At 72.6% G+C, this 55,640-nt stretch carries 51 protein-coding genes and 1 pseudogene (1 of these 52 running past the window's edge); 29 read left to right on the top strand and 23 right to left on the bottom strand.

Annotation, left to right across the window (positions count from 1 at the left end; all coding sequences use genetic code 11):
* Window positions 1-185 carry the 5' portion of a carboxylesterase/lipase family protein gene (locus tag ACZ45T_RS28275; RefSeq protein WP_468446106.1) on the bottom strand. The gene continues 1,429 nt to the left of window position 1, outside the view, so only the first 185 of its 1,614 coding nucleotides appear in the window; the start codon lies at window positions 183-185; the stop codon falls past the left edge of the window.
* Window positions 186-351: 166 nt separating this feature from the next.
* Between ACZ45T_RS28275 and ACZ45T_RS28270 the strand changes: the two genes are divergently transcribed.
* The gene (locus ACZ45T_RS28270) at window positions 352-1,401 is read left to right on the top strand and encodes a hypothetical protein (protein WP_468446104.1); all 1,050 of its coding nucleotides are present in this window, start codon (window positions 352-354) and stop codon (window positions 1,399-1,401) included.
* Between the two features lie 230 nt (window positions 1,402-1,631).
* On the opposite strand, the gene ACZ45T_RS28265 is transcribed toward ACZ45T_RS28270, so the two are convergent.
* Genes ACZ45T_RS28265 through ACZ45T_RS28255 form a run of 3 tightly spaced genes read right to left on the bottom strand, consistent with a single transcriptional unit; the run spans window position 1,632 to window position 4,319 of the window.
* On the bottom strand, window positions 1,632-2,657 hold the full coding sequence (locus ACZ45T_RS28265; RefSeq protein WP_468446102.1) for an NAD(P)/FAD-dependent oxidoreductase: 1,026 nt from the start codon (window positions 2,655-2,657) through the stop codon (window positions 1,632-1,634).
* Window positions 2,654-3,235, bottom strand: coding sequence for an isoprenylcysteine carboxyl methyltransferase family protein (locus ACZ45T_RS28260; protein ID WP_468446100.1), 582 nt, complete (start codon window positions 3,233-3,235; stop codon window positions 2,654-2,656). The genes ACZ45T_RS28265 and ACZ45T_RS28260 overlap by 4 nt, the downstream gene beginning before the upstream one ends.
* A 22-nt stretch (window positions 3,236-3,257) precedes the next feature.
* On the bottom strand, window positions 3,258-4,319 hold the full coding sequence (locus tag ACZ45T_RS28255) for a type III polyketide synthase (RefSeq protein ID WP_468446098.1): 1,062 nt from the start codon (window positions 4,317-4,319) through the stop codon (window positions 3,258-3,260).
* A gap of 76 nt (window positions 4,320-4,395) precedes the next feature.
* Between ACZ45T_RS28255 and ACZ45T_RS28250 the strand changes: the two genes are divergently transcribed.
* Complete coding sequence (locus ACZ45T_RS28250; protein WP_468446097.1) at window positions 4,396-5,265, top strand: UbiA family prenyltransferase; 870 nt, start codon at window positions 4,396-4,398, stop codon at window positions 5,263-5,265.
* Window positions 5,266-5,302: 37 nt separating this feature from the next.
* Here ACZ45T_RS28250 and ACZ45T_RS28245 read toward each other — a convergent pair whose 3' ends face one another.
* Entirely contained in the window at window positions 5,303-6,334 is a 1,032-nt protein-coding gene (locus tag ACZ45T_RS28245) for a saccharopine dehydrogenase family protein (RefSeq protein WP_468446095.1), read from the bottom strand.
* Window positions 6,335-6,436: 102 nt separating this feature from the next.
* Between ACZ45T_RS28245 and ACZ45T_RS28240 the strand changes: the two genes are divergently transcribed.
* The 3 genes and pseudogenes from ACZ45T_RS28240 to ACZ45T_RS28230 form a co-directional block, all read left to right on the top strand.
* Window positions 6,437-7,390: a helix-turn-helix domain-containing protein gene (locus tag ACZ45T_RS28240; RefSeq protein WP_468446093.1), complete on the top strand. Its 954-nt coding sequence runs from the start codon at window positions 6,437-6,439 to the stop codon at window positions 7,388-7,390.
* Between the two features lie 66 nt (window positions 7,391-7,456).
* Window positions 7,457-8,953: a hypothetical protein gene (locus ACZ45T_RS28235; protein ID WP_468446091.1), complete on the top strand. Its 1,497-nt coding sequence runs from the start codon at window positions 7,457-7,459 to the stop codon at window positions 8,951-8,953.
* A gap of 97 nt (window positions 8,954-9,050) precedes the next feature.
* A pseudogene (locus ACZ45T_RS28230) lies at window positions 9,051-9,916 on the top strand (transposase); the annotation flags it as partial.
* Window positions 9,917-9,962: 46 nt separating this feature from the next.
* Here ACZ45T_RS28230 and ACZ45T_RS28225 read toward each other — a convergent pair.
* Window positions 9,963-12,233, bottom strand: coding sequence for an MMPL family transporter (locus tag ACZ45T_RS28225; RefSeq protein ID WP_468446089.1), 2,271 nt, complete (start codon window positions 12,231-12,233; stop codon window positions 9,963-9,965).
* 175 nt (window positions 12,234-12,408) lie between these two features.
* Between ACZ45T_RS28225 and ACZ45T_RS28220 the strand changes: the two genes are divergently transcribed.
* Together ACZ45T_RS28220 and ACZ45T_RS28215 are read left to right on the top strand one after the other, a co-directional pair.
* Window positions 12,409-13,581, top strand: coding sequence for a sensor histidine kinase (locus ACZ45T_RS28220; protein WP_468446087.1), 1,173 nt, complete (start codon window positions 12,409-12,411; stop codon window positions 13,579-13,581).
* Window positions 13,556-14,218 carry a response regulator gene (locus ACZ45T_RS28215; RefSeq protein WP_468446085.1) on the top strand — a complete coding sequence of 221 codons (663 nt, stop codon included), beginning with the start codon at window positions 13,556-13,558 and terminating at the stop codon, window positions 14,216-14,218. Before ACZ45T_RS28220 ends, ACZ45T_RS28215 begins: the two co-directional genes overlap by 26 nt.
* A 246-nt stretch (window positions 14,219-14,464) precedes the next feature.
* Here ACZ45T_RS28215 and ACZ45T_RS28210 read toward each other — a convergent pair whose 3' ends face one another.
* Together ACZ45T_RS28210 and ACZ45T_RS28205 are read right to left on the bottom strand one after the other, a co-directional pair.
* The gene (locus ACZ45T_RS28210; RefSeq protein ID WP_468446083.1) at window positions 14,465-15,499 is read right to left on the bottom strand and encodes a PHP domain-containing protein; all 1,035 of its coding nucleotides are present in this window, start codon (window positions 15,497-15,499) and stop codon (window positions 14,465-14,467) included.
* Window positions 15,500-15,580: 81 nt separating this feature from the next.
* On the bottom strand, window positions 15,581-16,066 hold the full coding sequence (locus ACZ45T_RS28205; RefSeq protein ID WP_468446081.1) for a MarR family winged helix-turn-helix transcriptional regulator: 486 nt from the start codon (window positions 16,064-16,066) through the stop codon (window positions 15,581-15,583).
* Window positions 16,067-16,194: 128 nt separating this feature from the next.
* Between ACZ45T_RS28205 and ACZ45T_RS28200 the strand changes: the two genes are divergently transcribed.
* From ACZ45T_RS28200 to ACZ45T_RS28185, 4 genes are all read left to right on the top strand, one after another.
* A complete protein-coding gene (locus ACZ45T_RS28200) occupies window positions 16,195-16,605 on the top strand; it encodes an organic hydroperoxide resistance protein (RefSeq protein WP_030770995.1) in 411 nt (136 codons plus the stop codon).
* Window positions 16,606-16,681: 76 nt separating this feature from the next.
* Window positions 16,682-18,313, top strand: a complete 1,632-nt coding sequence (locus ACZ45T_RS28195; RefSeq protein ID WP_468446078.1) for an FAD-dependent monooxygenase — start codon at window positions 16,682-16,684, stop codon at window positions 18,311-18,313.
* A gap of 74 nt (window positions 18,314-18,387) precedes the next feature.
* Window positions 18,388-19,665, top strand: a complete 1,278-nt coding sequence (locus ACZ45T_RS28190) for a VWA domain-containing protein (RefSeq protein ID WP_468446076.1) — start codon at window positions 18,388-18,390, stop codon at window positions 19,663-19,665.
* Window positions 19,665-20,477 carry a hypothetical protein gene (locus ACZ45T_RS28185; RefSeq protein WP_468446074.1) on the top strand — a complete coding sequence of 271 codons (813 nt, stop codon included), beginning with the start codon at window positions 19,665-19,667 and terminating at the stop codon, window positions 20,475-20,477. Before ACZ45T_RS28190 ends, ACZ45T_RS28185 begins: the two co-directional genes overlap by 1 nt.
* Window positions 20,478-20,538: 61 nt before the next feature.
* Here ACZ45T_RS28185 and ACZ45T_RS28180 read toward each other — a convergent pair whose 3' ends face one another.
* The 5 genes from ACZ45T_RS28180 to ACZ45T_RS28160 form a co-directional block, all read right to left on the bottom strand.
* Window positions 20,539-21,207: an AraC-like ligand-binding domain-containing protein gene (locus ACZ45T_RS28180; RefSeq protein ID WP_468446185.1), complete on the bottom strand. Its 669-nt coding sequence runs from the start codon at window positions 21,205-21,207 to the stop codon at window positions 20,539-20,541.
* A 112-nt stretch (window positions 21,208-21,319) separates the two neighbouring features.
* Window positions 21,320-22,210: a DUF4436 family protein gene (locus ACZ45T_RS28175; RefSeq protein WP_468446072.1), complete on the bottom strand. Its 891-nt coding sequence runs from the start codon at window positions 22,208-22,210 to the stop codon at window positions 21,320-21,322.
* A gap of 102 nt (window positions 22,211-22,312) precedes the next feature.
* A complete protein-coding gene (locus ACZ45T_RS28170; RefSeq protein WP_468446071.1) occupies window positions 22,313-23,917 on the bottom strand; it encodes an alpha/beta fold hydrolase in 1,605 nt (534 codons plus the stop codon).
* Window positions 23,918-23,929: 12 nt separating this feature from the next.
* Window positions 23,930-25,486 (bottom strand): alpha/beta fold hydrolase, encoded by a 1,557-nt coding sequence (locus ACZ45T_RS28165; protein ID WP_468446070.1) that lies wholly within the window; start codon window positions 25,484-25,486, stop codon window positions 23,930-23,932.
* A gap of 263 nt (window positions 25,487-25,749) precedes the next feature.
* Window positions 25,750-27,900 (bottom strand): D-alanyl-D-alanine carboxypeptidase family protein, encoded by a 2,151-nt coding sequence (locus ACZ45T_RS28160; RefSeq protein WP_468446068.1) that lies wholly within the window; start codon window positions 27,898-27,900, stop codon window positions 25,750-25,752.
* Between the two features lie 253 nt (window positions 27,901-28,153).
* Here ACZ45T_RS28160 and ACZ45T_RS28155 point away from each other — a divergent pair, with 253 nt between their 5' ends.
* Window positions 28,154-28,861 (top strand): lysophospholipid acyltransferase family protein, encoded by a 708-nt coding sequence (locus ACZ45T_RS28155; protein ID WP_468446066.1) that lies wholly within the window; start codon window positions 28,154-28,156, stop codon window positions 28,859-28,861.
* 65 nt (window positions 28,862-28,926) lie between these two features.
* Here the strand turns inward: ACZ45T_RS28155 and ACZ45T_RS28150 are convergent, their stop codons facing one another.
* Window positions 28,927-29,643, bottom strand: a complete 717-nt coding sequence (locus ACZ45T_RS28150) for a hypothetical protein (protein WP_468446064.1) — start codon at window positions 29,641-29,643, stop codon at window positions 28,927-28,929.
* Between the two features lie 131 nt (window positions 29,644-29,774).
* On the bottom strand, window positions 29,775-30,206 hold the full coding sequence (locus ACZ45T_RS28145; RefSeq protein WP_468446062.1) for a GNAT family N-acetyltransferase: 432 nt from the start codon (window positions 30,204-30,206) through the stop codon (window positions 29,775-29,777).
* 177 nt (window positions 30,207-30,383) lie between these two features.
* Between ACZ45T_RS28145 and ACZ45T_RS28140 the strand changes: the two genes are divergently transcribed.
* The 3 genes from ACZ45T_RS28140 to ACZ45T_RS28130 all read left to right on the top strand — a co-directional run bounded on the left by ACZ45T_RS28140 (window position 30,384) and on the right by ACZ45T_RS28130 (window position 32,336).
* The gene (locus tag ACZ45T_RS28140; RefSeq protein WP_468446060.1) at window positions 30,384-30,800 is read left to right on the top strand and encodes a YciI family protein; all 417 of its coding nucleotides are present in this window, start codon (window positions 30,384-30,386) and stop codon (window positions 30,798-30,800) included.
* Window positions 30,797-32,077 (top strand): RNA polymerase sigma factor, encoded by a 1,281-nt coding sequence (locus tag ACZ45T_RS28135; RefSeq protein WP_468446058.1) that lies wholly within the window; start codon window positions 30,797-30,799, stop codon window positions 32,075-32,077. The genes ACZ45T_RS28140 and ACZ45T_RS28135 overlap by 4 nt, the downstream gene beginning before the upstream one ends.
* A 76-nt stretch (window positions 32,078-32,153) precedes the next feature.
* Window positions 32,154-32,336, top strand: coding sequence for a hypothetical protein (locus ACZ45T_RS28130; protein ID WP_468446056.1), 183 nt, complete (start codon window positions 32,154-32,156; stop codon window positions 32,334-32,336).
* A 42-nt stretch (window positions 32,337-32,378) separates the two neighbouring features.
* On the opposite strand, the gene ACZ45T_RS28125 is transcribed toward ACZ45T_RS28130, so the two are convergent.
* A complete protein-coding gene (locus tag ACZ45T_RS28125) occupies window positions 32,379-33,896 on the bottom strand; it encodes an AMP-binding protein (protein ID WP_468446054.1) in 1,518 nt (505 codons plus the stop codon).
* Window positions 33,897-33,933: 37 nt separating this feature from the next.
* On the opposite strand from ACZ45T_RS28125, the gene ACZ45T_RS28120 reads away from it, so the two are divergent.
* Together ACZ45T_RS28120 and ACZ45T_RS28115 are read left to right on the top strand one after the other, a co-directional pair.
* Window positions 33,934-34,671, top strand: coding sequence for a class I SAM-dependent methyltransferase (locus tag ACZ45T_RS28120; protein WP_468446052.1), 738 nt, complete (start codon window positions 33,934-33,936; stop codon window positions 34,669-34,671).
* 103 nt (window positions 34,672-34,774) lie between these two features.
* Window positions 34,775-35,185: a rodlin gene (locus tag ACZ45T_RS28115; protein WP_468446050.1), complete on the top strand. Its 411-nt coding sequence runs from the start codon at window positions 34,775-34,777 to the stop codon at window positions 35,183-35,185.
* Between the two features lie 222 nt (window positions 35,186-35,407).
* On the opposite strand, the gene cynS is transcribed toward ACZ45T_RS28115, so the two are convergent.
* Both cynS and ACZ45T_RS28105 read right to left on the bottom strand, forming a co-directional pair.
* The gene (gene cynS / locus ACZ45T_RS28110; RefSeq protein WP_468446048.1) at window positions 35,408-35,878 is read right to left on the bottom strand and encodes a cyanase; all 471 of its coding nucleotides are present in this window, start codon (window positions 35,876-35,878) and stop codon (window positions 35,408-35,410) included.
* A 46-nt stretch (window positions 35,879-35,924) separates the two neighbouring features.
* Complete coding sequence (locus tag ACZ45T_RS28105) at window positions 35,925-36,527, bottom strand: carbonic anhydrase (protein ID WP_468446183.1); 603 nt, start codon at window positions 36,525-36,527, stop codon at window positions 35,925-35,927.
* Between the two features lie 133 nt (window positions 36,528-36,660).
* On the opposite strand from ACZ45T_RS28105, the gene cynR reads away from it, so the two are divergent.
* Entirely contained in the window at window positions 36,661-37,584 is a 924-nt protein-coding gene (gene cynR, locus ACZ45T_RS28100; RefSeq protein ID WP_468446046.1) for a transcriptional regulator CynR, read from the top strand.
* Here the strand turns inward: cynR and ACZ45T_RS28095 are convergent.
* Window positions 37,569-37,967 (bottom strand): response regulator, encoded by a 399-nt coding sequence (locus ACZ45T_RS28095; protein ID WP_468446044.1) that lies wholly within the window; start codon window positions 37,965-37,967, stop codon window positions 37,569-37,571. The two genes, cynR and ACZ45T_RS28095, sit on opposite strands and share 16 nt — an antisense overlap.
* Window positions 37,968-38,065: 98 nt before the next feature.
* On the opposite strand from ACZ45T_RS28095, the gene ACZ45T_RS28090 reads away from it, so the two are divergent.
* Window positions 38,066-38,350, top strand: coding sequence for a hypothetical protein (locus ACZ45T_RS28090; RefSeq protein ID WP_468446042.1), 285 nt, complete (start codon window positions 38,066-38,068; stop codon window positions 38,348-38,350).
* A 22-nt stretch (window positions 38,351-38,372) separates the two neighbouring features.
* Here the strand turns inward: ACZ45T_RS28090 and ACZ45T_RS28085 are convergent, their stop codons facing one another.
* Window positions 38,373-38,639 (bottom strand): hypothetical protein, encoded by a 267-nt coding sequence (locus ACZ45T_RS28085; RefSeq protein ID WP_468446040.1) that lies wholly within the window; start codon window positions 38,637-38,639, stop codon window positions 38,373-38,375.
* 272 nt (window positions 38,640-38,911) lie between these two features.
* On the opposite strand from ACZ45T_RS28085, the gene ACZ45T_RS28080 reads away from it, so the two are divergent.
* From ACZ45T_RS28080 to ACZ45T_RS28070, 3 genes are read left to right on the top strand one after another with little or no spacing between them, the layout of a single operon-like run.
* Complete coding sequence (locus tag ACZ45T_RS28080; protein WP_468446038.1) at window positions 38,912-41,098, top strand: MMPL family transporter; 2,187 nt, start codon at window positions 38,912-38,914, stop codon at window positions 41,096-41,098.
* 5 nt (window positions 41,099-41,103) lie between these two features.
* Window positions 41,104-42,285 (top strand): sensor histidine kinase, encoded by a 1,182-nt coding sequence (locus tag ACZ45T_RS28075; protein WP_468446036.1) that lies wholly within the window; start codon window positions 41,104-41,106, stop codon window positions 42,283-42,285.
* Between the two features lies 1 nt (window position 42,286).
* Window positions 42,287-42,940 carry a response regulator gene (locus tag ACZ45T_RS28070; RefSeq protein WP_468446034.1) on the top strand — a complete coding sequence of 218 codons (654 nt, stop codon included), beginning with the start codon at window positions 42,287-42,289 and terminating at the stop codon, window positions 42,938-42,940.
* An 83-nt stretch (window positions 42,941-43,023) separates the two neighbouring features.
* Here the strand turns inward: ACZ45T_RS28070 and ACZ45T_RS28065 are convergent, their stop codons facing one another.
* Window positions 43,024-46,497, bottom strand: a complete 3,474-nt coding sequence (locus ACZ45T_RS28065; RefSeq protein ID WP_468446181.1) for a M28 family peptidase — start codon at window positions 46,495-46,497, stop codon at window positions 43,024-43,026.
* Window positions 46,498-46,675: 178 nt separating this feature from the next.
* Between ACZ45T_RS28065 and ACZ45T_RS28060 the strand changes: the two genes are divergently transcribed.
* Entirely contained in the window at window positions 46,676-47,668 is a 993-nt protein-coding gene (locus ACZ45T_RS28060; RefSeq protein WP_468446032.1) for a LysR family transcriptional regulator, read from the top strand.
* Here ACZ45T_RS28060 and ACZ45T_RS28055 read toward each other — a convergent pair.
* Window positions 47,622-48,452 (bottom strand): class I SAM-dependent methyltransferase, encoded by an 831-nt coding sequence (locus tag ACZ45T_RS28055; RefSeq protein WP_468446030.1) that lies wholly within the window; start codon window positions 48,450-48,452, stop codon window positions 47,622-47,624. The two genes, ACZ45T_RS28060 and ACZ45T_RS28055, sit on opposite strands and share 47 nt — an antisense overlap.
* A gap of 88 nt (window positions 48,453-48,540) precedes the next feature.
* Window positions 48,541-49,113: a GNAT family N-acetyltransferase gene (locus tag ACZ45T_RS28050; protein WP_468446028.1), complete on the bottom strand. Its 573-nt coding sequence runs from the start codon at window positions 49,111-49,113 to the stop codon at window positions 48,541-48,543.
* A 110-nt stretch (window positions 49,114-49,223) separates the two neighbouring features.
* Here ACZ45T_RS28050 and ACZ45T_RS28045 point away from each other — a divergent pair, with 110 nt between their 5' ends.
* The 6 genes from ACZ45T_RS28045 to ACZ45T_RS28020 are packed head-to-tail and all read left to right on the top strand — an operon-like array spanning window position 49,224 to window position 55,557.
* A complete protein-coding gene (locus tag ACZ45T_RS28045; RefSeq protein ID WP_468446025.1) occupies window positions 49,224-50,504 on the top strand; it encodes an ATP-grasp domain-containing protein in 1,281 nt (426 codons plus the stop codon).
* Window positions 50,501-51,340, top strand: coding sequence for a Rossmann-like domain-containing protein (locus tag ACZ45T_RS28040; protein ID WP_468446023.1), 840 nt, complete (start codon window positions 50,501-50,503; stop codon window positions 51,338-51,340). Before ACZ45T_RS28045 ends, ACZ45T_RS28040 begins: the two co-directional genes overlap by 4 nt.
* A complete protein-coding gene (locus tag ACZ45T_RS28035) occupies window positions 51,337-52,425 on the top strand; it encodes a PLP-dependent cysteine synthase family protein (RefSeq protein ID WP_468446021.1) in 1,089 nt (362 codons plus the stop codon). Before ACZ45T_RS28040 ends, ACZ45T_RS28035 begins: the two co-directional genes overlap by 4 nt.
* Window positions 52,422-53,507: an enolase C-terminal domain-like protein gene (locus tag ACZ45T_RS28030; protein ID WP_468446019.1), complete on the top strand. Its 1,086-nt coding sequence runs from the start codon at window positions 52,422-52,424 to the stop codon at window positions 53,505-53,507. Before ACZ45T_RS28035 ends, ACZ45T_RS28030 begins: the two co-directional genes overlap by 4 nt.
* Window positions 53,504-54,775, top strand: a complete 1,272-nt coding sequence (locus tag ACZ45T_RS28025; protein ID WP_468446017.1) for an MFS transporter — start codon at window positions 53,504-53,506, stop codon at window positions 54,773-54,775. Before ACZ45T_RS28030 ends, ACZ45T_RS28025 begins: the two co-directional genes overlap by 4 nt.
* The gene (locus ACZ45T_RS28020) at window positions 54,772-55,557 is read left to right on the top strand and encodes a class I SAM-dependent methyltransferase (RefSeq protein WP_468446015.1); all 786 of its coding nucleotides are present in this window, start codon (window positions 54,772-54,774) and stop codon (window positions 55,555-55,557) included. The genes ACZ45T_RS28025 and ACZ45T_RS28020 overlap by 4 nt, the downstream gene beginning before the upstream one ends.
* Window positions 55,558-55,640: the final 83 nt, after the last annotated feature.

Here is a 55,640-nt window from a genome sequence, read left to right as displayed (position 1 = left end):
GTCGGGGGAGCGGCGAAGGGGATGCCCTCGAAGGTGCGGTACGCGCCGTGCGAGCGCCCGCGTACCGGCCCCCGGTCGGTGTCCACGACGGGCCGCTCGGGACCGGCCGCGGCGCCCGTCAGGAGCATCACGACGGGCAGCAGGAGCGCGACGCACCAACGGCGGACCTTGCGAATGTCGGGCACGGACGACGCCCTTTCCCTTGGGGCGCGGGGGGCGATCCCCGTTTGCCCGCCCCGAATGGCGCAGTGAGCAGAACTGACAGTCAATGTAACAAAGCGTGCGCTTCCCATGACGCACGATGACCGGCGCGCGATGCGTAGACCCGCGCGTCGGCGAACGGAGCTTTCCATGAATGACCCCATCACTCTCGCGGCGACGCAACACGAAGACCGCCACGGGACCCCCGACACCACCGCCCCGGACACGACCGACGCACCCGACGCCCCCGATGCCGACGCCGCCGACGTGCCGGGCGCACAGCCCATGCGGACCCTGCTGGAGACGGCGGCCACCTGCCGTCCCGTCGAAGAGGTGACCGCACTGGTGAGCCTCCTCAAGGAGGGCGGCCACCTGCCCGACGCCGGACACGAGGCGCTGCGCACGGCCGCCGTGACCCGGCCCGTGCACGACGTACGCCGGATGGTCGCCCTTCTGGGCGAGCACCCGCACGAGGTGGTCGAGGCGGACATCACGCTGCGCGCCGCCGCCGTCGGACGGTCCATCGAGGACGTGGCCCTGCTGGTGACCATCCTCGGGAAGGACGAGCCGGGCGGGTCGGGCGCGCCGGGAAGGTCGGGCGAGCAGGGCAGGTCGGGCGAGCAGGGCACCCCGGAGCGGCGACACCCCGCCAGGTCCGCGGAGCCCGCAGAGCCCGTGGAGCCCGCAGAGCCCGCGGAGCCCGTGCAGCCGGTCGGGGCCGTCGAGTCGGCCGAGCCGTACGAAGAGCCGTACGAGCAGCCGTACTCGGTGCTGTACGAGAAGCCGCCGGGCCGCACCGCTCCCGTCGAGGAGGCGGCCGGCTCCCCGGTGCTGCGGCGCGTCCTGCGCTGGCCCGTGGTGATCGCCCTGCTGGTCAGCGGCGCCCTGCACCTGCCGAGCGACCTGTCGGCCCTGCCGGCCGCGACCCCGGTGGACCTGCTGCCCCTCCTCGTCACCGTGCTCTGCCTGGGAGCCGGTGCGCTGCTGGCGCTCCGCGACACCACGGCGGTGTGGCGGGCCGGTGCGGTCACGGCCCTCGGCGTCGTGGCGCTGCACATACTGGGCGGCTCGGCGGGCTTCGACCCGCTGGACGGTGCGGTGGGCGGCTCCGTGGCCTGGGCGGGGGTCGCCGTCGTCCTCTGCGCGGCGGCCGGCGCGGTCCTGTCCGGCCTGGCCCTGAGGAACCGCCAGGAGAGTTAGTGCTGTGACCGGAAAGGTTCACCGGGTCGCGGCCCCCGGCACGGCACCTCGCCGCGTTGTCGGACCGCGCCGGTACGTCCAGTACGAGTCGCGGTCCTCCGCCTTGCGATGCACCGCACCGGACGCCGCGACCCGGCAAACCTTTCCGGCCACAGCACTAGGCGGCCGGCCAGTCGGCCGACCGGCTTCGAGTCGAGCGGCACCCCGCGCCCTGCGCGCGGGGTGCCGTTTCACGCGAGCAGGTTCACCGCCCGCGTGAACACCCGCGGGAGCCGGGCGGCCAGCGGGACGATCCGCGGAGCGAGCCGCGGCTGGTGGCGGGCCCAGAGCAGGGAGCCGGTGAGGGCGCGGTAGCTGCGCGACAGGTCCCGCCAGGCCTGCTCGTACGCCTGCGGCCGCCCCGCCCGCACGCAGCGCACCAGCTCGCCCGCCGCCGTCACGGCCAGGGTGAGCCCCTCCCCGGTCAGCGCGTCCACGTACCCCGCCGCGTCCCCCACGAACAGCACGCGCCCCGCCACCCGTACGCGAGCCCCTTGACGCAGCGGTCCGGCACCCCGCACCGGCGTGTCGGCGCGTCCGGCCAGTCGCTCCGCCAGCAGCGGGAAACGGGCGAGCTGTACGTCGAACGGGGCCTGTCGGGTGGTCAGGACGGCCACGCCGATCCGGTCGGGCCCCAGCGGGGTCACATAGGCCTCGCAATGCGCCGACCAGTGCACCTCGACGAGGTCGCTCCACGGCGGGGCGGCGTAGTGGCGGCGCAGCCCGTAGCGCGCCGGCCGGCCGGGCGGGGGCGGCGCCGACAGGCCGAGCCCGCGCCGGACGGGGGAGTGCAGGCCGTCGGCCGCGACGAGGTAGCGGGCGGTGAGTCCTGCCGCGCTGACGTGGTGGGCCTCCTGGCGGACCTGGTCGACGCGTTGGCGGAGCACCCGTACGCCGAGTTGCGCGGCCCGTTCGGCCAGCGCGGCCTGGAGCACCGTCCGCCGGGCGCCGAGGCCGGGGCCGGCGCGGAAGCGTCCCTCCGCGTGCCGGCCGCTCACGGCGTCGACGTAGCGGATGCCGTGGAAGGGCTGCCCGGTCACGGGCACGCCCAGTTCGAGGAGGCGGCGTACGGCACCCGGCATCAGGCCCTCCCCGCAGGCCTTGTCGATGGGGGTGGTCCGCGGCTCGACGACCACGACCTCCAGTCCGGCGAGTGCGCCGTGGATGGCGGTGGCCAGCCCGGCCGGACCGCCGCCCGCGATCAGCAGGTCGATCACGAGGTGGCACTCGCCGACGGCACGGAGGCGGGAGCGCGCAGCCTGCCCGCGTCCGTCAGGGCGGCGTCCTCGCAGCCGATGCGCACGCGCAGCAACACCAGGTTGAGGACGGTGAAGCCGAGTGCGGTCAGCCAGGCCGTGTGCACCAGCGGCAGCGCGATGCCTTCCGCGACCACCGCCACGTAGTTGGGGTGGCGCAGCAGCCGGTACGGTCCCGCCTCCACCAGCGGCAGCCCGGGAACGACGAGCACCCGGGTGTTCCAGCGCTGCCCGAGGGTGGCGACGCACCACCAGCGAAGGCCCTGGGCGGCCACGGCGACGCCGAGGGCGGACCAGCCGAGCCCGGGGAGGAACGGCCGGTCGGCGGCCCAGGGTTCCACCACGCAGCCCACGAGCAGCGCCGTGTGCAGGGCGACCATGGCCGGGTAGTGGCCGCGGCCGTACTCGCGGGCGCCCCGCGCCATGCTCCAGGCGGTGTGGCGACGGGCCGTGATCAGCTCGGCGAGCCGTTCGGCGACGACGAGGCCGATGAGCAGCAGGTACAGGTCCAGGGAGGTCATCGAGGTCACGGAGTTCATGGGATTCACGGGATTCATGGGGTCACCAGCGCAGGAGGACGAGTTCGGAGGCGAAGCCGGGGCCGAAGCCGAGCATCAGCCCGACCGATCCCGGCGGCGGTGGTCCGGCGGTCTGGATGCCGTCCAGGATGTGCAGGACCGAGGCGGAGGAGAGGTTTCCCACGGCCGCCAGCGAACGCCGGCTCGCCGCGAAGGCCGAATCCGGCAGCGCCAGCGCGTCCGAGAGCGCGTCGAGGATCTTCGGGCCGCCCGGGTGGCAGATCCACGCGTCGACGTCCGACGGCTTGAGGTCGTGCGCGGCGAGGAAGGTCTCGACTTCCTCGGCCACGTGCAGCCGGACCAGTTCCGGGAGTTCGCGGCCGAGCAGCATGCGCATGCCCCAGTGGCCGATGTCCCAGCCGAGGAGGTGCTCGGTGCCCGGGTAGAGACGGCTGCGGGCCGCCACCACCTCGGGTCCGGCGCCCGCGGCGTACAGGGGGTGGTCGCGGCCCACGGCCAGCAGGGCGGCCGCGCCGTCGCCGAAGAGGGCTCCGGCCACCAGGTTCGCCATCGAGGTGTCCGTGGACTGGAGGGTGAGCGAGCAGAGCTCGGTCGACAACAGGAGGGCCGCGTGGCCGGAGCGGCCCGTCAGGTGTTCGTGGAGGTGCCCGAGCCCAGCGGCTCCGGCAGCGCAGCCGAGGCCGAAGAGCGGCACCCGTCGCACGTCGGGGCGCAGCCCGGCGCGGGTGGCGAGGTGGGCCTCCAGGGACGGGACCGCGAGGCCGGTCACCGTGGTCGACATGACCAGATCGATCTGGGGCGCCGCCAGGCCGGCGTCGGTGAGGGCCAGTTCGAGGGCCCGGGCGCCGAGCTCCAGGGCCGTTTCCAGGAAGAGGGCGTTCGTCGTGCCGAAGTCGTTCGCCGGCCCGTACCGGTCCAGTGGGAGCGCGAGGTGGCGGCTCTCCACGCGCACCGAGGCATGGACCCGCCGCAACAGGGCGGTGTCGGGGCCGGGCGGCAGGAAGCGGGCCAGCGCCTCCGTGATCTCGGACTGGGGATGGCGGTGGGGCGGGAACACGCTGCGCACTGCCAGAACACGTGTCATTGATGCACCATAGAAAAGAACTGACACATCGCCATGAATCAGGTGAACCGGGCGCGGCGCCGCATAGCGTGTCGCCGTGCCCGCGCGAATCACGCAGAACGCCCCGATCCACGAGACCGCCGTGCCGGGAAGCACGCTGACCGGGCTGCTGGCGGCGTGTCACCCGCTGCCCGCGGCGGCCGTGACCCTCTTCACCGCCGCGCTGGCGGCCGCCGCGGGGCGTGACCTGCCGGGAGCGGCCGTCACCGTGGCCGCGGTGGCCGCCGGGCAGCTGTCGGTGGGCTGGTCCAACGACCGGGCCGACCTGCGGCGCGACCGGGCCACGGGCCGACGCGACAAACCCCTGGTGACCGGTGCGGTCCCACCCGCCGCCGTCACCCGGGCGGCGGCCCTGGCGCTGCTGCTCTGCGTCCCGCTGTCGCTGGCCTGCGGGCTGCTCGCCGGCGCGGTGCACCTCGTCGGAGTGGCGGCCGCCTGGGCGTACAACCTTCGGCTGAAGGGCACGGCCGCCTCCTGGTTCCCGTACGCCCTCGCCTTCGGCCTGCTGCCCGCCTTCGTCACCCTCGGCCTGCCCGGGGCGCCCTGGCCGCCGCCGTGGCTCACGGCCGCCGCGGTCCTGCTCGGCGCGGGCGCGCACTTCGCCAATGTCCTGCCCGACATCGACGACGACCTCGCGACCGGGGTGGCGGGGCTGCCGCAGCGGCTCGGCGTACGGGTCTCGGCCGCGCTGGCCGGGCTGCTGGTCCTCGGCTCGACCGCCGCCCTGGTCCTGGGGCCGCCGGGGCCGGTGACCGCGTACGGCTGGGGGCTGCTGGCCGCGACGGGCGCGGCGCTGCTGCTCGCGGGCCGGCGCCCGGCCGGAAGGCTCCCGTTCCTGGCCACGATGGCGGTGGCCGCGGCCGACGTGGTGCTGCTGGTCGTCGGGCTCGGCGGGCTCGTCCGGTGAGGCGGTCTGGACGGCGGGGCGGCGCCAACCGGAGTTCCTACTGGTGCAGTTCGAGAGAAATGTACGAGGACAGGGCGCGCAGGAAGTCGGGTGCGTCGAAGACCGCGCCGGCGGAGGCGACACCGACCGTCCTGGTCCGTCCGGTGAGGACGCGCTGGACCGCTTCCACGGCGAGCGGCGCACTGACGGCGTAGATGTCCTGTCCGCGCGCCACGGCGCGCCGCTGCTCGCCGCCGGAGCGCACGACCACGTCGACGAGGAAGGTCTGCCCGGACCGCCCGTGCTCGTCGACCGCGGTCGGCGCGGGCGTGTCCGCGGCCGCCAGGTCGCCGGCCGCCTCCGCCGTCATGTAGGTGACCACCTCGGGGATGGCCAGGTGGCTGGGGACGGTGACGATGTCGGCCATGCTGAACTCCCCGATCACGGCCCGGGTCCCCATCGGGTCGGGGAAGGGCCACTTCAGGGTCGGCGCGGCGTCATCGCGGTACTCCAGCCGCCCCTGGCTGTAGCGGACGCGCTGCCCGTCCCTGCGCTGCCGGGAGACCGTGCCCGCGTCGCGGGTTCCGGCCGTGGGGTGCCAGCTGTTCAGCCCGTACGCGACATGCGCCTCGTCGGCCGCCGTCCAGTCGCCCATCGCCGCGGTGACCAGCAGGTCGCCGAGGCCGCCGAAGAAGGCCATCGCGGGGATCACCACGGTGTCCGCGGCCCGGGCGCGCTCCGCGAACTGCGTGAGCGTGTCGAGATTGGCCTCGATCTCGGCCGCCACGTCCACGTACGGGATCCCGGCGCGCAGGGCCGCCTCGATCACCGGGGCGGCGGTCGTGGCGAAGGGCCCCGCGCAGTTGATCACGGCGGCGGCGCCGGCCAGCGCGCGGTCGAGCGAGGCCGGGTCGTCGACCGTGGCCTGCCGGGCGTCGAGCCCGGGGTGGGAGGCCGCGAGCGCCTCCAGCTTGTCCGCGTCGCGGCCGGACAGGATCGGGACGAACCCGCGACCGAGCAGCTCCGCCACCACGAAGCGCCCGGTGTGCCCGTACGCGCCGAATACCGCCACCGTCTGACCCGTTGCCATCACGTTCTCCCGCCGTCCTCGAATGTTGAACTATGTACATCCTGGCGGCCCCCGTCGATCGGCGCGAGTGTCCGGAACGACATGGCCCGTACAATTTCGGACATGAGCACTCTCGCGCTGGCCGTCACCGACGGGATGCTGCACTTCGAACTGTCTTTGGCGTACGAGGTCTTCGGCGCCGACCTGTCCGGGGTGGCCGACCCCTGGTACGAGGTCGCCGTCTGCGGGCCGGGCCCCGTGCGGCTCGGCCGGTTCCGGCTGGAGCCCGATTCCGGGCTCGACCGACTCCCGTACGCCGACACGGTGATCGTCCCCGGGTGGGCCGATGTCGACGTGGACCCGCCGGCCGACCTGGTCGACGCGGTGCGCGCGGCCCACGAGGCGGGCGCGCGGGTGGCCTCCCTGTGCACGGGCGCCTTCGTGCTGGCCGCCGCCGGGCTGCTGGACGGCCGCCGCGCGACCACGCACTGGGCGCACACCGAGGCCCTGGCCGCCCGCCACCCCCGGGTGGAGGTGGATCCGGACGTGCTCTACGTGGACGACGGCAGCGTGCTCACCTCCGCCGGCAAGGCCGCCGCGATGGACCTGTGCCTGCACCTGGTGCGCCTGGACCACGGCTCGGCGATCGCCAACAGGCTCGCCCGCCGCCTGGTCGTACCCCCGCACCGGGCCGGCGGCCAGGCGCAGTTCGTCACCGCCCCGGTGCCCGCCCAGGACGACCACCCGCTCGGCGAGCTGTTCCCCTGGGTCATCGAACGCCTCGACCAGGCGCTGACCGTGGAAGACCTGGCCCGCCGGGCGAACATGAGCTCGCGCCACCTGGGCCGCCACTTCAGGTCGGTGACCGGCACCACCCCGCTGCAATGGCTGCTGACCCAACGGATCCGGCGCGCCCAGGAGTTGCTGGAGGCCACCGGCGACAGCGTCGAAGCCATCGCGGCGGCGACCGGCATGGGCACCGCCACGACGCTGCGCCGGCACTTCAACCGCACCATCGGCGTGCCCCCGGACGCCTACCGCCGTACCTTCCGCAGCTCGCGATCCAACCCCCGATGACCCTGCCCGGGCCGCGGCGCGAGCGGCACCCTGGTGCCGGAGACCGTGCCTCCCGTACAACGAACCATGGCGAATTGCCCAGAGCCCGACGACCTGTCACCACCGGACGGCTGGAGTGCCCCTGAGCGCCTCCTGTGGTCCGCCTTCCGTGACGGCGGCACGGTGGATCTGCGCACGGGCGTGGCCGCCGACGACGATCCCGCCACCGCGGCGGCGTGGGGCCCCGAGCGACGGATCAGAGCCCACGCGATCTCCGTACTGCTCCTCCACGGCCCACCCGCGCGCCCCGGGAAGGTGCGCGCGCTCCACGTCACGGGCGCACGCGTGACGGGTGAACTCGACTTGACCGCGGCGACCATCGACTGCGAGATCGACTTCGACGCCTGTTCCTTCTCCGACCCCCTCGGCCTTCAGCACGCCACGACCCTCGCCGTCTACCTGCACGGATGCCACCTGCCCGAGCTCAACGCGGAAGCCCTGCGCTGCCCGGGCCTCGACATGCGCGACGCCGTGGTGGAGGGAAACATCTGGATCCAGGGGAGCGACATCACGATCGACCTCAACCTCGACCGGGTCACGGTCGGTGGCTGGATCAACGGGAACCTCCTCACGATCGGGTCATGGTTTAACGGCCGCTTCGGCCTGTCGGTGGGCAAGTGGCTCTCCCTGTCCGGCGCCCGGATCAACGGCGTCGACCTGCGACGGGCCGACATCGGTCATGCCGGAGTCACCGAAGAGGCCCTCGTCGCCCAATTGCTGACATGCGGCACGCTCTGGGCCTCGGGCATCCGGGCGGCGCACGGCGTCATCCTCAGCGGCGCCCAGGTCGGCGGTGAAGCCGACCTGTCGAAAGCCGTCGTGCACGGGGCCCCCTCGGACGAGCCGGCGATCCGGCTCGACGAGATCCGGGCCAGGCGCCTGGACATCGACACCGCGAGGGCGGACACGCCGTCGATATCACTGCGGGGGGCGACCATCGGCACGATGGCCGACCGCCCGCGAGGAGGTCCGCTGCTGGATCTCGACGCACTCGCCTACGAGCGGCTCTCTCCGCTCCCGCCCCGCTCGACCGGCGTGCGGCTCGCCTGGCTCCGGGAGAGCCTCGGCGCCCGGTACCTTCCCCAGCCCTACGAGCAACTGGCAGCGTCCTATCGGGCCCTCGGCCACGACGGCGAAGCCCGCAGGACCCTGCGCGCCAAACACCGTCACCACCGTTCGACCCTGCCGTGGGCGACCAAGATCTGGGACTGGTTGCAGGACGCCGTCGCAGGCTATGGCTACCGCCCCGGCCTCGCCGGCGCGTGGCTCGTGGGCCTCACCCTCCTCGGCACCCTGGTCTTCGGCATCGGCGAGCCACATCGCTCCGAGCCGGGCCGCGGCCCGGCCTTCAACGCCACCGTCTACACGCTCGACCTCTTGCTGCCCGTCATCGACTTCGGCCAGGAGAAGGCCTTCGTCCCGGCGGGCGGACAGCAATGGTTCGCCTATTTCCTCGTGGCCTCGGGATGGATCCTCGCCACCACACTCGTCGCGGGCCTGACCCGCGTACTGGGGCGCTCCTGAGACCTGGTGCTGTGACCGCACTAGGGCGCGTATCGAGTCGTGATCAATTTGCGGGATGTGCCTTCGTGGCACGGTCCGGTCCGATAGACGGTCTTACGTGACGCGAGTGCAACTGACCGATCCGGATTGGGAGTTCATCGAGCCGTACCTGCCGATCGGCGAGTACGGCCCGTACCCCGAGCGACTGCGGCAGCAGTTCGAGGGCGTGCTCTGGCGGTTCAAGACGGGCGGGCAGTGGCGGGAGATGCCGACGGAGTTCGGCGCCTGGTCGACCGTCCGCAACCGCTTTCGGCAGTGGCGTGACGCCGGCGTCTTCGAGGCCCTGCTGGAGGGCCTGATCACGGAAGCCGCGAAGCGGGGTGAGGTGGACCTGTCCCTGGTCGGCATCGACTCCACCACCGCCCGAGCCCACCACGACGCGGCCGGGATGCACCTCGACGAGGACGTCGTCACCGCCCTGGAGAAAGCCGCGGCCGAGGAGGAGAAGGCCAGGTCAAAGGAGGCGGCCTCGAAGAGCAAAACGGGCAAGAGACCGAAAGTGATCCCGCGCTGGAAGAACGACGACGCATCCGGCGTCGGCGGAAACTCCGGCTGAAGGCCGCCCTCCTCGGACGTTCCAGAGGCGGGCAGACCAGCAAGGTCCACCTCGCCGCCGACCGCAAGTGCCGCCCGCTGGCGTTCATCCTGACCACAGGCCAGGCAGCGGGCAGCCCGCAGTTCATCCCCGTCCTGAAGAAGGTACGGGTACGCGGGCCCGTCGGCCGACCCCGCATCCGGCCGGACGCGGTCGCCGGGGACAAGGCGTACTCGTCCTGCGGAAACCGCGCCCACCTGCGCAAACGCCGTATCAAGGCGGTCATCCCGGAGAAGAAGGACCAAGCCGCCAACCGGAAGAAGAAGGGCTCCAGAGGTGGCCGACCCGTCAGCCACGACGCCGATCTCTACAAGGAGCGGAACACCGTCGGTGACGCGCTGAGGTGCCGGACGCCAAGGGCGGGCAGGAGTTGAGTCAACGGTCAGCCAGCCGTGGACGCGAGGCCTCACCCGTGGATTCCGCGTCGGTGTCGTCGGTGCCGACCGGGCCGCGGGGAAGCATCCGGTCCAGCCACTTCGGCAGCCACCAGTTGGTCCGGCCGAGGAGTGTCATGGTCGCCGGTACCAGCACCATGCGTACGACCGTGGCGTCGATGAAGATCGCGGTGGCCAGGCCGAGCCCGAACATTTTGGTGGAGGGGTCCTCGGCGACGGCGAAGGACAGGAAGACCGCCACCATGATGAGGGCGGCCGAGGTGATGATCCGGGCGGTGCGCGAGACGCCCTCAACGATCGCCGTGCCGTTGTCGCCGGTGCGCAGGTACTCCTCGCGTACGCGGGAGAGGAGGAAGACCTCGTAGTCCATCGACAGGCCGAACAGGATGGCGAAGAGGAACATCGGGATGAACGACACGATCGGAACCGTCGCTTCCAGCCCGATGAGTGCGCCTCCCCAGCCCCACTGGAAGACCGCGACCATGATGCCGTAGGCCGCGCCGATGCTCAGCAGATTCAGCAGTACCGCCTTGAGCGGTACGAGTATCGAGCGGAAGACCAGCATCAGCAGCAGGAACGACATCGCCAGCACGGCGGCGACGAACACCGGCAGGCGTTGGCTGGTGCGTTGGCCCACATCGGACAGGCTCGCGGCGGCGCCGCCGACGTGGGCCCTGGCCGGGCCGTGCCCGATCGCCGTGGGCAGCACGTCGGTGCGCAGCCGGGCGATGGTGTCGGCCGTGGCCTTGTCCTGAGGGCTGGTGGTCGGGAACACCACGAGGGTCGCGATGCCGGTGGCCCGATCGATGTGCGTCGGCGCGACGGATGCGATGCCCGGATCCGCCGCGACCGTTGCGACGAGTCGGTCCAGCACTCCCGGATCACCGGTGGGGTCCGCGGCGATGACGAGGGGACCGTTGGTGCCCGGGCCGAACCCCTCGGCGACGAGGTCGTAGGCCCGGCGCTCGGTACGGCTGTGGGGCAGTGAGCCGTCGTCGGGCAGGCCGACGCGCAGGCCGAGCACGGGCAGCGTCGCGGTCAGCAGCAGCCCCGCCGCGCCGACCGCGTACAGCACCGGGTGCCGGCTGACGTGCCCGATCCAGCGCCGCCAACCGGCGGCGGGAGCGGCGCCCGCCACCGTGTCCCGCCGCCGTGCGAGTCGGCCCAGCTTCCCGGTCTGCAGAGCCCGGCCGATCCGGCCGGCCCGGGCCAGGCGCGGGCCCGCCGCGCCGAGGAAGGCCGGCAGCAGCGTCACCGACGCGAGCACCATCGTCAGGACGACGATCGAGACGGCAACCCCGCCCACCGTCATGAACGGCACGTTCGCGACCGCCAGGCCGAGGATCGACACGACGACGGTGCCGCCGGCGAAGACCACCGGCCGCCCCGCCGTTGCCACCGCTCGTCCGGCCGCCGCCTGCGGATCGAGCCCGCACGCGAGGTACTCCCGGTGCCTGGCGAGCACGAACAGCGCGTAGTCGATGCCCACTCCGAGCCCGACCATGCTGCCCAGGACGGGGGCGAAGGTCGGGACGTCCGTCACCCCCGCCAGTACCGTCATCGTGGCAACTCCGATGGTCAGCCCGAAGACCGCCATGCCGATCGGCAGCGCGGCGGCGACGAGCGAACCGAACGCCAAGAACAGGATCGCGGCCGCGGCGAGGAGGCCGATCAGCTCGCTTGCGCCGCCGTCGGGGTCGGAGAAGGCGTAGAAGAGGTTCCCGCCCATCTCGATGCGCAGCGGCAGCTCGGCGCGCAGCCGGTCGCCGAGATCGACGAGGGCGTCGAGGTCTTCGGCCGACAGCCGGCTCTGGTCGGGGTACTGCACCCGGACGACCGCGATCCGCCCGTCGGCCGAAACGAGGCCGCCGCGCACGGCGGTGTCCCCGCCCGCGTCGAGCGCCCCCGCCGGGTCGCTCGTGCCGAGCACGTGCGGCAGCCGCTTCACCTCGGTCTGCAGCCGCGTGAGAGCGGTGCGCGCGCCGTCGTCGTCGAAGAACGTCGCAGCGCCGTCGAGGGGGGTGACGACCACTTGGGCGGTCATCCCCTCCTGGCCGGTGCCGGCCCGCTCGATCAGTTCCGCGGCCCGCTGGGAGTCCAGTCCCGGAGCGGTCATCGAATCCGCATTCCGCCCGCCGAAGGCGACGGCGGCGAGGACGGCGAGCGTGGCGGCGATCAGCCATGCCGCGATCACCCGCCAGGGATGGCGGGCGGCGCTTGCGCCCAGGCGCAACAGGGCTTTCGAGAGCATCGGGTCCTCCAACCACCTCGTCGGCCGTCCTTGTACGGCCGCCGATACCGAGGCTCGTCGCCACGGCGCTCCGCGGCATCGGCCCGCGGGCCGCGGATCCGTCGGCCCCGGGGCGGAGTGACGACCCGTCCTTTCGGCCGATGCGCGGCACGCCGCGGTCCCTAGGCTGGGAACCGTGCTCCGAGACGACCTGCGAACCCTGTGGACCGAACCCCGGCCGCCCGACGCGCCCGCCCGGGTGCGGCGGGACTGGGCGCTGCTCGCCGCGGGCCTTGCCGGTGTGGCGCTGGAGGCCACCCTGCGCGAGAACGTCGTGTGGCGGCCGGTGGCGGTGGTGTTCGCCGTATGGCTGTGCCTGCTGCCCCTGTGGCGCCGGACCCGCCCGCTGGCGATGGTGACGCTGGCGTTCGGCTCGGTGATCCTGCTTCCGGTGGCCTCGCTCGTCGCCGCACCGCGCGAGCCCGTCGGCCTGTACACCGGCGCGGTCGTGCTCGTGCTGGTGTACGCGCTGCCCCGGTGGGGATCGGGACGCGAGATCGTGCTGGGCGGCGCGGTGATCCTCGCGGCCGGCGCGCTGTGTGTCGTCACGGACGAGACCCCGGTCGTCGAAAAGGTCGTGGGCATCGTCTTCCTGCTGCTGCCCGGCGTGGTCGGGGCTGCCGTGCGGTTCCGGGTGACCGCTCGCGAGCGGCAGTTGGAGCAGGTGCGCTCCCGCGAGCGCGAGCAGCTCGCCCGGGAACTGCACGACACGGTGGCCCACCACGTGTCGGCCATGGTGATCATCGCCCAGGCGGGCCGGGTGCTCGCGGGCACCGACCCGTCCGCCGCGGTCGAGGCGCTGGAGGGGGTCGAGGAGGAAGGGGCGCGCACGCTGGAGGAAATGCGCGCCATGGTCGCCGCGCTGCGCGACCGCGGGGTCGGCGCCGAGCTGGCGCCCCCTGCCGGAGTCGCGGATCTGGAGCGCCTGGTGCGCACCCCGGGTGGTCGCCTCAGGGTCGACCTGGGGCTCGACGGCGAACTGGACGCGCTGCCCCCGGCCGTGGACGCGGCCGTCTACCGGATCGTGCAGGAGTCGGTGACCAACGCGCTGCGCCATGCGGTCGACGCGACCGAGCTCGTCGTTCGGGTCGCCGCGGAACGGCACACGGTACGGGTGAGCGTGCGCGACAACGGCCGGCGCACCGGCCGGGGTCGCGACGGATACGGACTTACCGGACTGCGCGAGCGCGCGACCCTCCTCGGCGGCACACTACGAGCCGGCCCGGGTACCGACCGGGGCTGGCATGTCGAAGCCGAACTGCCGAGAGCGAGGAGCGAGAGCGGTGTCCATTCGCGTCCTCGTCGCTGACGACCAGACGATCATCCGCACCGGGTTGCGGATCATGCTGAACGCCCAGCCCGGCATCGAGGTGGTCGGCGAGGCCGCCGACGGGCGGGAAGCGGTACGTCTGGCCCGCGAACTACGCCCCGACGTCTGCCTGTTCGACATCCGCATGCCCGTACTCGACGGGCTCGAGGCCACCCGGCTGGTCGCCGGCCCGGGCGTCGCCGACCCGCTGGCCGTGGTCGTCATCACCACGTTCGACCTCGACGAGTACGTCTACGGCTCACTGCGTGCCGGCGCCCGCGGATTCCTCCTCAAGGACACGGGACCGGACCTTCTGGCGCAGGCCGTACGGTCGGCGTCCGACGGTGAGGCGCTCATCGCGCCCAGCGTCACCGTCCGTCTGCTCCAGGCATTCGCGGACCTGCCCGCCGGCCGGCCCATGGCTCAGCCGGTCTCCCCCGTCACCGCCCGCGAGGAGCAGGTGCTCCTCGCCGTCGCTCGCGGGCTGACCAACACCGAGATCGCCGATGCGCTGCACATCAGCCTCAGCACGGTGAAGACGCATCTGGCCAGCCTGATGGCCAAACTCGGCGCCCGCAACCGGGTCGAGATCGCGATGTGGGCCTACGAAACGCGCCGTATCCTCCCCGGAACCTGAGCCGGGTGCCGGGCCATGTCCCATGAGTCCCCGCCCGGACGTCAGTGCACTGGTCGGCTCACGTCGGCTCCACGTGCCTCACCCGCCCCAGAGCGTGACGTACCAGGAGGCCGGAACTGGGACGGTGAGACACCCGATACGACAAGACTCCCGACAGCTACCTCGCCAGTCTCCACCTGCACGCCTCGATGATCTGGATCAAAGACCTCACCAGGACCACCCGATGATCACGACTCGATACGCGCCCTAGGGTGCGTGCCGGGTGCGGGTCCAGGACAGGAGCTGGTCCGCCGTCCAGGTGTTGATGAGGCGCTCGGTCGGAACCTCGCATTGCACGGCTCGTTCGCAGCCGAGGATCTGCCAGTCCAGCTGGCCCGGGGCGTGTGCGTCCGTGTCGATGGCGAAGAAGGTTCCGGCCGCCACGGCGAGCCGCAGCAGCCGCCGGGGCGGGTCCAGGCGTTCGGGCCGGCTGTTGATCTCCACGGCCGTGCCGGCCTCCGCGCAGGCCGTGAAGACGGCCTCGGCGTCGAACTGCGACTCCGGCCGGGTCCGCCCGGTCACCAGCCGTCCCGTGCAGTGGCCCAGTACGTCCATCAGCGGATCGCGCACCGCCGCCAGCAGCCGCCGGGTCATCGCGGGCGCCTCCATCCGCAGCTTCGAGTGCACCGAGCCGACGACGAGGTCGAGCCGCTCCAGCAGCTCCGGCTCCTGGTCCAGCGATCCGTCGTCCAGGATGTCGCACTCGATTCCGGTGAGCAGTCGGAAGGGCGCCCAGGTCTCGTTGAGCTCGGCCACCACCCTCAGCTGCTCGCGCAGCCGCTCCGGCGAGAGACCCCGCGCGACCGTCAGCCGGGGCGAGTGATCGGTCAGCGCGGCCCATTCGTGGCCCAGTGCCGCCGCCGCCCGGCCCATCGCCTCGATCGGGCTGCCGCCGTCCGACCAGTCCGAGTGCACGTGGCAGTCCCCGCGGAGGGCCGCCCGCAGTGCGGTGGCGGCGGGCGTGGCCGGTGGCCCCTCGGGGTGCGCCGCGGCCTCGTCCTCCAGCTTCTGCAGATAGGCCGGCACCGCCCCGCCGAGGGCCTCGCGCACGACCTGGGCCGTCTTGGGGCCGATGCCCTTGACCGCCTCCAGGGAGCCCGCCCCGGCCCGTTCGGCCACCTCGCGCTCGCCCATCCGTACGAGCGCGGCCGCTGCCGTCCGGAAGGCCCGCACCCGGTACGTGGGCGCCTGCGCCCGCTCCAGCAGGAAGGCGATCCGGTCCAGCGCGGCCACCGGGTCCATCGCGCTACCTCCCGCGTCCCCGTCGTCCCCCGTCCCCGTCTCCGTCTCCGTCTCCGGACCAGTGTCCGGCGCGGGAGGCGGCTACGCCTCCTGTGCCTCCTGCGGGGCGGCGGCGTCGAGGGCGGCGGTGAGGCGGTTCAGCCGGGCCTGGAGGTCGAGGATCTCGCCCAGCTCGAAGCCGGTCGAGGCCGCGATCCGCCGGGGCACCTCCACCGCGCGGGCGCGCAGTGCGGCGCCCTCCTCGGTCAGGTGGGCGTGTACGGAGCGCTCGTCCGCCGTGCTGCGCTCGCGGCGGACCAGACCGGCCGCCTCGAGCCGCTTGAGCAGCGGGGACAGCGTCCCGGAGTCCAGCCGGAGGTGCTGCCCGATCTCCTTCACCGGCAGCTCGCCGTGCTCCCACAGCACCAGCATCACCAGGTACTGCGGGTAGGTGAGGCCCAGGTCCTTGAGGATGACGCGGTACAGGCCGCCGAAGGCACGGCTCGCGGCGTTCAGCGCGAAGCAGATCTGACCGTCCAGGCGCAGGAAGTCCTGGTCGGGGTGGGTGGCGGTGGGCTGCTCGGTCATGTCGCCCAGTGTACCCGGGGAGGACTTGTGAGGCATTGAATTGTGCACAACTGAATTGCGTGCTCTACTGGTGGAGCGCGGCCGACCACCGGCCGCCACCACGGTTCATTTCTGCGAGAGGAACTCTCATGGACGCGCTCTACACCGCTGTCGCCACCGCCAACGGCCGCGAGGGCCGCACCGTCAGCTCCGACGGCCAGATCGACCTCGCCCTGGCCATGCCCCCGGCGCTCGGCGGCAACGGGCAGGGCACCAACCCGGAGCAGCTCTTCGCGGCCGGCTACGCGGCCTGCTTCGCCAGCGCGCTCGGCCTGGTCGGCCGCCAGGCCAAGGCCGACACCAGCGAGGTCTCCGTCACCGCGGAGGTCTCCATCGGCAAGGACGGCGCCGGCTTCGGCCTGGGCGTCACCCTGCGCGTCGAGCTCCCCGAGTCCCTGGCGGGCGAGACGGGCGCCCTGCTCGTGAAGCAGGCGCACGAGGTCTGCCCGTACTCCCGCGCCACCCGCGGCAACATCGACGTCGACCTCGTCATCGAGTAAAGATGCCGGACGCCGGGCGGGCGGCCACCATGGAGGGGCACCGATCCGTACGGGGGCCGCACGCCGGGAGGCGCCAGTGGCGCACACCTACGCAACGGACGTCCTGGTCGCCGGCGCCGGCCCGGTCGGGCTGACCGCGGCCGTGGAGCTCCGCAGGCGCGGCGTCTCCTGCCGGATCGTCGACCGGCTGCCCGCCCGGCTGCTGTTCGCGAAGGCCGTGGGCATCCAGCCGCGCACCCTGGAGCTCTGGGACCGCATGGGACTGCTCGGCCCAGCCCTGGACGCGGCCGTCCCCTTGCGCGGGCAGCTCGCCTACGTCAACGGCGTCGAGCAGCCCCGCCTCGAACTCGCCCTGCCGCCCGAGGTGCCCTACGGGTTCGCGGCGCTGCCGCAGTACGAGACCGAGCGCATCCTCGACGAGTTCCTGGGCCGCTTCGGGACCGCGGTCGAACGCGGCACCGAGCTGGTGTCGTACACCCAGGACGCCGACGGGGTGACCTGCCTGCTGCACACGCCCTCCGGCGCGGAGGAAGAGGTGCGGACCCGGTACCTGGTGGGATGCGACGGCGCGCACAGCATCGTCCGCAAGGGGCTCGGGGTCACCTTCGAGGGCGCCGCCTTCCCCGAGGAGTACATGCTCGCCGACGTGCAGGTCGACTGGGACCTGCCGCACGAGTACGGCGTGCGCTCCATGCACCGCGATGCCTCCGGCGCGATCGACGACGCTCTCGTGTGCATCCCGCTGCCCGGCCCGGGCCGGTACCGGATGTCGATGACGGTGCCGCCCGAACTCTCCGCCGCGGCGCGGGCCGAGAGCGCCCCCGACGGCGTGTCCCACGGCCTGCAGAGCGGCCGGGCCCCCGAACTCCCGGACATCCAGACCGTCCTGGACCGGCTCTCGCCGCGGCCGACCACCGCCTCCGACATCCGCTGGGCCTCGGTGTTCCGCATCAGCCACCGGATCGTGAACCAGTACGCCGACGGCCGGGTCTTCGTCGCCGGCGACGCGGCGCACATCCACCCGCCCACGGGCGCCCAGGGCATGAACACCGGTATTCAGGACGCCTGGAACCTGGCCTGGAAGCTCGCCCTGGCCGTCGAGGGCGCGGCCCACCCCGGCCTCCTCGCCAGCTACGACGCCGAGCGCAGGCCGGTCGGCGAGGAAGTGGTCGGCCGCACCGTCCGGCACGCCAAGGAGGGCATCCAGGCCGATCCGGAGGACCCGGGGACCCTGCTGCTGCGCGAGGCCCAACTGCTCGTCGGCTACCGGGGCAGCCCGATCGTCGACCCGCCCGGCGAGGGCCCCGGGCCCCGGCCCGGCGACCGGGCCCCGGACTGCGGCGGCCTCACCCGGCAGATCGCCGCCTACCCGATGCGCCTGTACGACCTCCTGCGGGACCGCGACCATCTCCTGCTGCTGTACGGCACCGGCCTCGACGAACTCGCGCTGACGGCAAGGGAGTCCTCCCGCGGCCGGGTCGAGGTCTGCGCGATCCTCCCCGCCGACGCCCCGGCCGACGCGACCGAGCTGCCGGCCTGCCGGGACACCGGCGGCGAGTTCGCCCGCCGCTACGAGGCCGAACAGCCGACGGCCTTCGTGATCCGCCCGGACGGGTACCTCGGCGCCCGCCTCTCCCCGCCGTCCCCGCAACTGCTGGCCGCCCACCTCGCCGCCGTCTTCGCCGCGAGTGCCGAGGCGGCCGGATAGCGGCCCCGCCCCGCTGAAAGCCCGTGCCGGGATCACGTTTTGGATTGCCGGACGATCCTCAATACGATCCGGCGATGATCACTAGAAAACGGCTGGCGGCAAGGGCGTGCGGCCTGCTCGCCGCCCTGGCCGTCGGGCTCTTCCCGGCGAGCGCCACCGCCGCCGACGGACCGACGGCGAAGGAACCCCCCAAGGTCGATCTGGTCCTGGACGTCAGCGGCTCCATGCGGGCCACCGACATCGACGGCCAGTCCCGGATGGCCGCGGCGAAGCAGGCCTTCAACGAGGTCATCGACGCCGTGCCCGACGAGGTACGCCTCGGCATACGGACCCTGGGGGCCACCTACCCGGGCGAGGACAGGGCGCTCGGCTGCAAGGACACCAAGCAGCTGTACCCGGTCGGGGCGCTGAACCGGACCGAGGCGAAGACCGCCGTGGCCACGCTCGCCCCCACCGGCTGGACACCGATCGGACCGGCCCTGCTCGGGGCGGCCCAGGACCTGGAGGGCGGCAACGCCACCAAGCGGATCGTCCTCATCACCGACGGCGAGGACACCTGCGCCCCGCTCGACCCGTGCGAGGTCGCGCGCGACATCGCCGCCAAGGGCATCCACCTGGTCATCGACACCCTCGGCCTGGTTCCGGACGCCAAGACCCGCGCCCAGCTGACCTGCATCGCCGAGGCCACCGGCGGCACGTACACCTCCGTACAGCACAAGGCCGAACTCTCCAGCAGAGTACGCCAGTTGGTCGACCGCGCCGCGGACCCCGTCGTCAACCCGGTCGCGACCGAGGGCGCCAAGCGCTGCGAGGGCGCCCCGCTGCTGAAGCCCGGCCTCTACAGCGACCGCGAGACCTTCGGCGAACACCGCTGGTACCGGGTGGACGTCCGCCCGGGCCAGGAACTGCGCGCCTCGGTGAGCATCGCCGCCGACCGCGCCGTCAACAACGACTACGGCGTCCTGCTGCGCGCCACCACCGTCCACGGACGCGAGATCGTGCGCGGCTCGGAGGCGGGTGACGGGCGTACCGACGTCCTCTCGACCGGACTGCGCTACCCGAAGGCCGAGATCGACGGCGTGGACTCGGACTCCAAGACCGCGTCGGAGACCGTCTGCATCCAGGTCAGCAACTCCTTCTCCGCCCCCGCGTCCGTCAAGACCACCCCGGGCATGCCCGTCGAGCTGACCATCGATCTGGTGGACGGCCCCGACGAGGCGTCCGACGCCGCCGCCTTCGGCCTCGGGCGCGGCTGGTGGCTGCTGGCCGTGCTGGCGCTCACCGGGCTGCTGGCGGGTCTGGTGTGGGGATGGATCTCGCGCTGGCGCATCTCCGTCTGGAGGACCAACTGATGCGTACCCTACGCACACTGACCGCCGCCCTGCTGGCCGCGGCCGCCGCCCTCACGGTGGCGGGTGCGGCCGTGGGCACGGCCGTCGCGGACACGCCGTCGGCGAGCCCCACCCCCAGCCCGAGCTCGGGCAAGGGCGCGGGCGAGGCCGCTCCGACCGAGGCGGGCACCAGCTTCCGTACCGCCACGGCGTTCCGCCCGGGCCAGCGGGCCACGGCCGAGGCGTCCTCCGGCGACTACCTCTACTGGGTGCTCCCCATCGACGCGCAGCAGCGCGTCACGGTGAAGGCCACGGTCACGCTGCCCGAAACGGCCTCCCGGCACGGCGCCTCGACCTGGCAGCTCGACGTGTACGACGGACTGCGCCGTCGGCAGGCGTGCACCTACGGCACGCAGAGCGAGGCCGCGGCCAAGGAGGCCGCCTCGGTCGAACTGTCCTGCACCCTGCGCACGGTCCGCGCCGGCGCCGAGCCGTGGGCCAACGATCCGCTGCCGGGCAGCTACTACGTACGCCTGACGGTCGTCGACCTGCCGGACGAGGACAAGGGCCTGCCGGTACGGGCGGCCGTCGAGGCCGACGTGAAGGAGACCGGCGGCGCCCACGCGGTGGACGGCGCCCTCTCCACACCACTGGTCCCCGCCACCGTGACCGGTACCCTGCGCGAGCCGGAGGACGGCTGGTCCGGCGGCTGGTGGTCGGACCGCTGGATCTGGACCGCGGCCGGCGGAATCCTCGGAGCCCTCGCGGGCATCTTCGGCTACTCCCTGACGCGCGGCGCGGGCCGCCCGTCCCGGATCCCGCCCGGCGCCTGACCGGACGCGTCGCGCCCGCCTGCCCCCCCGATGAGGGGCAGGCGGGCGCGGTACTACGGGGTCACTTCCCTACCTGGTACATGCCCGCGTTCCCGGGCTCCGTGTACAGGCTGGAGCCATTGGTGTCGAGGAAGTAGCCCTTCACGTTGCCGTCACCCCGGTGCTTGAGCTTCCAGCCGTCCGGCGTCCAGATCTCCTCCCACTGCTGCCACCAGTTGCCGTCCTGGCAGGTCTCCGGGTAGACGATCGCTGCCATTCCCTTCCCGCCCGGTATCCGGCGGGCGAGGAGGCGATCGAGCCGGTGGGGGCGCACCGGCAGGGCGTTGCGGGGCAGCTGAAGGATCACCAGCTGCTGCCCGCGGTCGCCCTCGGTCGGGGAACTGGCATCGGAGGGCCGCGAGGTGTCCCAGAACACCAGGTCGCCGACACCGGCATGGCAATCCTTCCCGTGCTGCGACAGCGACATGGCGCCCGCGCTCACCAACGCCAGCTGGTACTGCTCCGGATCGCTCCGTCGGATCAGCGCGGGTGTGCGACGCGAACGAAGGGGCGAGTACGCGAGCCTCGACACATGGAGGTCTCCGAGACCCATCACAGCGGCCTCGGCGTGGAAGGAGGCGGGCTGCGCGCTGCTGATCGCAGTGGGCATCACCTCACGCGAGACCAAGTCGGAGAACCATTCGAACCGTTCCTTCGCAGGCAATCCGTTAGACGACACCACCGACCACATCCCGCATCCCCCCGTCCGGTCTTCATGTCCGGGAAAGAATGCAAGGTCAGGCCCCGTCGCGGCGCATGGTTGCGGCGGCGTGTCGTCGCTCATCACGCCCCGGAGCGCAGTCCTAGGTGTGGCGGGTTTCGTCCGGGTGGAGGGCGGTGCGGACGCCGGCTATGACCACGGCGATCAGGCAGAGGGCGATGATGGTCTCGGCCCACAGGAAGGCGAACCAGTCCAGCACGCAGCCGATCGGGGGTGTGCCGGGGGCGTTGTTGCGGAACGCCGAGAGGGCGAACAGGGTGGCGGCCATCCAGCCGAGAGCGGCCCAGACCAAGCCCTCGCGGCGGGTCGTCAGGTACCAGGCCCCCATGAGCACGGACGCCGCCAGCGCCCACATCACGACCATCATGAAGACCGCGAAGACGAGCAGGCTGCCCGATCGGGACAGCCCCAGCCCCACGGCGGCCTCCTGCCCGGAGGGCGCGGGTGTCGCAGAGACCGAGAAGAGCGTGTCGTTGTTGGAGAACAGCATCCGCACCGGCACCTGCTTGCCGTCCAGCTGTGCCCAGAACTCGATGTCGGTCTCGTAGGTGTCGAACGGGTAGTCGCTGATCGATCCATCCGTGATCGCGACCTGCACGTCCCTGATCGTGAGCCGCTCGTGCGCCTTGAACTCCAGGTCGCCGAGGGTCTGCGCGGAGGTCTGGAGGCTGAGATCAGCCACCGGGGCGGTCCCGCCCTCCTCGCCGAGGATCCCGCGCGGGGTGACACGGACCCGCAGCACCAGCTCTCTGGCCGCGGCGTCGACGCGTTGGACGTTGGCCTCCACGTCCACCCGGTCGGCGGCTTGGGATCCGACCGTGTGGACCGTGTCGACCGCCTGCCGCTCGGTGAACTGCAGCCACGACCCCACGGCCACCGCCACCACGATCAGGACCGCGATGGGAAGCAGGACCGGCAGGATCGACGCCCCGGAGCGGCGGCGTGGGTGACGTGAGTCCCAGGTTGGGGCCATGGTCACTCCGACGAGGTGGGAAGGGGAACGGTCTCGCCACCGTCCTGGTCGTCGATCGCGGCGACCAGGACGGTGGCGGCCTCGAAGCGGACCACGAGCGGATCAGGGGCCGGTCTCGAACTCAGGCGCCTCAAGGTTCTTCAGGCATCCGGTCTTCGGCGCGTCCGGAGTCTCGAAGAACGAGACGGTGATCTCCTGGGCGCACTTCGAGGTGGCGAACACCACGTGCGGCTCGTAGGGGATCGTGACGACCTTGGCCTTGCTCAGCGTGCGGGCGACGTACGGCCCGTTGTCCGCCCCGGTCTGGGCGTCGAACGCACCCGACAGGGCGAGGGTGGGGATGTCGCTGCGCGTGACGTCCCGGATCGAGCGCGCAGCCGGGGGGACGTTCCAGACGTCGCAGTCCGGATGGAGGAAGGTGAGCAGCGGGGCCTGGGCCTGCACCGAGCGGGGGAACGACGGGAACTCTGCCCGTCCGCCCTGGAGCGCCGCGTCCTTGCTCTCGTACGGCGTCCACTCACTGCAGAAGATGCCGTAGGCGAGACCGTGCGAAACCACGCCGATGCCCTTGGGGTTGAGCCTCCAGCCCGCCCACTGCTGGGCGATCCGCTGCGGCTTGCCGTTCGCCAGCTCGTCGATGAAGAGGGGTACGGCCTCCGCCGTGTGGGTGGCGGAGGTGAGCCAGTTCACCAAGGTCCCGCCGTCCAGCACGACCTTCACCGGCTTGTCGTTGCCGGGGACGGTGACGGTGGTGGTGACCGGCTTGGCCTCGAGGTCGCTGACGAGCTTCTCGAAGGTGGCCGACAGGTTCGGATAGCGCTTGTTGCAGGCCGGCTGGTCCGCGCAGGCCTTGAACAGCCCGTCGACGCCCTGCCGGAAGCTGCTCCAGGTCGAGGCCGACCCGGACCTGGACGGCGGCAGGATGCCGTCGATGCCCACCGAGCGGATGCCTTCGGGGTGCAGGCGCATGGACACCAGCGCCAGGTGGGTGCCGTAGGAGATGCCGTACAGGTTCCACTGCTCGATGTTCAGCGCGGTGCGCAGGTCCGCGTAGTCGGCGGCGCTCTCGGTGTCGTTGTAGGCGCTGAGGTCGAGTCCGCGGCCCGCCAGCTTGTCGCGGCAGGCCTTCGTGGCCTCGACGTGCAGGCGTTCGGTGGACGGCGCGTCGTAGACGAGGCCGATCACCTGTCCGTTGAACTCGTCGACGTTGGGGCAGAGGAGCTCCGGGTCGGCCGAGTACGTACCGCGCTGGGACATGAGGATCACGTCACGGTCGCGGTTCAGGCCGCCGTCGATCGCCATCTTCGCCTCGCCGACCGCGTCGTCTCCGGGTCCGCCCGCGAGCCACACGATGGGGTCGGGTTTCGGTGTATCGGCTGCGGCGGGCACGATCGCGACACCGAGTTTGATCGTTTTACTGCTTGGTTTGGCGCGGTTCTCGGGCACGGTGAGCGTTCCGCAGCGGGCCCCTTCCAGCGCCTCGATCGGTTCCGGCGTCTTCGGGCACGGGCCCGGTTCGAAGCTGGCGTCGCCCACCGTCCGGGCGACCGTGCCGATCGGCGCTCCGGCACCGGTGTCGGTGCGGGACTGTGCCTGAGCGGGCGCCGCGAGCAGACCGGTGACGAGGATACCGGTCGCCATACCGGCCGACGGGGCCAGGAGTCGTCGTGCGGTGCGGCGACGACGGGGCGCTTGGTGGCGTGTCATCTGCCCTCCCGGTTACTTCGGGATGATCGTGAACGGTGCGGGCTCGAGGCCGTCCACACAAGCGGTGTCGGGCGCGGTCGGGCGAGCGAAGAACGAGGCCAGCACGCTTTGCGCGCAAGGCGACTGCGGGACCACCCAGTGGCCGATTCCGGGGACCTGCACGGCGGTCGAGCCGGACAGGTCGCGGACCACGTCCTTCGCCCAACTCGCCCCGGTCTTCACGTCGAACGTGCCGGAGATGACGAGCGCCGGTACGGAGCTGACCGTGGCCACCCGCTGGACCGAGGCCCGGTCCGGAACCTTCCAGATCCCGCATGCCGGGTACTGGTAGGGAAGTTGCGGCACCTGAGCCAGGACCGTGTCCGGCCACCCGGGGAAGGCCTTCTGTCCCGCCTTCAGCACGTCGGGCTCCGAGTACCCGGGCGCCCACTCGCTGCACGCGATCGAATTCGTCAGGCCGTGCGCGAACATGCCGACCTTCTGGACCGAGCCGGCCGCCCGGGCCTTCGCGAAGCGCTCCGGGTTTCCGTTGCTGAGTTCGTCGAGCGCCGCGGGGAGGTCCTTGGGCCGGGGGGTGAAGGCGACGATCAGGTCCAGCAGCGCGCCCCCGTCGAGGACGACCTTGACCGGCTGCCCTCCGTCCGGCGGCGGGACGTTCAGCGTCAGGGGCTGTGCCTCCAGCTTGCGCACCTGCTCCGTCAACAGTTGGGGGAGGTCCGGGTACCGGCTCTTGCAGGCGGGCTGCGCCGCGCACGCCTCGAAGATGGTGTCGATCCCCTCAGCGGCGCTGCTCCATCCCCACGGCAGGACCGCGCTCTGGGGAGGAACGATCGAGTCGATCGCCACCGCGCGGATCCCCTCGGGGTGCAGGCGCAGGTACGTGAGGGCCAGGTCGCTGCCGTAGGAGTACCCGTAGACGTTCCACCGGGGGAGGTCCAGGGCCTTGCGCAGGTCGGCGAAGTCGGCTGCGTTCTCAGTGCTGTTGTAGGCACTCAGGTTGATGCCGTCGGCCGCCAGGCGGTCCCGGCACTCCTTCACCGCCTTCAGCATGAGCTGTTGTGCCGGCTGCGCGCCGAAACGCAGGCCCACGGCCTGCGCGTTGAACCGGTCGATCTCCGGGCAGGCGAGGTTCGGCTGGTCGTAGAGGTTGCCGCGCTGCGCCATGATGATCAGGTCGCGGTCCTTGTTCAGGCCGGAGTCGATGAGGAACGGGATGTCGTCGAACGTGTCGGCACCGGGGCCGCCCGCCATGAACACCACGGGGTCCTGTGCGGGCTTCGCCGGGGTGACGGCCGAAATGACGGCCACGGCCAGCTTGATGGTCCGGCCGCCGGGGCGGGAGCGGTTCTCGGGGACCTCGAGGAAGCCGCACCGTGCGTCGCTCAGCGCCTCGATGGGCTCGGGCGGCTTCGGGCAGGGGCCTGGCACGAACCGGGACGAGCCTGCCGGGCTGGGCTGCCCGGTGGGCTGGGCGAGTGCTGACGCGGCGCTGGTGGGTGTGGGGCCGAATGCTGCCAGACAGACCAGAGCTGCCCCGGCAGTCACCGCGGGGATGCTGTGCTTTGGCATGTGATCTCGTTCCTCTGCCGACATCGGCGGCGGCCCTGCCGGGCCGGACCGCAGCGGTTTGGGCGGAACGCGCGTTTTTGACGCTACCGGGTGCCGGGTTTGCGCGCACGCGGAGCCGTCGCAACCCGTGACCAGGCCGTTCCCGGGCGTCCGGCCTCGTTGGCCGAACGCCCGGGCAGCCCGGGCGTCCACGACTTCGTGTGGCAGCCGGGCCCCGAACCGTCCCCGGGCGGCCGACCACCCAGGTCGCCGACTTCTACGGCCTAGCCGAGGCGGGTGAGCCTGGTCCCGAACGAGGGCTCGGCCAGGTCGCCCTGGACCGCCACCGGCACGCTCTTGGCCCCCTCCCCGTCACCGGCCGTCAGGACGGCGACCTCGGAGCCGGCCTTCGCGGTGTGCGGCAGGGGCGAGGCACCGGCGGCGAGGGACAGCTTGAACTGCTGGCCGGGTACGCCGATCAGGTTCAGGTCCTTGGTGGCCACGAGCGGCGTACGGCCGCCGAGCCCGTCGTCCACGTACCCCACGGTCTGGCCCTTGCGGACGACCGGGGCCGATGCGAGTGCCGTCCGTACCGCCTCGATGATCTTCTTGCTGTTCGTCTTCACCAGAGCCAGGCTGTTCACGGCGTCCGGGTCCGGGCCGTCCACGCGCTGGTCCATCAACGTGCCCAGGATCAGCGGGGTCTCGTCGCCGATCGACTTGTACGCCGCCCACATCAGGGTCCCGCCGGCGGGCGTGCTGGAGCCGGTCTTGATGCCCCGGATGCTGAGGCCCTGGGCCGTGAGCAGGCTTTCGTTGTTGTTGACGATCTGCTGGGGCAGCCCCTTGATGGTGGCGCTGGTCAAGGAGACGATCCCACGGAACGCCTCGTCCTTCATGACCGCCTCGGCGAGCTTCAGCTGGTCCACGGCGGTGCTGACGGTGCCCGCGTCCAGGCCGCTGGGGTCGGTGTACGTGGTGTCCTTCATGCCGAGTTCCCTGGCGGCGGCGTTCATCTTCTCGACGAACGCGGCCTCGTTGTCGCTGCCCGTGTCCCAGCGCGCCAACAGGCGGGCGACGTTGTTGCCCGACGGGATCATGAGCATCTTGAGCATGTCCTGCTGGCTGTACTTCGTACCAGCGGTGAGCCCCTCGATCCGGGACTCGTGCTCGGAGGTGCCGTCCGCCACGGCCTTCGCGTCGACGGTGATGGCGGGACCGGGGTCGGTCTTGCGCAGCGGGTGGCCCTTGAGGACCACGTACGCCGTCATCACCTTGGCGACGCTGGCGGTGGGGACGGGCTTCTGCTCGCCGAAGGTGCCGATGTCTCCGGAGCCGGGGACGCGGACGGCCCCTTGTCCCTTGGCGGGCCAGGGGATGGAGAACTGCCCGTCGACGGTGTGGCCGGTTTCGGCGGCGACGAGCTGCGGGGTGGGCAGCGGGCGCAGCAACTGGGCACCGGCGTAGGCGCCGGCGAGGAGGAGCAGGATCGGCGTCCACACCTTGACGCGGCGCAGCGCGGTGCGGCGGGGGGTCTCCGGCGGGGGAGCGGTGTTGGTGAGCTCGGCGAGCAGTTCGAGCGGGGCCGCGGGCTGCTCGGGCCGCGGGGGCTGGGGCTGCTGGGGCCGCGGCTGCGCCGGAGCCGCCGCGGGCTCGGGGCTGTCGAGCTCCTTGAGCGGCAGGAACTGGCTCGTCCGCTCGGCATCGGTCTCCCCGTCCCGCGCCCAGGAGGGCACCTGCCGGGGGGACTTGGCCCGCGGGTCGGCTTCGGCCCCGGCTTTGGCTTCGCCCGCCGGTTCGGCATCCGGCTCGGCGTCATCGGCGTCGGCGGGAGCCTCCGCCACCGCGTCGGCCGCCTCCGGCCCGGCCTCGCCCGCCTCTGCGGCGGCGTCCGGAGCATCGGCCTCGGGTTCGACCTCCGGTTCTGCTGCGGGAGCTTCGGCAGGGGTCTCCACGGGCGCGTCGGCCTCGGAGTCGGTATCGGCCGCGAGTTCGGAGTCCGGCTCTGCTTCGGGCGCTTCGGCAGGGGTCTCGTCCGCTGCGTCGGCCGGCTCGTCCGCCTCGTCCGCGTCGGCCGTCTCCGGCTCGGCCTCGTGGGCGTCTACCGCGGCGGCGTCCGGAGCGTCGGCCTCGGCCTCGCTTTCGGCCTCGGGTGCGGAGTCCGGCTCTGTCTCGGTATCTCCGGCAGGGGTCTCGGCCGTTGCGTCGGCGGGCTCCGGCTCGTCCGCGTCGGCCTCCGCCGTGGCGGCGTCCGGAGCCTCGGCTTCGGCTTCGACCTCCGGTTCGGCCTCCGGTTCGGGCTCCGGCTCGGCTTCGGGTACCTCGGCAGGGCGCTCCGTCACCGAGTCGCCCGCGTCGGGCTCCACTTCCGGGACCGCGGTCCCTTCGGTCTCCGGATTGTCCGAGGAGTCGCCCGCCACCGTTATCGCCTTCATCCCAGCCCCGCCTTGCCGCTCGCACCCGGTCGGCGCCCCACCGCCCACGCGGTGGCGGACAGCCCGCCGGTCCTTCCCGATTTCGTGCGGCGAAGCCCCGTAGCGGAGCCGCGCCGACCTGCTAGATGTCCGCCGTGCCGCCGGTCGTTCCCCGAGTGCGATCTTGTGACAGTTCGGTCATACTCCGACCGCCTACGCCGCCTGAGTACGTCTACTCATGACCGCGCCGCCACACCCTTCGACCATGGACCGCATGCTCAGTCGAATCGCCGCCGCCGTCGTACCCGCCTTCGGGAATCTGACCGTCACCGCCTCCCCCGGGGCCCGGCCCGCCGCGGGCAGCATCCTCGTCGCCAACCACACCTCCCTCGCGGACCCCGCCGTCGTGGTCGCCGCGCTGCGCCGGTACGGGATAGAGCCCGTCATCCTGGCCACCGGCGGCCTGTGGCGCGTACCGCTGCTCGGCGCCGCGCTCCGGCGCGAAGGGCACATCGCCGTCCACCGCGGTACCGCTCGCGCCGCCGATTCCCTGGACGCCGCGGCCGTCGCCCTCGCCTCCGGCCGCAGCGTGCTGCTCTACGGGGAAGGCGGGCTGCCGGTCCGCCTCGACGCGGGGGAGTCGGCCCCGGGCCCCTTCCGCAGCGGCCTGGCCCGGCTCGCCGCCGCGACCGGCGCCCCCGTCGTCCCCGTCGGCCAGGCGGGCGCCCGCCGACTGTGCTCGGGCAGCGGCGCCAAGCAGCTCGCCGGAGTGCTCACCGCCCCGCTCCGCAGGCCCTGCGTGCACGTCCACATCGGCTCGCCGTTCCACCTCCCCGACCGTCCCGACCGGGTGCAGGAGGCCACGGAGCGGGCCCGCCAGGCCGTCACGGCCGCCTGGCGGACCGCCGCACGCGCCCTCGGCGAGCCGGTGTCCGGCGTGCCGTCGGCCTCTCAGGGCACTCCCCGGGGGTCGGAGCGGTAGCTCGCGATCTCCGCCAGGTTCCCGCAGCTCGCGCGTGGCGGCGAGCGCCGTGCCGGGGACGGGTCTCAGCGGGTGCTGTGCCCGAGGATCACGTGGGCCGCGACCTCCCGGTCGGCGTCGGTGTCGATGAAGGAGATCATCACCGGGCTGCTGCCCGTCGGCCCGCCCGCGGTCGCGCGCAGCCGGTAGCGCTCGACACGGACGACCTCGCGGGCGAGCGGGGTGCCGCCCGTGAACATGGACGCCGGTTTGGCGTCATTGGCGATGCGGAAATCGGCCGGGCGCCAAGTGCCCGAGGCCGGATCGAGGCGCTCCAACAGGAAACCCGGCCCGCTGCCCGGCTGGTCGCCCGGTTCGCCGACCAGGAACTCCATCTGGAAGGCGACCAGGAGGTGACGGTAGTCGGCGGAGTTCCCGTTCCGCAGGGTGACGGTGAACTCCTGCGCGGCGCCACCCCGTACGAGGGTGAGCCGACCGCCCCGGGTGTCGACCGCGACCGTCAGCCGGGTCGGGGCAGGGGGCGGAGTCGTGGCCCGGGTCGTGGGCGGAACCGACGGCGCGGCGGACCCGGACGGGGAGCCGGAAACGGGCGCGGAGGCCGAGGCCGATGGGGATGGGGATGGGGATGGGGATGGGGCAGAAGACGCCGAGGCGGACGCCGGAGTGGAGGCCGCCGCCGGGCCCTTGCCGTCTTCGTCCCCGCACCCGGTGGAGCCCGCCAGCAGGACGGCGGCCACGGCCGCGACGCACAGACCCCTGCGAGGGCCTCCGGATGCGGGCATGAGATGGGTCCCCTCGAGGTCGGCTTCGGCAGGAACCTAGCAATCAGCCGCCGTGCCGACGAGGCCGGTCGGGCCTCGGCGCGGCGTCGGTTCGGTCACGGCGTCCCCGCACCGGCCGAGGCTCAGCGCCGTCAGACGAGCGGCTTCTCGAAGTTGAAGGCGGTCACGGCCATCCGCTCGCGGAAGTAGAAGCGGTGGGCGTCGGTCCGCTGCGTGCCGGAGTCGAGCGTCAGAGCCGTGCAGCCGGCCGCCCTGGCGTGCTCCTCCAGATGGGCCAGCAGTGCGCGGCCCACTCCGGTGGAGCGGGCGGCGGAGGCGGTGACCAGGTCGTCGACGTAGAGCATGCGGACCGTGGAGGTGTTGGCGACGACCCGCCACCCCGCCGCGCCCACGCACTCGCCGTCCGCGCCGTAGGCCGCGGTGAAGCGCAGCCCCTGGCCCTGCCCCTCCGCGAGGATCGTGCGGAACAGCTCCTCGGTGAGGTGGGGGCGCAGTTCGAGCAGGACGGGAAACAGGTCGTCGGTCAGCCGGGGATCGCCCGGCTCCAGGTCGATGATCTTCATGGCGCCAGCGTAATCCGCCCCCGCACGCCCGCCCGCACCCGCCCGCCCCAGCTGCGCCCAGCAGGGCGAAGCCCTCGCGCATGCCCACCGCCGACGTGTCGAAATGAGAAGGACGGCTCCGACGTCCCATGCGAGAGGCCCCGGACCGGGGCCGGCCGACAGAAGGAGTGGCACCCCATGAAGTACATGCTGATGGTCCTCGGGAAGCAGGCCGACTACGACGCCATGTTCGGCAAGGCGAGCGGTGGCAGCCCGGCCTGGTCCGAGGCGGATCTCAAAGCGATGTTCGACCACATGAACGCCCTGAACGACGATCTCGCCGAGTCGGGCGAATGGGTCGACGGCCAGGGCCTAGCCGAACCCCGCCAGGCCCGTCTCGTGACCGCAGGCGCCGACGGGGCGCCCGTGATCTCCGACGGACCCTACGGGGAGGCCAAGGAGGTGCTCGCCGGCTACTGGATCGTCGACGTCCCCGACTTCGCCCGGGCCGCCGAGATCGCCGCCCGCGCCTACGCCTGCCCGCAACCCGAGGGCGCGCCCGCCTACCCGGTCGTCGTCCAACCCGTCGACACCACCACGGGGACCGAGATGTGACGACCGACCCCGCCCCCGCGAGCGAGGACCTGCTGCGCCGGCTGGCGCCGCAGGTCCTCGGCGCCCTCGTCCGCCGCTACGGACACTTCGACGCCGCCGAGGACGCGGTACAGGAGGCCTTGCTCGCCGCTGCCCGCCAGTGGCCCGAGGAGGGCCGCCCCGGCAATCCCCGCGGCTGGCTGATCCGGGTCGCCTCCCGCCGGCTCACGGACCAGCTGCGCAGCGAGGACGCGCGCAGGCACCGCGAGGAGACGGCCGCCGCGCTGACCCCGCGGGACGAGTTCGTGGAGCCGCCACCGGGGGAGGGCCGCGCCCCCGCCGAGGACGACACCCTCACCCTGCTCTTCCTGTGCTGCCGGGCCGAACTGGCCCCCGCCGCCCGGATCGCCCTCACCCTGCGTGCCGTGGGCGGCCTCACCACCGCCGAGATCGCCCGCGCCCTACTGGTGCCCGAGGCGACGATGGCGCAGCGGATCAGTCGGGCGAAGCGGCGCATCAAGGCCTCGGACGCGCCGTTCGGCATCCCGCACCACGGCCGCGACCGCGCCCCTGACCAGGCTTCCGAGCACGCCGGACGGCTCGCCGACGTGCTCCACGTGCTCTACCTGATCTTCAACGAGGGCTACACGGCAACCTCGGGACGCGATCTGCAACGCGCCGACCTCGCCGCCGAGGCGATCCGCCTGACCCGCGCCGTGCACGCCCTGCTGCCGTCCGACGGCGAGGTGGCCGGGCTGCTCGCCCTGATGCTCCTCACCGACGCCCGGCGCGCCGCCCGTACGACGCCCGACGGCGGCCTGGTCCCCCTCGCCGAACAGGACCGCACCCGCTGGGACCGGGCGGCCATCGCGGAGGGGGTCGCCCTGGTCAGCGACGCCCTCACCCGCACCCCGCTCGGCCCCTACCAGTTGCGCGCCGCGATCGCGGCCGTGCACGACGAGGCGGCGAGCGACGAGGACACGGACTGGGTGGAGATCCTCGCCTTGTACGAGGTACTGATCCGCATGGTCCCCGGACCTCTGGAACACCTGGGTCACGCGGTCGCGGTGGCCATGGTGCACGGGCCGCGGCGGGCCCTCGCCCTGCTCGCCGACCTGGACGGGGACGACCGCATCGCCGGACATCACCGCCTCGAAGCCGTACGGGCCCACCTGCTGGAGAGGGCGGGCGACCTGGCGGCGGCCCGCGCCGCCTACGCGAAGGCCGCCGCGCTCACCCTCAGCGTTCCGGAGCGCCGCTACCTCCAGTCGAGGGCCGCGCGGATCGCAGAGAAATGATCCGCGGGCCGGGACCCGGCGTCCGGATGTCGGACATGGTCATCGGGTGTCACACCCGCCGCCTACTCTTGATCACGTGAGCCCGACCCCTGACATCCGCACAGCACCCGAACGCTCCCTCGCCGAGATCAACGCCGACATCCGCTGCCTCTTCGCCCGCGCCGAGGGCCGCCTCTCCGACGCGGAGCGCGTCCGGCACGCGACCCTGCTGGGGGAGTGGGCCGCGGCCATAAGGGCCTCGGTGGTCCCGGCCGCGTAGCGCCCGCGGCCGCGCCGGACCGATGGGTCCGCGGGCCGGCGGCTATCCCCGGGGCCCGTGCCCGGGCCCCTTCGCGTCGCCCGCAGCGAGTTCTCGCAGCCGGCGCTTGTCGGGCTTCCCCCGCGCGGTCAGCGGAATCGTCCGCTCCCAGAACACCGCGGTGGGCCGGTGCGCCGGGGCCAGCTCCTTCTCCACCAGGTCACAGGCCTCGCCGGCCGTCTCGGCGCTGGGCGCACATCCCGCCGCCGACACCAGGAAGGCGCACACCTCCTCGCCGGTGAGGTCGCTGTGCCGGCCCACCACCACGGCCCGCGCCACGGCGGGATGCCGGGCGAGCGCGGCCTCGACCGGAAAGCAGTACACGTTGTCCCCGTCAACCATGACCACGTCCTTGACCCGGTCGTCGAGGTACAGGTAGCCGTCCTCGCCGAAGTGTCCGACGTCCCCGGTCCGCAGCCACCCGTCCCGCAGTACCCCGGCCGTCAGTTCGGGCCGGCCCCAGTACCCGGCCATCATCGCCGCCGACCGCATCCACACCTCGCCGCTGCGTCCGGCCGTCACCGCCGAGCCCCGGTCGTCGCGCACCTCGACCTCCACGCCCGCGACGGGCCGCCCGACCGAGCCCAGCAGCTCGGGCCGGCCGCCCACCGCGGCCTCGTGGTCGGCGGGGGTGAGGCGGCAGATCACCGCGGCCTCGTTCATGCCGTATCCCTGCTGCCAGCGGCCGCCCCAGCGGGTCACTGCCTCCCGCAGCCGTTCCGGGTGGATGGGTGAGTCGCCGTACGAGACCGTCTCCAGCCCGGGGACACCGTGGGCCGTCACGGGGTCGTCCAGCAGCCGGTACACCATCGAGGTCGTCAGGTACGTGGACACCGGCCCCAGTCGAAGACAGGCGGCCGCGAACTCCCGCGTCCCGAAGGGGTCGAGGAGCTCCACCCGCCCTCCGGCCCGCAACTGCTCCAGGCACCGCCCGCCGGCCCGCTGCGCCAGCGAGGTGACCGACAGGTGGACCGACTCCGCCCAGCCCGCCGGGCGTACGGCGTTCCGCGCGGCCATCGCTCCGAAGGTGGAGGCCACTCCCTTGGGCCGCCCCGTGGTCCCGCTGGTGTAGGTCACCCGGGCCACGTCGTCCTCCCGCGCCCGCACCGCCACCGCCGTGGCCTCACGCTGCGCGGCCCGCCGGACCACCTCGTCCAGGCCGAGCCGGGGCGCCGCGGTGTCCGGCACCGGCCCGTCGTGCACCACCAGGTCCGGCCGGCAGTCCCGCAGGATGAAGTCCAGCCCGTACAGGGCCGGTCCGGCGGACACCTGGGTCAACCGGGCGCCCAGCAGGTGCGCCGCGATCCGTACCAGCAGGACCTCCGGCCGGTTCGAGCCCGCCACACAGGCCAGCCCGGACCCGCGCCCGACACCCGCGTCGGAGAGCACCCCGGCCAGCCGGCCGGCGTGGTCGAGCACCTCCTGGAACTCCATGACGACCGGCCCGGCGCCGAGCGCGGGCCGCCCCGCGTACCGCTCCAACGCTCCGACCAGTTCCGTGACGTACTGTGCGGCCACCACGTGCGACCTGCCTCCCCGCGCCCGCATCATGGACGGCATGACGAACGAATCCCGTGCTCGTTCCTTCAGTTCCGCGGCAGCCCGCTACGCCGCCCATCGTCCCTCGTACCCACCCGCCCTCTTCGACACGCTGGCGGAACTGGCCGGCTTCCCGCTGGCCGGGGCCCGAGTCGCCGACGTGGGCGCCGGTACGGGAATCGCCACCGCCCTCCTGGAGGAGCGCGGGGCCCGTGTCGTCGGGGTGGAGCCGGGGGAGGGCATGGCCGCCGAGTTCCGGCGCCGCAATCCCCGGACGCCGCTCGTCCGCGCGGACGGCAACAGCCTGCCGTTGGCGTCCGGTTGCCTGGACCTGCTCACGTACGCGCAGTCCTGGCACTGGACCGACCCGGAACGCGCCGTCCCCGAAGCGCTGCGCGTACTGCGTCCCGGCGGGGCGCTGGCGGTCTGGCAGAACGACCCGGACACCACCGTCGGATGGACGGCCGACCAGCAGGCCCGCATCGAGGAGCGGTTCGGTCCGGGCTGGTACATCAACGAGCGCGCCCGCTCGCAGGACGGGCTGCGCTTCACCACCCGCCGCCTGTCGTGGTCGCGGCGCGTCCCGGTCGACACGCACCTGGCGAAGCTGTCCACGCACTCCCTCTTCCTCGTCGGCGAGCCCGGTACGGACGCCTTCCTCGCCGACGAACGCGCCCTCCTGATGGGCCGGTTCCCGGACGGGTGGGTGGAGGAGCCCTACGTCGCCGAGCTGAGCCTGGCCGTTCGCGAGGTGTGACGCCCAGTGGGGGCTGTTCGGGTGAAGCGGCGGAACCTGTGGTCGCGCCGGCCGTTGATCAGAGCGCTCACCACCATGCACTCGTGCGACATAAGGACCTCTGATGATCAAGAAGATTATGGCCACCGCCGCCGTCACCGCATCCATCGTCGGTGCGGGTGCCGCCGTGGCCGCCCCGGCCATGGCCATTGGCAACGACAACGGGATCAACACGATCAACGGCAATGGTGCCCAGCAGATCTACGGCAACCAGAAGACCCACGGCGACCTGAGCCCGCAGCTCGGCCTGGTCCAGGGCACCCTGAACAAGCCCTGCATCGCCCTGCCGGCGAAGATCAACACCCAGTCGCTGGTCGGCGCGGCCAACATCGGTGTCCAGGACATCAACATCCTGTCGAACCCGCAGAACCAGCAGTGCACCGAGAACTCCACCCAGGCCAAGGGCGACGAGCCGCTCTCGCACATCCTGGACAACATCCCGGTCCTGTCGGGCAACCTCTCGGCCGGCAGCTGACGCAGTCCCCTCTGCGAGCCGGGGCCTCCGACGCCTGCGCGAGTGCCCACGGGGCCCCGGCTTGTTCCACCCGGATCCGCGGATCCGCCCCGACCACTGGCGCGCGGCGGCCGAACGGCCGTCACCGTGGGCACCGAACCTCACGTCACAGAGCCTCCAGCCCGACCGGGCAGGAGGCTCTGTTGTATGTGCGCCCCCGGAGAGGGCCCGGGCGTCGGGCGGTCAGAAGGGCTTCGTCGGGAGGTACTTCCCGTCCAGGGTGATGACGGCGCGCTCGCCGCCCTCGGGGTCGGCGACCTTCTTGACGTCCAGCTTGAAGTTGATCGCGCTGATGATGCCGTCGCCGAACTGCTCGTGGACCAGGGCCTTCAGGGTGGTTCCGTAGACCTGGAGCATCTCGTGGAAGCGGTAGATCGTCGGGTCGGTCGGGATGCCGCCGGGGATCGATCCGCGGGTCGGAATCGTCTGCAGGAGCAGCACCGCGTCCTCGTCCAGGTCCAGCAGTTCGGCGACCGACCTCGCCGCGGTCTCGGGCAGGGCGTGCTGGCCCAGCAGGGCGGCGGTGACGTAGGCGACCGACAGCCCGGCGGCGTCGGCGAGTTGCTGCCAGGAGAGGTCCTTGCGGGTCTTGGCCAGGGTGACGGCGGCGGCCAGGTCCTGGCGGGCGGTGGGGTCGAACTGGGCGTGCAGCATGCGGTGTCCTTTGCGTGTGAGGTGGGGGAAGGGCTGGGTGGCGGGGTCAGACGGCCAGGGCGGCCGGGTGGTCCGCGGCGGGGCCGACCTCCACGACGCCGCCGGTGCGGATGTCGTAGACCCAGCCGCGCAGGGTGAGGGTGCCCTCGGCCCGGGCGCGGGCGACCGAGGGATGGGTGGCCAGGTTCGCGAGCTGGGCGCGCACGTTCTCGCGGACCAGGGCGGACAGCCGGTCCGGTCCGGCGCCCGCCGTACGGGCCACCGAGGCGTCCGCGTGCCGCAGCCAGCCCGCGACGGAGGAGGCGGCGCTCAGGTCCGTGCCCTCGGCCAGCGCGGTCATCGCCCCGCAGGCGGAGTGCCCGCACACGACGATGCCGGTGACGCCGAGGACGGCGACGGCGTACTCGATGCTGGCGGTCACCCCGTCCGGGCCCGGCGCGTAGGCGGGGACGAGGTTCCCGGCGGTGCGGATGACGAAGAGCTCGCCCGGCTCGCTCTGGGTGATCAGTTCCGGCACCACGCGGGCGTCGGAACAGCCGATGAACAAGGTGGCGGGCCGGTGGGACTCGGCCAGGTGGGCGAAGAGCTCCGCCTTGGCCGGGAAGACCTCGTGCTGGAAGCGTGCGACGCCGTCCGAGAGATCGTGCAGGGCCTGCATGGTCACTCCCTCTGGTGGGATGCGCCCCGTGGGGCTTGACGTGTTCCACCATGCATGAGCTGCATCTATTGTGTCCAAGACGAAATATCCATACCTGCTATTGCTCCCATCTATAGTTGTGGTCATGGCTATGGAACTGCGTCACCTGCGCTATCTGATCGCCGTGGCCGAACACGGCAGCTTCACGCGCGCCGCCGAGGAGCTGCGGATCTCCCAGCCCACCCTGTCCCAGCAGGTGAAGCAGCTCGAACGCACCGTGGGCGTCCAGCTCTTGGACCGCACCGGCCGCGCCGTACGGCTCACCGACGCCGGTGCGACGTACGTCCACTACGCGCGCGGCGCCCTACGGGACCTCGCGACCGCCGAGCGGGCCGTCATGGACCTGGCCGACCTCTCCCGCGGCCACCTGCGCCTCGCGCTGACCCCCACCTTCACCGCGTACCTCGTCGGCCCGCTCGTCGCCGAGCTGTACGCCGCCCATCCCGGCATCACCCTCGCGGTCCGGGAGATGCCCCAGGACCGCATCGAAGCCGGCCTGCTCGCCGACGAGCACGACCTCGGCTTCGCCTTCCAGGGGCCGCACCTGCCGGGAATCGCGGCGACCCCCCTGTTCACGGAGACCCTCAGCCTCGTCACTGCTGCCGCCGCCGCCGCCGACGACGGCGCGGGGCCGGGGCCGGACCCGGCCCCGCTGCCCGTACGCGATCTGGCGACGCGCCGACTGGCCCTGCTCAGCGGGGACTTCGCCACCCGCGTCCACGTCGACGCCTACCTCGCCGCCCACGGAATCCGGCCGCACATCGCGGTCGAGGCGAACTCCGTCCAGGCCCTCACCGAGATCCTCCGGGGCACCTCGCTGGCCACCGTCCTGCCCGACGCCGTCACCCACGACCACCCGTACCTGCGCCCGGTCCCGCTCGACCCGGCGCTCCCGTCCCGCACGGTCACACTGCTGCGCCGGGAGGGCGCCTACGAGAGCGCCGCCTCCCGCGCCTTCACCGCATTCACCGCTCGCCTGGTCCGCGCCCGCGGCTACCGCCCTGCCTGAGCGGTCGGCCGGGCGAGGCGCTCGACGCGGGCCAGGAACTCGGTGGGGTGGAACGGCTTCGCGAGGCAGTCGCTCACGCCGGCTTCCAGCGCGCGGACCGTGCACTCCGGGTCCGCGGGCGGCAGCGCGAGGATCGGGACGCGCCCGTGGTCGGGATGCCGGCGGATCTCCTCGAACATCGCCACCTCGTCCAGGCCCGGCCCGGTCCGCTCGCAGATCACCAGGGCGACGGGAGCCTCGCTGCCCAGCAGGGCGAGGGCTTCCTTCCCGCTGCCGCCGTCGACCACGGCGAACCCGCTGCCCACGAGGAGACGCTCCAGCAGCATCCGGAGGGTGGGCTCCTTCGCCACGAGGAGGATCTTGTCCGGGGAATCGCCGCTCATCGTGTTCCTCTTCATCTGCGTGCGGGGGTCCAGGAGAGCGTACGAGGTGGGGCGTGTGCGCGCCCGCTCCGGGGCACCTGATCAGGTAGCTTCGATGTATGACCACTGAGCCGCAGAGCTTCGAGATCCTGCTGGTGCCCGAGCACATCGAGAACCTGGGCGCCGCCTCCGCGGCCGACAAGGCCCTGCGATCGGCCGTGGTCGAGGCGACCGGCGAGAAGGGGTCCTCCGGCTACCCCCGCTACCGCGGACAGGGCGTGGAAGCCGACATCGACCCGGCGACGCGCACGGTCGAGGCACTGCTCGTCGACGGCGCGGAGCTGGACTACGGCCTGATCGCCATGATCGCCCCCGAGGGGGGCCGGGGAGCTCGTCGGAAGTGATCGATCCATCGACCCGTGGTGGCTAGCTCAGTGGCAGAGTGACGTCCAGGTTCTGGATCCAAACCCGCTCCACCTCGGGCTTGATGCGGAATTCGCCGTGAACCTTGGTTTCTGTCACCACGTCGATGACGGTTCCCGTCGGCTTGGTCTCCACGAGTACGAGGACCAGCACCTTCGGGTCCGGATTGATGCCCGGATTGCCGTGCTCCAGTTTGAGTTCGAACTCAGGAAGCGGACAGGACAGCGTGCCGTCAATGGTGACGCGGCGCTGACCCTTGCCATCGGTCACGGTCGCCGTGAAATCCTTGTACGTGCCTGAGCACTGCAACGGTCCCTTTTGCTCCGTACTCCCCATGACTCCTCCGAACACTGATGTGTACCGGCGAAGGCCCAGTCCCCAAACATCGACCGGGCCGGTCTTCCCATTGTCTTCCGGCCCCAAGCCCGGTGCCACTCGTCCACCCGTCCACTCGTCCGTGGGCGGGGTCCACCGATCGGTGGACGGCAGGTTCAGTCGGCAGGACGTCATGGGCGGGGTGCCCCGCCGACCATGCTCCGGACATGACCAAATTACCTGTCCGCATGGCCCGTTGGAGCGCCCGGCACGCAGGGCGTGCGATCGCCGGGTGGTTCGCCTTCGTCCTGCTCTGCCTCGCCGCCGGGCTGGCCGTCGGCACCAACCAGGCCACCTCCGAGGACTTCCGTGTCGGCGAGGCCGGCCGCGCCGAGGCGATCGCCGCCGAGGGCGGCCTGGAGCGCCGGCCCACCGAACAGATCCTGATCCGCGCCCGCTCCGGAGCGCTCGACGCGCGAGCGGCCGGCGCCGCCGCACGGGACCTCACCGAGCGGATGCGCACGCTGCCCCAGGTCGACAGCGTGGCCGACCCCGTACGCTCGCAGGACGGCACGGTCCTGATGGTCTCGGTGGTCATGAAGGGCCCCGAGCTGGACGGCAGGAAGAACGTCGCCCCGCTCCTCGAACAGACCGCGCACGTGGCCGCCGGCCACGCCGCCCTGGTCGTCGAGGAGACCGGCTCCCCGGCCATCAGCAAGGGGGTCAACGACCAGCGCGGCAAGGACCTCGCGCTCTCCGAGCGCATCACCCTGCCCGTCACCCTCGTCACCCTCCTGCTCGTCTTCGGCTCGCTGGTCATGGCCGGCGTGCCGCTGCTGCTCGCGCTCTCCTCGATCGCCGCCGCCCTCGGGCTGTCCATGGTGGCCTCCCACGTCATGCCCGACGCCGGTGTCGGCACCAACATGATCCTGCTCATCGGTCTCGCGGTGGGCGTCGACTACACGCTCTTCTACCTCAAGCGGGAACGCGAGGAACGGGCCCGGGCCCGGGGCGGGCTCAGCTCCGAGGCCCTGGTCGAGCTGGCGGCCGCGACCGCGGGCCGGGCCATCGTGGTGTCCGGCCTCGCCGTGATCGTCTCCACCGCCACCCTGTACCTGGCCACCGACGTCATCTTCTCCTCCCTCGCGACGGGCACGATCCTGGTGGTCGCCGTCGCCGTGGCCAGCTCGCTGACCGTGCTGCCCGCGCTGCTCGTGAAGATCGGCGACCGGACCGAACGGCGTGCGGCCCGCACCGACGAACGCCGGGCCCGGCTCGGCAAGCCGGCCCGCGTGCGGCGGCGGCAGGCCGGCCCGGACGGCCACGAGGGCACCGGGCGGCTCTCCGCCGCCCTGCTGCGGCCCGCCCGCAAGCACCCCCTGCTCACCCTGTGCGTGTCCGTACTGGCCCTGCTGGGCTTCGCCGCACCCGCGCTCGGCCTCGAGCTCGTCGACCCGGGCCGCGACACCTTCTCCCGCGACATCCCGGCCGTACAGGTCTACGACCGGCTGAACGCGGCCTTCCCCGAGCTCTCGGCCCAGCACCGCGTCGCCGTCAGGTCCACCCCCGAGCGGGCCGCCGAAGTGCGCCGGGCCCTGGAGGACCTCGGCCGACGGGCCCAGGCGGACCCGCTCTTCGCCGAGAACACCGAGCCCAGGATCCTGACCTCCACCGACGGGCGGATCACCGTACTGGAGCTCGCCGTGCCCTTCACCGCGACCTCGAAGCAGGCCGGGGCCTCGCTCGCCCATCTCCGCCAGGACCATCTGCCCGCCACCGTCGGTGCGTTGAAGGGCGTGGAGAGCGCCGTCTCCGGTGACGTGGCGCGGGGCCGCGACTACGTGGACCACGAGAACGGCAAACTGCCCCTGGTCCTCGGCGCCCTGCTGCTCGCGACCTTCCTGATGACCCTCTGGGCGTTCCGCTCGGTCGTCATCGCCCTGATCGGCGTCGTGCTCAACCTGCTCTCCGCCGGGGCGGCGCTCGGCGCCCTCGTCGCCGTCTTCCAAGGGACGTGGGCCGAGGGCCTGCTGGCCTTCGACTCCCTCGGCGCGATCGCCTCCCGGGTCCCGCTGTTCCTCTTCGTCATCCTCTTCGGACTGTCCATGGACTACCAGGTGTTCGTCGTCAGTCGGATCAAGGAGGCGATGGACCAGGGGATGCCGGCCCGCGAGGCGGTACTGGACGGCATCGGCCGGTCGGCGAAGGTCGTCACCAGTGCGGCGATCGTGATGGTGACCGTCTTCGGCGCCTTCGTCGCGCTGCACCTCACCGAGATGAAGCAGATGGGCTTCTGCCTGGCCCTCGCCGTCCTGCTCGATGCCGTGGTGGTCCGCCTCATGATCCTGCCCGCGCTGCTGCTGCTCCTCGGCGAGCGGGCCTGGAGCCGACGGGACCTGTGCGACGTAGGATGACGATCATGCTTCAACGGCCACAGCGCGGCGACCCGTTATGGATCTGGCTGCTCCACTGGTGGGACGTCCTGTCGTGGGCGATCATCGGATTGCTGACCCTCCTGACCGTCTTCGCGGACCTTCCCGCAACGGCGAAGTACGGGTCGCTGGCGCTGCTGGCCGTGCTCGCCCTCAGCTACGTGCTCGCCAAGAAACTGCCCGAGAACCCCGTGCGCGGGGGGTACGTCCACCTCGCGGTGCTGCTCCTCGCCCTCGGTGGGCTCTCCTACCTCCGGGACGGCTACGGGGTGCTCTACACCCTGGCACTCCCGCAGTTCGTGATCTTCGTGGACAGCCTGCGCGCGGCGATCGTCCTCAGCGGTCTCGGTGCCACGGCCATCACCCTCGGCGGCACCCTGCGCGAGGGCTGGACCGCCTCCCACCTCACCACCAACACCGTCTCCTCCCTCGCCGTCTACGCGGTGAGCGTCCTGGTCGCCCTGCTGACGCCCCGGGCGCTGGCGATCCGTGACGAACGAGCCCATTTGCGCGCCGAGTTGGCGAGCACCCAGCTCAGTCTCGCCGAGGCCCACCGGCTCCAGGGCGCGGCCGAGGAACGCGAGCGGCTCGCCCGGGAGATCCACGACACCCTGGCCCAGGGCTTCGCCTCCATCATCGTGCTGGCGGAAGCGGCCCGCTCCGGGGTGGAGACCGATCCGGACCGCACCGCCCAGCAGTTGCTCTCCATAGAGCGGACCGCGCGCGAGAACTTCGCCGAGGCCCGGGTCCTGGTCGGCTCCGCTCCACAGAGCGGACTCACCCCGGGGTCGGTCGCGGCCACCTTGCGCCGCACCCTGGACCGCTTCACCGAGGACACCGGGCTCACCGTCGTCGCCGACCTGGCGGAGGTGGCCTGCGACCAGCCCACCCGGATCGCCCTGCTCCGCTGTACCCAGGAGTCCCTGGCCAACGTACGCAAGCACGCGGCCGCCTCCACGGTGGACGTGACCTTGACGCAGCGCCCGTACGGCGTGGAGCTGGAGATCACGGACGACGGCCGGGGCTTCGAGGTCGAGGACGCCAACGGCTTCGGGCTGGGCGGCATGAGCAAGCGCCTCGCCGAACTCGGCGGGGACCTGACGGTGACCAGCTCACCCGGCGACGGCACCCGCGTGCTCGCCCTGATCCCGACGAACGGTGAGGCCTGACATGAGCGAGACGACCCCCACCGGAGCGGCCCTGCGGGTCGTCATCGTGGACGACCACACGGTGATGCGGGCCGGCGTCCTCGCCCTGCTCGCGGCGGAGCCCACCATCGAGATCGTCGGAGAGGCGGACGACGGGCGCGCCGGGGTCGAGCTCGTCGATCGACTGGCGCCCGACGTGGCCCTGATCGACCTGCGGATGCCCGTACTGGACGGGGCCGGCGCCACGGCCGAGATCGTCGCGGGAGGGACCGGCACCCGGGTCCTGATCCTGACGACCTACGACACCGACGAGGAGATCGAGCGTGCCGTGGAGGCGGGCGCGATCGGCTACCTGCTCAAGGACACCACCCGCGAGCAGCTCGTCGACGCGATCCACTCGGCCTCCCGGGGCGAGACGGTGCTGGCTCCGCGGGTCGCGCAGCGCCTGGTCGCGCGGATGCGCAGGCCCGCCGTCGTACCGCTGACCGCCCGGGAGGCGGACGTGCTGAACGCCGTCGCCGACGGCCTGTCCAACGCGGAGATCGGGCGCCGGCTGGTCATCGCGGAGGCCACCGTCAAGACCCACCTGCTGCGGGTCTTCGCCAAGCTCGACGTCAGCGACCGGACCCATGCGGTGGTCGTCGCTCTCGAACGCGGCCTGCTCGTGCGCCGCTGACCGTCCGGTGCACGCGTCCGGCCCGGTCCCCGCGGTGCGGGGACCGGGCCGGACTCTCGGCCGTTCAGCGGGTCAGGCGGGCATCAGCTCACCTGGACGGTGACATCGTCCACGACGAAGGAGGTCTGCAGGGAAGCGTCCTCCACGCCGTTGAACTTCAGGGTGACGGTCTGGCCGGCGAACTGCGCGAGGTTGTACGTCTTCTGGACGTAGCCGGAGTTCGCGTTCAGGTTGGAGAGGGTCTCCAGGGTCTGGCCGCCCACCGAGACGGTGAACCGGTCGTAGACGACGTTCTCGTCCTCGTCCGTGTCGATGTGGAGGAAGAACGAGAGCTGGTAGGAGGAGCAGCCCGACGGGATCGCCAGCGACTGCGAGGCGCTGTCGGTGTGGGTGGACCCGTATCCGTTCAGCCAGGCCTTGTAGCTGCCGCCGTGCGGGAGCTGGCCGGACTGGTTGGTGATCACACCCGAGGTCGCGGTCCAGGGGCTGGAGCCGCTCTCGAAGCCGCCGTTGACCACGAGCTGGCGCGGCGTGCAGCCGCCGCTCCCCGTGACGGTCAGCGTGTAGGTGGTGGTGTGGCTGACGGTGCCGGAACCGGTGACCGTCAGGGTGTAGGTGCCGGGCGCGGTGCTCGCGCCGACCTGGACGGACAGGGTCGAGGAGCTGCCGGACTGGACGGACGTCGGGCTGAGCGTGGCGCTCACGCCCGCCGGCGCGCCGGATACGGAGAGCGCTACGGTCTGGGCTGCGCCGCTCACGGTGGAGGTGTTCACCGTGGCGGAGGTGGAGCCGCCGGGGGCCGTGCTGCCCGCGGACGGGCTGACGCCGATGGAGAAGTCCTGCGCGGGGGTCTCCCCGCCGACGGCCTGCTTCCAGACGGCGTAGGCGACGCCGTCGGCGCTGCGGTCCAGCACCGTGGCGTTGATGTTGTTCGTGGTGTCGCAGGAGCTGTGGTAGCAGGGGTCGTAGGCGGCGTTCGCGGTGCCGCCCCACTTCGTGGCCTGCGCCGAGGTCTTACGGGCGCTGGCGCCGGCCGCGTAGCCGGAGGTGGGGATGCCAGCCTGCTGGAAGGAGTAGTCGTCGCTGCGGCCCTGGCCCTCGGTGTTCTCCTCGGGCGCCAGGTTCAGCGAGGTCCAGTACGCCTTGAGCGGGGCGGCGGTGGCGGAGTTGACGTTGTTGATGAAGTAGCCGCCGTTGGTCGAGCCGACCATGTCGAAGTTGTAGTAGCCCTTGATGGCGGCCTTCTGGGCGCTGCTGAGCTGGCCGACGTAGAACTCGGAGCCGTTGAGACCCTGCTCCTCGTCCGTCCACCAGGCGAAGCGCACGTGCTTGGTCATCGTCGGGTTCTTCTGGGCGAGGACGAGCGCGTTCTCCAGCAGGGTGGCCGAGCCGGAGCCGTTGTCGTTGATGCCGGGGCCCGCCGAGACGCCGTCGAGGTGGGCGCCGAACATGATGACCTGGTCGGCGGGGCCGCCGGGCCAGTCGGCGATCAGGTTGTTCGACGGGTAGGTGCAGGAGGAGCAGTTCTGCTCGGTGACGGTGTAACCGGCGGCCTGCAGCTTGCCCTTCACGTACGCCAGGGACTGGGTGTAGCCCGCGCTGCCCGCACGGCGGTGGCCGCCGTTCTGGGTGGCGATGGTGTTGAACTGGGTCAGGTGCGCCTGCACGTTGGCGACGCTGATGTTCGGCGGGTCGTTGCCGGGCTGGGTTCCGCCCACGTTGAGCGTGTAGTCGACGGTGTGGGAGAGGGTGGTGCCCTGTCCCTTGACGACGACGGTGGACGCGCCGGGCGCCGCGTTGGTGGTGGCGGTCAGGGTCAGCACCGAGGACTGGCCGGACTGCACCGTGGCGGGGTTGAAGGAGGCGCTCACCCCGGCCGGCAGGCCGGTGGCGGTCAGCGTCACCGACTGGGCGGTGCCGGTGGTGACGGTGGTGCCGACGGTGGTGGTGACCGTACCGCCCTGCTGGACGGTGCCCGACGACGGGTTCAGCGTCATCGAGAAGTCGTTGTTCTGGCCGCTCGGGGTGCAGGTCGGGTCGGCCGACTGGGCGGGCACGCTGATGGCGTCCCAGGCCGCCTTGGTCTTGTTGAAGAGACCGCAGGTGGTGTCGAGCGACTTCGCGGAACTGAGCGTCGCCGTACGGTACTTCTTGTAGGACATGCTGCTGGTCTTGAGCAGCATGCCGCCGTAGAAGATCTTGCCGGCGTTCTGCACGCCCACGCCGGTCAGCGTGGTCTGGTTGCAGGTGCTGCTGCTGGGCTTGCCGCCGCCGGGGTTGGTGCCCTCGGCGAGCAGGTAGAACCAGTGGTTCAGGGGGCCTGCGGCCGCGTGCACCTCGGTGCCGGGTATCGCGGAGCTGTAGCAGGCCGGGTCGTTGTTGACGGCCGGCGGGTTGTACATGTTCCGGATGGGCCCGTCGCCCACGAGGTTGATCACCTCGCCGACGGTGTAGTCCGGAGTGTCGTACGGGGCCGGCTCGTTGATGTACGCCTCGGTGAGCGCGCCGAAGATGTCACCGGTGGCCTCGCCGAGACCGGCCTCCTGGCCGCTGGTGCCGCCGGGGGTGTTGGAGTCGATGGCGTGCCCGTACTCGTGGGCCACCACGTCCACGCCGGCGATCCACTCGTTGGCCTGGTTGTGCCCGATGGTGACCGAGCTGCCGTCCCAGTAGGCGTTGAGGTCGTTCAGGCCGACCTTGCCGGGGAAGTGGCGGCCGTTGCCGCTGATGCCGTTGCGGCCCAGCCACTGGCTCAGCATGTCCCACTGCTTCTGCGCGGCGAACATCAGGTCCACGCAGCCGGTCTCCTTGCTCGTGGGGTTGCCGGTGCCCCAGGAGTCGGAGGACTTCGTGAAGACCGTGCCGCCGCTGTAGTCCGCGCAGCTCAGGCCGGTCCGGTTCGGGTCGCGCAGGGTGTAGGTGGAGCCCGAGTTGGTGGTGTCGATGGTGAGCGGGTTCGGGCCGTTCCACTTGCTGTTGCCGGTGCCCGCCACCACGTCGTCGTAGCTGTCGACGAAGGAGCCGGTCCGCGCGTCCACGAAGACGTGCAACTTGCTGGGGGCCGTCTTGGTCCGGCCGATCAGCACGGTCTCCCAGGCCAGCACCGGCTTGTCGTCCTTCAGCCGGACGACGAGCCGGCTGCTGTCGACCTTGTCCACGGCGGTCAGTTTCGCCCGCGACGTGGACTCGGCGTCCTTCGCGGTCACCGACGGCCGGGTCGCCACGTCGATGCGCACGGAGGAGGCGGACTGGAGGGCGCGCACCTTGCCGGAGCCGTCCGCGAGCACGACCGCGTCGCCGCCGACGACCGGCAGGCCGCGGTAGCTGCGCTCGTACGAGACGGAGTAGAGGTCCTGCACCCAGGGGGTGACCATGCGGCGTTCGTACTGTTCCTGCGAGGAGTTGACCAGGGAGTCGAGACCGCTGTCGACGGCCTGGTCGGCGGCCGCGACCGCACGTGCGGCCGGTGTGTCCTTCTGGGACGGGGCGGGCTGCGCCTGCTGCGCCGCGGATGCCGTCCCGGCCAGGGCGCCGGCGAGGCTCGCGGTCAGCGCCATCGCTGCCACGGCTGCCGTCCATCTGGTGGGCTGCAACGTCCACTCCGATCGTGGGGGGTCGGGGATGAGTGTTCGTTCGCGGCCGAGTATGAGCGTGGACATGACGAGATTGGGACATCCCGGCAGGCATAAGGCCCGCGTTATGGTGCGCTGGCGGCCCGCTGCGTACGCTGCCCGGATGCAGCTGGAGTTGAGGCATCTGCAAGCCGTCTGCCGGATAGCGGAGGCGGGCAGCCTGGGGGGCGCGGCGCGGCGGCTCGGAGTGTCCCAGCCCGCGCTCTCCGCCCAGCTGCGGCGCATCGAGCGGGTCACCGGCGGCGAGCTGTTCGTGAGGGGCCGGGGCGGGGTGGAACCCACGGCACTGGGCCAGTTCGTGCTGGCCAAGGCGCGTCGCGTGCTCAGTGAGATGGACGCGCTGGGGGCGGAGGCGCGCGCGATCGGCACCGGCAGCCCGCTGCGGCTGGGGTGCATCCTGCTGGTGCTGCTCGACGGGCTCCTCGCCGAGACCGACCTGTCCATGTCCGGGCAGGAGATCACCGTGGACCTGGAGCACTCGGTGACCGCGCTGGCGCGGATGCTGGGCGCCGGGCACTACGACGCGATCGTCTACGGAGAGGTCAACGACCACGAGGTGCGGCTCCCCGCGGGAGCCCTCGCCAGGACGCTCGTCCCGAAGGAGCCGTTCTGCATCCGGCTGTCGGCGAAACACCCGCTCGCGGGCCGGGACCGCATCGACCTCGCCGACCTCGCCGCCGAGTCGTGGATGACGCCCGTGGAGGACGACGACGGCGGTCCCGAGGCCCTTGTCGCCGCCTGCGCGCAGGCGGGTTTCACCCCGTCACTGCGCTACCGGATCACCGACCGCATGATGCAGTACGACCTGATCGCCGCGGGCCGCGCGATCGCGCTGAGCCAGCCCACGGCCCCGCAGGTGGCGGGTACGGTGATGCGCCCGCTGACCGGCACCCCCATCACCGGGCGCATCCGCCTCGCCTGGAACCGCTCGGCGGTCTCGTCCGGCCAGGCGGACCTGCTCTACCGCGCCGCGGCCCGCGCCTATCTGGCCAATGTGGACAACAACCGCTTTCACAAGGACTGGTGGGACGCCCACCCCGAGCTGCAGATCAGCCCCGGCGGTGAGCCGTCAGCAGCAGGTACTCCCACTCCATGACGCCGCCGGCGGTGTGCTCGGCGGCGAGGGCGTCGAGATCCCGGTCCAGGGCGGCGACGCGGTCGGGTTCCCCCGCGATGCCGCGGTAGACGGCGATGGTCGGCCCGTACAGGGCCTTGAAGAACTCGCGGAATTCCGAGGGCTTCTTGAACCGCTCCACCCGGACCGTCTGCCGGCGCGAGACCACATCGCCCACCCGGTCGCCCAGCAGCTCGTGGACGTGCTCCTCGTCCCCCCACAGCGTCGGCGGCTCTGCCCCGGGCGGTGGCGGGGGAGCGTAGGGCTCCATCGTGGCGGACAGCCGGCCCACGAACCCCTGGGGAGTCCAGTTCACCAGCCCGACGGTGCCGCCGGAGCGGCAGACGCGCAGCATCTCGTCGGCGGCGAGCCGGTGGTGCGGGGCGAACATGAGGCCGACGCAGGACATCACCGTGTCGAACTCGCCGTCCGCGAAGGGCAGCGCCTCCGCGTCCGCCTCCGTCCATTCCACCCGGGTGCCGCGTACGGTGGCCAGGTGCCACCCGACCTCCAGCAGTTCGGGCGTGAGGTCGCAGGCCACGACGTCGGCCCCGGCCAGGGCGGCCGGAATGGCGGCATTGCCGGAGCCCGTGGCGATGTCGAGCACCCGGTCGCCGCGCTGTACGCCGCACTCCCTGACGAGAAGGGCCCCCAGGTCGGGATAGATGTGGGAGGCCACGGAGGAGTAGTCGCCCAGCGCCCACATGGCGCGGTGCGCGGCCTTCTCGGCGCGGTCGGCTCGGACCGCGTCGCTCGCCTCGCTCATGCCAGCCGCCCTCCAGGGCTCGGATCAGCCCCTTCTTCGAGCATAGGTACGTTTTTCGGGCGCGGCCCGTCGGGCGGGTGAGAGGCCCCTACGGCAGCGGGATCTCGAAGTGCACCGTCCCGAAGCCGCCGTGCTCACCCGTCGTGCGGGCGTCGAAGACCTCGGTGGCCAGGCTCCGCCAGAACCCCTCCGCACCCGGGACGTCCACATTGGTGTGCAGGTAGACGCGCTCGTAGCCCGGGATCCCGGCCGCGAACGCGCACGCCTCCCGCACCATGGCGCGGGCCAGCCCGTGCCGCCGGTGGGCGGGGCGCACGTAGACCCGCAGGAGCTGCGCCGTGCGGCCCGACGGGTAGCGCTCGGCCAGCCAGCGCGGATGCGGCGGGTGGGCGGGGCCCCGGGAGTGCAGGGCGCACGTGCCCACCACCTCCCCGTCCCGTACGGCCACGACGAGGGTGTGCCGCGGGTGGTCGAGGTAGGTGCCGCGGATGTCGACCACGTCGGAGTGCCACTCGGGCACGTACCCGTAGGTGAACTCCCGGTAGAAGGTGTCGAGCATGACGCTGCGCGCGCCCCGTACGTCCTCCGGCCGGGCGTGTCTCACCTCGTAGTCCGCGGCTCTCTGGTGCCGGGGTGCCTGATGTTGCTTCAGATCCTCCATCGCTCCACCGTAGCGGAAAACCGCCCTATTGGAAATGAAAACGATTTCAGATAACGTCCGGTCTGCAAGCGGCCCGCACGGGCCGTCACCGCGGTCGGAGAGGAAGTCCAGTGGGACATCTGCTGGTTGTCGAAAGTTGGGTGGGGTCGATGAGCAGGCTCCTGCCCCGGGCGATCCGTGAAGGCGGACACGAGTTCAGCTTCCTCACCCGGGACCTGCACCACTACCTGCGCTCCGCCCCGGCCGACGGCCCGCACCCGCTGCTCGCCGCGCGCAACATCGTCACGGCCGACACCAACGACACGGACACGCTGCTCCCGCTCGTCGAACGGCTGCACGAGGTGCTCGCCTTCGACGGCGTGGTCTCCTCCTGCGACTACTACCTGCCGGCCGTCGCGCGGATCGCCGAGCGCCTCGGCCTGCCCGGCCCCACCGCCGCGGCGGTCCAGGACGCCTGCCGCAAGGACCGGACCCGCCGGGTGCTGGCCGGGGCCGGGGTCGCCGGTCCGCGCTTCGCCGTCTGCGCCGACACCGCCCAGGCGTCGACCGCCGCCCGCGAGATCGGCTACCCGCTGGTCGTCAAGCCCGTCGACCTGTGCGCCGGGATGCTGGTCCGCCGGGTCGACGACGAGCGCGAGCTCGACCGAGCCTGCCGGGACCTGGCCGAATTCCCCGTCAACGCCCGGGGACAGCACCGCGCCCCCGTCCTCCTCCTAGAAGAACTGCTCACCGGCCCTGAGATCAGCGTCGAGACCGTCTCCCACCACGGCACCACCCACGTCGTCGGCATCACCGACAAGAGCATCGGCGGAGCCCCCGCCTTCATCGAGACCGGCCACATGTTCCCGGCCGACCTCGGCCCGGCCCTGGTGAAGGAGGCCGCCGAGAGCGCCGTACGAGCCGTCGAGGCACTCGGCCTGGACCACGTCGTCTGCCACACCGAGCTCAAACTGACCCCGACCGGGCCGCGCCTCATCGAGGTCAACCCCCGCCCGGCCGGCAACCGCATCACCGAGCTGGTCCGCCACGTCACGGGCGTCGACCTGGCCGCCGCCTGCGTGGACGTCGCGCTCGGCCGCACGCCCGACCTCGCCGTCCGCCCCACGGGAGTGCGCAGCGCCGCCATCGCGTTCCTGCTGCCCGAAGCCGCCGGCACCCTCACCGGCATCGACGGCGCCGACCAGGTACGCGGCCGGCCCGGCGTCCTGGAGCTCACCCTGGCCGAACCGGGCCGCACCGTGCGGGCCGCGACCAGCAACAACGAGTACCTCGGCCACGTCATGACCGCCGACACCGAAGGCCCCGGAGCCCGCAGGGCGGCCGAGCGGCTGCTCGCCGGCCTGCGCCCCTCCTACGAGGGTCACGAGCTGCCCGCGGCGGTGCACGCGTGATCACGCTCGCCCCCACCCTCCCCGAACCGTCGGTGCGCACCGTCGACGATCTCCTCGCACGGGTCCGCGCCGGGGCCTGCGGACCCGACCCCGCGGGGCAGCGCGTCGCGCTCGCCTTCACCACCGCCCAGGCCGTACGCCACGAAGGCCGCTCCGGCGGCTACCGCAACGAGGTGCTCAGCCTGCGCCTCGCCGCGGCCGTCGGCTCCTGCGCGGTGGAACCCGGCGCCCTGCCCCCGGCCGCCCTCGACGACTGCGCGGGCGCCACCGTCGCCGACCTGCTCGACCACCCGCTGCTGCCCGTACGGATCGCCGCGCTCGACGCGTACCTGATGCACGTACGCCCGCACACGCCCGAGAACGGCGCCCGCCCGTACCCGATCCCGGGCGGCAGCACCCTCCAGCGCTCCCGGGCCCGCGCCCGCGCCGTGGCCGACCTGCTCCCCGCGACCGGGCTGGAGCGGGTCCTGGTCGTCGGCGTCGTCAACTCCCTGCTGGAACGCCTCCGCGAGCGCGGGACCGCGTACGCGCCCTGCGACCTCAAGGGCGGCGCCACCGAATGGGGCGAGCCCGTCCTGACCGACACCCTCGCGGAGCTGGAGCGCTGCGACGCGATCCTCGCCTCCGGCATGACCCTGGGCAACGGCACCTTCCAGCCGCTGCTCGACCACGCCGCCGCCACCGGCAAACCCCTCGTCATGTTCGCCCAGACCGGCAGCGCCGTCCTGCCGCACTTCCTCGGCGCCGGGGTGAGCGCCGTGTCCGCCGAGCCGTACCCCTTCTTCTGGCTCGACGGCGGCCCCGGCCTCGTCCACCGCTACGGGGGCACCCGATGACCATCACCCCGATCCTGCCCCGCCCGGCCGCCCACGCCACCAACCCCGATCTCCTGCCGCTCCTCGGCCGCACCCCGCTCGCCAGGATCCGCACCGACCTGCCGCACCGCCACCCCGGTTTCTGGGCGAAACTCGAATGCCTCGGAGCCGGCGGGATGAAGGCCCGCGCCGCCGTCTCCATGCTGACCGGCGCCCGCGCCCGCGGCGAACTGCTGCCCGGCGCCCCCGTCGTGGAATCCACCTCCGGCACCCTGGGCGTCGGACTCGCCTTCGCCGGCCAGGCCCTCGGCCACCCCGTCGTCCTCGTCGGCGACACCGAACTCGAACCGTCGATGCGGCAGTTGCTGCGCGCGTACGGAGCCCAGCTCGAGCTCGTCGACCGCCCGGCGGCGGAAGGCGGCTGGCAGGCCGCCCGGATCGCCCGGCTGCGCGAGGTGCTGCGCCGGACGCCGCGCGCCTACTGGCCCGACCAGTACAACAACCCCGACAACGCCGCCGGTTACCTCACCCTGGCCGCCGAACTGACCGCCGAGCTCGACCACCTCGACGTCCTGGTGTGCAGCGTGGGAACCGGCGGCCACAGCGGCGGCCTGGCCGGCCCGCTGCGCCGCCGCTGGCCCCGGCTGAAGGTCATCGGGGTCGACTCCGTCGGCTCGGCCATCTTCGGACAGCCCGCCAGACCCCGCCTGATGCGCGGGCTCGGCAGCAGCATCCACCCCGCCAACGTCGCCCACGAGGCCTTCGACGAGGTGCACTGGGTGGGGCCCGCCGAAGCCGTCGACGCCTGCCGCCGGCTCGCCCGCTCCGCCTTCGTCAGCGGCGGCTGGAGCACCGGAGCCGTCTCCCTCGTCGCCGCCTGGGCGGCCCGCGTGGAGCCGGGCGCGGTCGTCGCCACCGTCTTCCCCGACGGACCGCACCGCTACCTCGGCACCGTCTACGACGACGACTTCTGCCACGCCCACGGCCTGGACACCGCCGCCCTCGCCGTCCGCCCCCTGGAGATCCCGCACCCCCACGCCGTCGAGGCGGCGGGCTGGGCCCGCTGCCGGACCGTGCTCGCCCCCACCCGAGGAGGCGCCGCGTGAAGCTCACCTGGCGCACCGCCGACCTCCGGCTGGCCGAACCCCTGCGCATCTCCCGCTCGGTGATGGCGCGGCGCGACGCCGTCTGGGTCACCGTCGAACACGGCGGACTGCGCGGCTGGGGCGAGGCCGTCAGCAGCGCGTACCTCGGCCTGCCGACCGCCCGGATCCTGAAGCACCTGGAGTCCGTGCGGGCCGCCACCGAGCGCTTCCCCGACCCGGAGACCGCCTGGGCCGAGACCGCCCGGACCGAGACCGCCCGGACCGGTACCGGCGGTGGTCACACCGCCTGGACGGGACTGCCGCCCGGGGTCCTGGCCGCGGTCGAGGCCGCCGTCCTGGACCTGGTGGGCAAGCGGGCCGGCGAACCCGCCCACCGCCTGCTGGGCACGCCCGCGGCCCCCGCCGCCGCGACCGCCCGTACGATCGGCATCATCGCGCCCGTACCGGCCGCGGCGCAGGCGGCCCGGCTCGCCCTGAGCGGCTTCACCACCCTCAAGGTCAAGGCGGGGTCCCCCGATCCGGCCGAGGACCTCGCGCGCGTGGACGCCGTACGCACCGGAGCCCCCGGCGCGAGCCTGCTGCTCGACCCCAACGGGGCGTGGACCGAACGCCAGGCCCTCGACCTGCTGCCGCGCTTCGCGGCCCTCGGCGTCACGGCGGTGGAGCAGCCGATCGCGCCGGGCCGCCCCGACGCCCTCGCCCGCGTGGCCAAGGAATCCCCGATCCCCGTCATCGCCGACGAGGACGCGGTCTCCTACGAGGACGCCGTGGCCCTGGCCGGACGGGTCCAGGGCGTCAACGTCAAACTCGCCAAGTGCGGAGGGGTCCGGGCCGCCCTGCGCGTCCACGAGGCCCTGCGCGGCACCGGAACCGAGCTGATGCTCGGCTGCCTCACCGCGAGCTCCCTGGGCATCGCCCCCGCCGTGCACCTCGCCGACCGGGCCCGCTGGGTGGACCTGGACGGGCACCTGCTCCTGGCCGAAGACCCATGGAGCGGCATCGGCGGAACCGACGGCACCGTACGGGCCGCGAACCGGGCCGGCCTCGGAGTCAGACCGGCAGCCGGGCAGGACACCCCGTGAAGACCCTCGCATCCGTCCGGGAATTCCCGCTCGCCGTACGCCTGCTCCTCGTCAACCAGCTCGGCGTCAACACCGGCTTCTACCTGCTCATCCCGTACCTCGCCACCCACCTGTCCGAGGACCTCGGCCTCTCGGCGGCCGTCGTCGGCGTGGTCCTGGGCCTGCGCAACCTCAGCCAGCAGGGCCTGTTCCTGCTCGGCGGCTCGGCCGCCGACCGGCTCGGCCCCCGCGGGGTGATCATCGCCGGCTGCGCGCTGCGGACCGTCGGCTTCGGCCTGTTCGCCCTCGGTGACGCCCTGCCGCTGCTGCTCGCCGCGTCCATACTCAGCGGGCTCGCGGGGGCCCTGTTCAACCCCGCCGTGCGGACCTACGTCGCCCAGGAGGCGGGCGACCGCAAGGCCGAGGCCTTCGCGCTGTTCAACGTCTTCGCCACCACCGGGGCGCTGCTCGGTCCGCTGCTGGGCACCCTGCTGCTCCTCGTGGACTTCCGGGCGGCCGCCGTGACCGCGGCCGCGGTCTTCGCCGTCCTCACCCTCGCCCAGCTCCTGGTGCTGCCCGCCCGGGAGGTTCCGGCCCCGGAGACCCGGGTGACGGGAGACTGGCGGGAGGCGGCGGGCAGCCGCGGGTTCCTCGCCTTCTCCCTCGCCATGATCGGCATGTACGGACTGGAGAACCAGCTGTACCTGCTGCTGCCGCACGCGGCGGTACGGGCCTGCGGCTGGGACGGCTCGATCGGCCTGCTGTTCCTGGCCGGAACCCTCGCCAACCTCCTCCTCCAGCTCCGCATCACCCGCCGGCTGAAGGCCGCGGGCAGCCGCGCCCGCTGGATCGCCACCGGGCTGGCCGTCATGGGCCTGGGATTCGTCCCGCCGATGCTCGTGTCCGGCGCCCCGGCCCCGCATCCGGCGTACCTGCTCCCGGTCCTGGCCGGCGCCCTGCTCCTGCACCTCGGCGTGATGATCGCCCAGCCCTTCGTGATGGAGCTGATACCCGCCTTCGGCCGGGAGAGCCTCACCGGCACCTTCTACGGCCTGTTCTACGCGGTGTCCGGCATCGCGGCCGCCCTCGGCAGCGCGGCGGTCGGCTGGGCGATGGACACCGCCGGGCACACCGGCCTGGCCTGGCTGCCCTTCGCCTGCTGCCTCGCCCTCGGCCTGGCCTCCGCGGCGGCCGTCGCCCGGCTGCACCGAAGACGGGCCCTGCCCGCAGACCCGGGGGCGCCCGATCCGCTGCCCGCCGCCACCCGCCCGAGAAGCGAGACCCGATGAGCACCGGCAACCTCCTCACCGACCACCCCGAACTGTACGAAGAGCGCTTCCCCGACCCCGACCACCTGGCGGCCCGCTGGGCCGAGGACGTGCTCGCGCGCCACGGCGCCGGCCCCCGCGTCCTCGACGTCGGCTGCGGCACCGGCCGCGACGCCGCCTGGCTGCACCACCGGGCCGGCCGCGAGGTCACCGGCATCGACACCTCCGGGGCCATGCTGGCGCACGCCCGCGGCCACCACCCCGGCCCCGCCCACCACCGGGCCGACATGCGCGACTTCGACCTCGGGACCCGCTTCGACGCCGTCCTCTGCCTGGACAGCGCCCTGCTCTACTGCCACACCAACGAGGACCTCACCGCCTTCCTCGCCCGCTGCCGCGCCCACCTCACCCCCGGCGGCCTGCTCGTCGCCGAGATGCGCAACGGGGCCTTCTTCCTCGGCAACACCGAGCTCCTCGACGGCCCGCGCACCGACACCTTCACCTGGCGCGGCACCACGTACACCTCCCACACCACCCTGTGGATCGATCACGGCGTACAACTCCTGCGCCGCCGAAGGACCTGGACCGCCGACGACGGCTCCCCGCCGCAGGAGCAGCCCTCCGCCTGGAGGCTCCTCTTCCCCCAGGAGCTGCGGTACTTCCTCACCACCGCCGGCTTCGAGGTCCTCGCACTGCACGACGGACCCGGCCCCCGCACCGAACCGCCGTGGAGCGAGGGCGAGGACCCGCACGGGACCACGCGTTCCGACCGCCTCCACCTCGTCGCCCGGCTAGACGAGTAAGTCCGAAGTCTTCGGGGGCATGAAGCGAGGGTCTCGTTGATCCGTTTGTGACGACAGATCTCGAAACCCTCGCGACAGCACTG

It is taken from the genome of Streptomyces sp. NPDC030995, from assembly GCF_055571215.1.
This window is presented reverse-complemented; position numbering and strand designations above follow the sequence as displayed.

What these genes read in the sequence shown, in the direction of transcription:
- ACZ45T_RS28180 (WP_468446185.1), bottom strand. Translation starts at nt 21,207, where the DNA reads ATGTGGTCGGTGGTGTCGTCTAACGGATTGCCTGCGAAGGAACGGTTC.
- ACZ45T_RS28190 (WP_468446076.1), top strand. Translation starts at nt 18,388, where the DNA reads ATGATCACTAGAAAACGGCTGGCGGCAAGGGCGTGCGGCCTGCTCGCC.
- ACZ45T_RS28055 (WP_468446030.1), bottom strand. Translation starts at nt 48,452, where the DNA reads ATGAGCGAGGCGAGCGACGCGGTCCGAGCCGACCGCGCCGAGAAGGCC.
- ACZ45T_RS28225 (WP_468446089.1), bottom strand. Translation starts at nt 12,233, where the DNA reads ATGCTCTCGAAAGCCCTGTTGCGCCTGGGCGCAAGCGCCGCCCGCCAT.
- ACZ45T_RS28145 (WP_468446062.1), bottom strand. Translation starts at nt 30,206, where the DNA reads ATGAAGATCATCGACCTGGAGCCGGGCGATCCCCGGCTGACCGACGAC.
- ACZ45T_RS28115 (WP_468446050.1), top strand. Translation starts at nt 34,775, where the DNA reads ATGATCAAGAAGATTATGGCCACCGCCGCCGTCACCGCATCCATCGTC.
- ACZ45T_RS28075 (WP_468446036.1), top strand. Translation starts at nt 41,104, where the DNA reads ATGCTTCAACGGCCACAGCGCGGCGACCCGTTATGGATCTGGCTGCTC.
- ACZ45T_RS28175 (WP_468446072.1), bottom strand. Translation starts at nt 22,210, where the DNA reads ATGGCCCCAACCTGGGACTCACGTCACCCACGCCGCCGCTCCGGGGCG.
- ACZ45T_RS28205 (WP_468446081.1), bottom strand. Translation starts at nt 16,066, where the DNA reads ATGACCGAGCAGCCCACCGCCACCCACCCCGACCAGGACTTCCTGCGC.
- ACZ45T_RS28235 (WP_468446091.1), top strand. Translation starts at nt 7,457, where the DNA reads ATGGCGAATTGCCCAGAGCCCGACGACCTGTCACCACCGGACGGCTGG.
- cynS (WP_468446048.1), bottom strand. Translation starts at nt 35,878, where the DNA reads ATGCTGCACGCCCAGTTCGACCCCACCGCCCGCCAGGACCTGGCCGCC.
- ACZ45T_RS28155 (WP_468446066.1), top strand. Translation starts at nt 28,154, where the DNA reads ATGCTCAGTCGAATCGCCGCCGCCGTCGTACCCGCCTTCGGGAATCTG.
- ACZ45T_RS28255 (WP_468446098.1), bottom strand. Translation starts at nt 4,319, where the DNA reads ATGACACGTGTTCTGGCAGTGCGCAGCGTGTTCCCGCCCCACCGCCAT.
- ACZ45T_RS28165 (WP_468446070.1), bottom strand. Translation starts at nt 25,486, where the DNA reads ATGCCAAAGCACAGCATCCCCGCGGTGACTGCCGGGGCAGCTCTGGTC.
- ACZ45T_RS28245 (WP_468446095.1), bottom strand. Translation starts at nt 6,334, where the DNA reads ATGGCAACGGGTCAGACGGTGGCGGTATTCGGCGCGTACGGGCACACC.
- ACZ45T_RS28070 (WP_468446034.1), top strand. Translation starts at nt 42,287, where the DNA reads ATGAGCGAGACGACCCCCACCGGAGCGGCCCTGCGGGTCGTCATCGTG.
- ACZ45T_RS28260 (WP_468446100.1), bottom strand. Translation starts at nt 3,235, where the DNA reads ATGAACTCCGTGACCTCGATGACCTCCCTGGACCTGTACCTGCTGCTC.
- cynR (WP_468446046.1), top strand. Translation starts at nt 36,661, where the DNA reads ATGGCTATGGAACTGCGTCACCTGCGCTATCTGATCGCCGTGGCCGAA.
- ACZ45T_RS28080 (WP_468446038.1), top strand. Translation starts at nt 38,912, where the DNA reads ATGACCAAATTACCTGTCCGCATGGCCCGTTGGAGCGCCCGGCACGCA.
- ACZ45T_RS28090 (WP_468446042.1), top strand. Translation starts at nt 38,066, where the DNA reads ATGACCACTGAGCCGCAGAGCTTCGAGATCCTGCTGGTGCCCGAGCAC.
- ACZ45T_RS28170 (WP_468446071.1), bottom strand. Translation starts at nt 23,917, where the DNA reads ATGACACGCCACCAAGCGCCCCGTCGTCGCCGCACCGCACGACGACTC.
- ACZ45T_RS28160 (WP_468446068.1), bottom strand. Translation starts at nt 27,900, where the DNA reads ATGAAGGCGATAACGGTGGCGGGCGACTCCTCGGACAATCCGGAGACC.
- ACZ45T_RS28150 (WP_468446064.1), bottom strand. Translation starts at nt 29,643, where the DNA reads ATGCCCGCATCCGGAGGCCCTCGCAGGGGTCTGTGCGTCGCGGCCGTG.
- ACZ45T_RS28140 (WP_468446060.1), top strand. Translation starts at nt 30,384, where the DNA reads ATGAAGTACATGCTGATGGTCCTCGGGAAGCAGGCCGACTACGACGCC.
- ACZ45T_RS28035 (WP_468446021.1), top strand. Translation starts at nt 51,337, where the DNA reads ATGACCATCACCCCGATCCTGCCCCGCCCGGCCGCCCACGCCACCAAC.
- ACZ45T_RS28060 (WP_468446032.1), top strand. Translation starts at nt 46,676, where the DNA reads ATGCAGCTGGAGTTGAGGCATCTGCAAGCCGTCTGCCGGATAGCGGAG.
- ACZ45T_RS28095 (WP_468446044.1), bottom strand. Translation starts at nt 37,967, where the DNA reads ATGAGCGGCGATTCCCCGGACAAGATCCTCCTCGTGGCGAAGGAGCCC.
- ACZ45T_RS28185 (WP_468446074.1), top strand. Translation starts at nt 19,665, where the DNA reads ATGCGTACCCTACGCACACTGACCGCCGCCCTGCTGGCCGCGGCCGCC.
- ACZ45T_RS28120 (WP_468446052.1), top strand. Translation starts at nt 33,934, where the DNA reads ATGACGAACGAATCCCGTGCTCGTTCCTTCAGTTCCGCGGCAGCCCGC.
- ACZ45T_RS28020 (WP_468446015.1), top strand. Translation starts at nt 54,772, where the DNA reads ATGAGCACCGGCAACCTCCTCACCGACCACCCCGAACTGTACGAAGAG.
- ACZ45T_RS28050 (WP_468446028.1), bottom strand. Translation starts at nt 49,113, where the DNA reads ATGGAGGATCTGAAGCAACATCAGGCACCCCGGCACCAGAGAGCCGCG.
- ACZ45T_RS28240 (WP_468446093.1), top strand. Translation starts at nt 6,437, where the DNA reads ATGAGCACTCTCGCGCTGGCCGTCACCGACGGGATGCTGCACTTCGAA.
- ACZ45T_RS28065 (WP_468446181.1), bottom strand. Translation starts at nt 46,497, where the DNA reads ATGGCGCTGACCGCGAGCCTCGCCGGCGCCCTGGCCGGGACGGCATCC.
- ACZ45T_RS28270 (WP_468446104.1), top strand. Translation starts at nt 352, where the DNA reads ATGAATGACCCCATCACTCTCGCGGCGACGCAACACGAAGACCGCCAC.
- ACZ45T_RS28210 (WP_468446083.1), bottom strand. Translation starts at nt 15,499, where the DNA reads ATGGACCCGGTGGCCGCGCTGGACCGGATCGCCTTCCTGCTGGAGCGG.
- ACZ45T_RS28200 (WP_030770995.1), top strand. Translation starts at nt 16,195, where the DNA reads ATGGACGCGCTCTACACCGCTGTCGCCACCGCCAACGGCCGCGAGGGC.